The organism is Sphingobium agri (assembly GCF_023051225.1).
In the GTDB taxonomy this organism is placed as follows: domain Bacteria; phylum Pseudomonadota; class Alphaproteobacteria; order Sphingomonadales; family Sphingomonadaceae; genus Sphingobium; species Sphingobium agri.
The window spans coordinates 1-56,324 of record NZ_JALKHS010000007.1 but is presented as its reverse complement, the minus strand read 5'-3'; the positions used below and the strand labels follow the sequence as shown (position 1 = coordinate 56,324).

Sequence of the window (56,324 nt, the reverse complement as noted above, 5' to 3'; positions counted from 1 at the left end):
GGCAGCGCTGTCGTCGGTGTTGAAGGCGAATTCACCGACTCTACTGCCAAGAGCAGCCGGAATCCTTTCACCGACCAGTTCGGCTTTGGCCGGGTCAGCCAAGGGCGTGACCTCTACATCGGCGCGCGCGCGGGTATTCTCGCCAGCCCCAACACGCTCGTCTATGTGAAGGGTGGCTACACCAACACCAAGTTGAACGTGCTCGCAGGCGACACCAATCAGTCCACCGACACGGCCTTCAAGCTGGACGGCTGGCGGGTCGGCGGTGGCGTTGAGCGCGCGTTCAACGAAAATATGTTCGGTAAGCTGGAATATCGTTACTCGAAATATGACAGCGCTCATATCGACTTCGTCAATGGCGCGACCAGCAGCGAGTTCGATATCGATACTGACCGTCATCAGGTCGTAGCCAGCGTAGGCTGGCGCTTCTGACGGGAGGGGAGGACTGGCGTTGGCCGGTCCTCCCATCTCACCACTCTCTTACAATGTTGCTTCGATCTCTCGTGCAGCCTGATCCGGATTTTCCGCCAAGCTGATGGGCCTGCCCACGACGAGGATCGACGCGCCACGATCCAGAGCTTCTCGCGGCGTCACAGCCCGCTTCTGGTCGCCCATGGCACCTCCTTGCGGACGCACGCCTGGCACCACAAAATATCCGTCGGCCCAGGCCCGTTTCGCAAGCGCGACTTCTTCCCCCGAACAGACGATGCCGTCCAACCCGGCACTTCGCGCAAGATCGGCGAGCCGTGTTACCTGATCTTCCGCCCTGCCGCCGACCCCGATGTCCTGAAGGTCACTGTTGTCGAGGCTGGTAAGGACGGTGACTGCCACCACCTTCGTATTGATGCCCGCCGCCGCCTTTGCATCCTCCAGCATGGCGCGGCCGCCGGCTGCATGCACGGTGAGGATCGCTGGCTCCAGCCCGTTGAGCGCCTGCACGGCTTTTGCCACCGTGTTGGGTATGTCATGAAGCTTGAGGTCGAGGAAGATCGGGAGGTCGAACTTCATCATCTCCCGCACGCCATGATGGCCATGCGCGCAGAAAAATTCGAGCCCCAGCTTCAACCCGCCGACATGCCCGCGCACGCGCCCGGCCAAATCCTGAGCTTTGCTGAGGTCGGGGGTGTCTATGGCGACGTAGATGGGGCTGCTCATGCTGTTCCTGTGACAGGGTGGGAAGGTGAAGCGGTCGTAAGATGGTCAGCGGTGTCGCTGGGCAGGGAAGCAGGCGCCGCCGTCGCAGTCGCCGCCACAAGGGCACGCTCGGTATTTTCCAGCTTCCGCTTCATCCGCCAGCGCGTTGTGCGTGCCATGATCCAGAAGGGAAGGCACCCCGCGAGGAATGCGATCAGGATGGGAAACCAGATACGTGTCTCCCAAACTATGTCACCCCAAATCTTGATTTCGGTCGGCCGGTTGTTCGCCTTGCAAAAAAGGGCGATCGCGACGGCCAAGACAACCCAGAAGGCAGTCCGTAGGAATTGCATTCGGCATGTCCTTTAGCTGCTGATCCGGTCAGCTTAGGCCATTTCGGCGCAGTTCGAAAGCGCCTCGTCGGATTTACCGGCATCATGCGAAGGGAAGATGCGCTGCTTGATCCCGGAACCCTTGTGCCGGGCTGCGCATTTTTCTCGATGGCAAGGAGGTTGGACCATGGCGGCGCGTGCATATTGGCAGGGGCAGATCAGGCTTGCTCTCGTCTCCATCCCCGTTGAAATCTACGCTGCTACCAAGTCTGGCGCGCAGATCGCCTTCCACCAGATCCATGAGCCCAGCGGCAAGCGGGTGCGATATGAAAAGACAGTGCCCGGACTGGGGCCAGTGAAGCCCGAGGACATCGTCAAAGGCTTTGAGGTCAGCAAGGGCGACTATGTCCTGCTCCAGCCCGACGAGATCGAAGCGGTGAAGCTGGAGAGCAAGAAGACGCTGGAACTGACCCAGTTTGTCGATGCCGACGAGATCGACGTTCTCTATTATGAGCGGCCCTATTATGTCGTGCCCGCCGACGATCTTGCCGAGGAAGCCTTTGTCGTCCTGCGGGAAGCTTTGCGCCGGGCGAGGAAAGTCGGATTGGGCCAGCTCGCGATGCGCGGGCGGGAATATATTGTTTCCCTGAAGCCGTGTGGACGCGGAATGGTGCTGGAGACGCTCCGATATGCCGATGAGGTCAACAAGGCCCAATCCTATTTCCGTGAAATAGACGATGTAAAGCCCGACCCGGAACTGCTCGACCTAGCGGAGGCGCTGATCGAGAAAAAGACGGCGCCGTTCAAGCCGGACAGCTTCCACGACCGCTATGTCGATGCGCTCGAAAGGCTCATCGACAAGAAGAAGAAGGCCAAGGGTCGCCGCATCATCGAGGATGAGGACGAAGCGCCTGCCAAGCGCAGCGGCAATGTGATCGACCTGATGGCCGCGCTCAAGAAGTCTGTCGATAGTGGGGCGAAAGGCGCGGCGGCAAAGCCTGCAGCAAAGAAACCGGCGGCCCGGCGGAGCTCTGCTACCAAGGCTCCCGCGCGCAAGCGGGCCTGATATATGGCCGAAGCCGACCCCCTGAAGGAATATAATCGCAAGCGCGACTTCACCCGGACGAAGGAACCTGCCGGAAAACGGGAGCGCCGGGGCGGGAACAGCTTCATCGTCCAGAAACATGACGCCACCCGATTGCACTATGATTTCCGGTTGGAAGTCGACGGCGTCCTTAAAAGCTGGGCCGTGACCCGCGGCCCCAGCCTTGATCCTGCCGACAAGCGCCTTGCCGTCCGCACGGAAGATCATCCGCTATCCTACGCCAGCTTCGAAGGCACCATCCCCAAGGGTGAATATGGCGGGGGCACCGTGATGTTGTGGGATGAAGGCACCTGGGAGCCAGTGCCCGGCAAGAGTGCGAAGGACCTGGCGAAAGGCCATCTCCACTTCGTTTTGCATGGCCAGCGGATGAAGGGCGAATGGCTGCTAATCCGCTTGAAGCCACGGCCTGGTGAAGGGAAGCGGGAGAATTGGCTGCTCCGCAAGATCGATGACGCCTATGCCGGTCCTGCGGAGGACCTGGTCGGGCGTGAACTGACCAGCATCAAGAGCGGCAGGACCATGGGAGAGATTGCGGCCAACGCGCCTGCGATCTCGCTCAAGGGGAAGCGTGGCAAAGCATTCGACGCCGCGATGAGCGAAGCGGAGAGGGCGACCCCGGCGCGCCCTGCGCCCAAGCGGAGTAAACTAGCAAAGGCTCCTCCATTCCAGGCGCCGCAACTGGCGACGCTGGTGGACGCCGTCCCCACCGGCAACAACTGGCTGCATGAAATCAAATATGACGGCTATCGCAGCCTCGTCAGTGTGGCGGGTAGCCGCGTGCAGGTTTTTACCCGATCCGGCCTGGACTGGACCGATCGCTTCGCATCCTTGGCCAAGGAGGTTGCGGGCATGAACCTTCCCCCCATGCTTATCGATGGCGAAATCGTGGCGCTCGGGCCGAACGGAAATCCCGACTTTTCGACATTGCAGCAGGTGTTGAAGGGCGAGAACAAGGGAGCGCTACATCTCTTCGCCTTCGATCTCCTCTCCCTGGATGGCGAAGACCTGACCTGGCAGCCCAATATCGCCCGGAAGGAGAAGCTCGCGGCCTTGCTTGGGCAGGGGAGCGCGCATGTGCACCTGTCCGACCATATCGTGGGCGCTGGCGAAAAGCTGTTCAGGACGATGTGCGAGGCGGGGCAGGAGGGGATAATCTGCAAGCGCGCCGATGCTCCCTATCGCGGCGCGCGGACCAAGAATTGGCTGAAGGTCAAATGCACCCGCCGCCAGGAATTCGTCATCGTGGGATGGATGCCAAGCACGGCCAGTGGCCGTTCGCTCCGTAACATCCTGCTTGCCCAGCATGACGAACAAGGCCTGGTCTATGCTGGGAAGGTCGGGACGGGGTTCAATGCGCAGAATAGCGAGCGGCTTCTAAGCCAGCTGAAGGCGAGGGCCCGGCAGACCGCCGCCTTGCAAGTTCCGCGCAGCGAGGCGCGGGGTGCCAAATGGGTGCGGCCTGATCTGGTTGCGGAGATCGCCTTCGCCGAGTTCACCAGCGACAATGTCGTACGTCATGGCAGCTTCCTGGGCCTTCGCGAGGACAAGAAGGCGAAGGACGTTTCCCGGGAGAAGGTGATGGCTGTACCCGAACAGGAAAGCGATGTGCATGTCTCAAATCGCGATCGGCTGATCTTCCCCGAAGCGAAGGTGACCAAAGGACAGCTCGCCGACTATTATGAGGCGGCTGGAGCGATCATGCTGCCGTGGATTGCGCACCGGCCGATCAGTCTGGTGCGTTGTCCGCAGGGACGGGCAAAGAAATGCTTTTTCCAGAAGCATGACAGCGGCAGCTTTGGCGATCATGTGAAGCATGTCCCTATTCGCGAAAAGGACGGGGACGAGCAGGACTATCTCTATGTGGATGACATAGATGGGCTGGTTGCCTGCGTTCAGATGGGCACGATCGAATTTCACGGCTGGGGATCGCGGGTCGAGGATGTCGAAAAGCCGGACCGGCTGATCTTCGACCTCGATCCTGACGAGGGGCTGGACTTTGAGGATGTGAAAAAGGCTGCCCGTGATATTCGCCGCACCCTTGAGGATATTGGCCTCACAAGCTTTCCCATGTTGTCCGGCGGCAAGGGCGTGCACGTCGTAGTGCCGCTTACGCCGGAGGCCGAATGGCCGAAGGTAAAGGACTTTGCCGATCGCTTTTCGCGCGCCCTGGCTTCTGCCGAACCGGACCGCTTCACCGCCACCATGAGCAAGGCGAAGCGGAAGGGGCGGATCTTCATCGACTGGCTGCGTAATCAGCGTGGCGCTACGGCGGTGCTCCCCTATGTGGTGCGAGCACGTGAGAATGCGCCGGTGGCGGTGCCCGTGACCTGGGACGAATTGGAAGTTATCGACCGCCCGGGCGCTTACACGATCGCGGACATCGATAAATTGCTCGCGCGGGCGGGATCAAGGGAGTTGCGCGGTTGGGGCGAAGCGCGCCAGACGCTGCCGGACTATTGACGCAGATATGCCGGGGCCATCTTTCCTCGCAGACGGCCTTGTTGCATAAGCTGATTCACCATGACCCAACCCAACGACAATGCGCCCGAAGGCGAAGCCCCCAAGCAAGCAACTGAAAACAAGTCCGATCTGGCATCCGCTGCGCGGAAGACCGCGGGCAGGGGCGTGTGGATGGGTACTGCGGTCGGGATTGGATCGGCCGCGATCGTGGCGGCGCTTCTATACGCGAACAAGAAGCGCGGCTGACCAGCTTGGATTTTGGAAAAAAAGAGGCGGCATGGCCTTCGCTCCATGCCGCCCCATGTTGCGACCCTTTTGGGTTGGGGTTTTTCTAATCCGCGTAGAATGCTTCGCGATCAGGCAGCGCCGCGGCTCAGGTAAGAAATCAGCTCGGGCTTGCTCACTGACATGCTCTTGTCGGCGTCGGCCGTCTTGAACGCGCCGTCAGTCCAGGCCACTACATCAGCGGCCGCAAGCTTTTGGCCGCTGCTCTTCATCTCCTGATCCTTCAGCGCCGCCATCCAGCGTGAAAATTCGGCTTTGTCGAGTTGCGCGTCTCCGTTGGCGTCATAGGCTGGAAACTCGCTGTCGACGATCGATGCCACCGTGTCTGCCGGGGTTTGGTCTTGTGCGGGTGCGTCCGGCTGCACGCTTGCGGGCGCATCGGCGGAAGTCTGCGCGACCGCCGGGGTGGCAGCAGACAGGACAGCAGCAGCGATAAAGGCGCGAAACATAATCTTCTCCATCAGCGATCGAGCAAGTCGGGCGCGACCGCTTCATGGAGCAAGAATACATGAATGACTATCGTGTTTCCTGAATGGTTGTTCAGCATCAACATCTTACCCCATGAACGGCCTCATCTGGTCTTCAAATACTGCCATAATCAGGGTGAAAAGCGGACAGGAGGGTGAAGGGAAGACGAAAGAAGCCGCGATTTGCCCTTGAAAGGCTCGCCTGCTAGGCGGCGCGCGATCTTTCACCAGCAAATCAGGATTCGTTCGATGGTCCCGCGCTACGCCCGCCCCCAAATGACAGCACTCTGGGAACCCGAAGCCCGGTTTCGCATCTGGTTCGAAATCGAGGCCCATGCCACGGAGGCGCTTGGTGAACTGGGCGTGGTTCCCAAATCCGCTGCAAAGGCGCTGTGGGATTGGTGGGCGACTAATCCGACCATCGACGTTGCTGCGATCGACGCGATTGAAGCAGTTACCAAGCATGACGTCATCGCGTTCCTGACCTGGGTGGCTGAACAGGTCGGTGACGAAGCGCGCTTCATGCACCAGGGCATGACCTCGTCCGATGTGCTCGACACCTGCCTTGCCGTGCAGCTATCCCGGGCGGCGGACATCCTGATCGAGGATCTTGACCAGCTGCTGGCAGTCATCAAGCGCCGCGCTTTCGAACACAAGCTGACGCCGACCATCGGCCGTAGCCATGGAATTCACGCCGAACCCGTGACCTTCGGACTCAAGATGGCTGAAGCCTATGCCGAGTTCAGCCGGTGCCGGACCCGCTTGGTTGCCGCGCGCGAGGAAGTTGCGACCTGCGCCATTTCCGGCGCGGTGGGCACGTTCGCGAATATCGATCCGCGTGTGGAAGAACATGTCGCGGCCAAGCTCGGGCTCGCGATCGAACCCGTTTCGACGCAGGTTATCCCGCGCGATCGCCACGCCATGTTCTTCGCGACCTTGGGCGTCATCGCAAGCTCGATCGAGCGCCTGGCCGTCGAGGTCCGCCACCTGCAACGCACCGAAGTGCTGGAGGCCGAGGAATATTTCTCACCGGGCCAGAAGGGCAGTTCGGCTATGCCGCACAAGCGCAACCCGGTTCTGACCGAGAATCTCACCGGCCTTGCTCGCATGGTGCGCAGCTACGCGCTGCCAGCGATGGAAAATGTCGCGCTGTGGCATGAGCGGGACATCAGCCACTCGTCGGTTGAACGCTATATCGGCCCCGACGCCACCATCACGCTCGACTTCGCTCTGGGCCGCCTGACGGGGGTCATCGACAAGCTGCTCGTTTATCCCGAGCGGATGATGAAGAATCTCGACAAGATGGGCGGTCTTGTTCACTCACAGCGGGTGCTGCTCGCCCTGACCCAAGCCGGTGTGTCGCGCGAGGACAGCTATCGTTACGTCCAGCGCAACGCCATGAAGGTCTGGGAGTCGGATGGCCAGCTGTCGCTGCTCGAACTGCTGAAGGCGGATCAGGACGTCGCTGCGGCGCTGACTGCTGAACAGATCGAGGAGAAGTTCGACCTCGACTATCATTTCAGGCAAGTGGACACGATCTTCCGCCGGGTGTTCGGCGAAGCCTGACTGGAGCGGCAAGGCTCAAGTCGATGAAAGGGCGCGGAAACGCGCCCTTTTTCGTGCTTGCGAAAGATCAATAGTTTACGCGAATTCAAGCTGAGCACAAAACCGCGCTCGCGCGTGCCAACCTAAACCTTTGATGTGAAGAAAAATGTGGTCGGGGAGAGAGGATTCGAACCTCCGGCCCCTGCCTCCCGAAGACAGTGCTCTACCAGGCTGAGCTACTCCCCGACCGATAGCGGCATTGCTTGCAACGCCGCTGGGCAGGCGGGGTCTATAGAGGGGGCTTTTCGGACTGGCAAGCGGCTGGGCATGCTTTTTTTGCCTTGGTCAAAGCAGGCCTGCGGCGCGGAAGCTGAACTGTTCCCGGCCGCCGTGAATGACATGGTCGGCGAGCTTCACTTCCATCGGCCGGAGGCGGCGCGCTATCGAGCGGGCGAGGCGGATATCGTCCCGTCGCGGATGAGGGGAGCCTTCGTTTGGGCGCACCTGCTCGACGATGAGCCAGTGGCTGCCCTGAAGCAGCAGTTCCTGCAGGACGTGACGCCAATCCCTGCTCCCATCGACGTGGCCCAACGGACGCCACTGATCGTCCAACAGCAGGAATCGGATGCTTTCCGTAGCGGCCATTGCCTCAAGATGCTGCGACCGTCCGCTGCGATCACCGCGAACCATGTCCACTATGGAGTGGAACGGGCGGAGAATGGTCCGAAGCGAAAGCAAGATTGGCGAGCTCGGGCCTGCTCGGCTAAAGCGAGGGCGGCGAATGTGGAATCGCCGCAACAGGGAAGAGCGTCGTTGACCACAATCATCACTCCGAACGAAGCGCATTATGAGCAGCAATATCTGGACCTGATGCGCCGGATCTGGACGGAGGGGGATGAGCGGGTCGATCGCACCGGCGTGGGCACGCGGTCAGTGCTGGGCGCCACCATGCGCTTTTCGCTGGCGGGTGACGCGGTGCCGCTGCTGACGACCAAGCGTGTCTATTGGAAAGTGGCGGCGCGGGAAATGCTGTGGTTCCTGACCGGGGACACCAACATTCGCGAGCTCGTCCGTCAGGGCGTGCATATCTGGACCGACTGGCCGCTCGCCTCTTATCGCAAGGCGACCGGCGAAGAGATCAGCCGTGACGACTTCGAGGCGCGGATTATCGAGGATGAAGCCTTCGCGCGGCAGTGGGGCGATCTGGGCCCCGTCTATGGGGCGCAGTGGGTGAATTGGCCGCGCTACGAAGCTGTTGGCGATGGGTTGTTCCGCCGGGCCGAGAAGGGGCACAACCAGATTGCGGAACTGGTCGAGGGGATCAGGAACAATCCGGGCTCGCGGCGTTTGCTGTTCACTGGATGGAATGTCGCGGAAGTCGCGCGCATGGCCCTGCCGCCCTGTCACATGACCTATCAGTTCCAGGTGGCCGATGGACGGCTGAATGGCCTGTTGTTCCAGCGCAGCTGTGACTTGGGGTTGGGATTTGCGTTCAACATCTTCGGGCTGTCGATGATCACCCGGATGTTGGCGCAGCAATGCGACCTGGAGCCGGGAGAAGTCGTGTGGCAGGGCGGGGACGTGCACCTGTACCTCAATCATGCCGCGCTGGTGGAGGAGCAGATCAGCCGGACGCCGGGCGGCGCGCCGAAACTGAGGATGAAGAGGCGGCCGGAGAGCATTTTCGGCTATCGGATCGAGGATTTCGAAGTCGTGGATTATGCGCCGCAGAGTCATATCGCGGCGCCGGTGGCGGTGTGATTGCAAGAAGGAATTAGCGGGAAAACGGAACTCTTGCTTTTTGTGAGCGTTGTAATATTATAATTGCATCAAGCAATAATATTGCAAGTGCGAGTAGGAGGCGGGATGGGCGACCGGGATGATTCGGGCGCTGGGAAGGCCGGGAACGAGCAGGGCAAGCGGCTGGGCGAACAAGACGCTCGGCGGGCTGGTGAAAATCTTGCTGCTCGGCCGGGCAATGCTGACCTGCCGACCGTCCCGTCGGGACCGGGTGAAGCTGACCGGGCTGATTTTGCCGCGGAAACCACGTCTGGTGGCGGACGCAACTTGCCCCAATTGCGCCTGCATGTGCCAGAACCCCAGTTCCGGCCGGGCGACGAGGCGGACTTCAACCATTTCGACATTCCCGCCGCCGGAGCGGCACGGCGGCCCGATGAGGCGGCGGATGCCGGTACGATGCGGGAATTGGCCTACGACCTGGTCCGTGTTCTGGATGAAGAAGGCCGCGCGCTAGGGCCGTGGGACCCGAAGCTGCCGCCCGAGACGCTGCTGCGCATGCTGCGCGGCATGGCGCTGACCCGCGCGTTCGACGCGCGTATGTTCAGGGCACAGCGGCAGGGCAAGACCAGCTTCTACATGAAGTCGACCGGTGAGGAGGCGGTGTCGATCGGCGCGGCGGCGGCGCTGGCGAGCGACGACATGTGTTTCCCGAGCTACCGCCAGCAGGGGATATTGATCGCGCGCGGCTGGCCGCTGGTCGACATGATGAACCAGATCTATTCGAACAAAGGCGACCGGCTGAAGGGGCGGCAGCTGCCGATCATGTATTCGGCGCGGGAGGCGGGGTTCTTTTCCATATCCGGCAATTTGGCCACCCAATATCCGCAGGCCGTGGGCTGGGCCATGGCAAGCGCGGCGCGGGGCGATACGCGGATCGCGGCGACATGGTGCGGCGAAGGATCGACCGCGGAAGGGGATTTCCATTCCGCCTGCACCTTCGCCAGCGTCTATCGCGCCCCGGTGATCCTGAACGTCGTCAACAACCAGTGGGCGATCAGCAGCTTTTCCGGCTTTGCAGGCGCGGAGGCGACGACCTTTGCGGCGCGGGCGATCGGCTATGGCATTGCGGGACTGCGGATCGACGGCAATGACGCGCTGGCGGTCTATGCCGCGACGCGCTGGGCAGCGGATCGGGCGCGGGCCAATCATGGGCCGACGCTGATCGAGCATTTCACCTATCGCACGGAGGGACACAGCACGTCCGATGATCCGAGCGCCTATCGCTCCGCTGATGAGGGGAGCCGCTGGCCGCTCGGCGACCCCATCGCGCGGTTGAAGCAGCATTGCATCGCTATCGGCATCTGGGACGAGGAACGGCAGGCGGCGATGGACAAGGAATTGGCCGAGCAGGTGCGCGAGGCAGCGCGGGAAGCGGAGAAGAACGGGATTTTGGGACATGGCCTGCATCAGCCGATGGAGAGCATGTTCGAGGATGTCTTCGAGGAGATGCCCTGGCATCTGAGGGAGCAGCAGCAGCAGATGCTGGATGAAGCGAAGGCGGCTGGGTTGTGAGGGGGGAAGCGCCATTTTCCTCGCCCCTTCAGGGGAGAGGATACCGTAGCTTGCCAGTTGTCTGGCTAGCGAAGGTTGGAGAGGGGGATGGGGCGGAGTTACCCCTCACCCAGCTTCGACTAGGCGGCGGAGCCGCCAAGTCTGCGCAACCCTCTCCCCTAAAGGGGCGAGGGGAGACAGGGAATGACTGAAACCCGCCAGATGAGCATGATCCAGGCGATCAACAGCGCTCTCGATGTGATGATGGAGCGTGATCCCGATGTCGTCGTCATGGGGGAGGATGTCGGCTATTTCGGTGGTGTGTTCCGGGCGACGGCCGGATTGCAGAAGAAATATGGCAAGAACCGGGTGTTCGACACGCCGATCACGGAAATCGGCATCATCGGCGTCGCGGTGGGGATGGGCGCCTATGGCTTGCGTCCCGTGCCGGAAATTCAGTTCGCCGACTATATCTACCCCGCGCTCGATCAGTTGGTGAGCGAGGCGGCGCGGCTGCGTTACCGGTCGGCGGGGGAATTCATCGCGCCGATGACGGTGCGGTCGCCCTTTGGCGGCGGGATTTTCGGCGGGCAGACGCATAGCCAATCGCCCGAGGGCATCTTCACCCATGTGTCGGGCATCAAGACGGTGATCCCGTCGACGCCCTATGATGCCAAGGGGCTGCTGATCGCGGCGATCGAGGATAATGATCCGGTGATCTTCTTCGAACCCAAGCGCATCTATAACGGGCCGTTCGATGGTCATTATGACCGTCCGGCGAAAAGCTGGGCAGGGCATCCGGGCGCGATGGTGCCGGAGGGCTATTATCGCGTGCCGTTGGGACAGGCGCGCACAGTCCGTGCGGGCGAGGCGCTGACCATACTCTGCTATGGCACGATGGAACATGTGATCGAAAGCACCGTCACGGAGATGGGCGTTGACGCCGAGATCATTGACCTGCGCACGCTGGTGCCGCTGGACATCGATGCCATCGAGCAGTCGGTAAAGAAGACGGGCCGCTGCCTGATCGTGCATGAGGCGACGCGGACCAGCGGATTTGGCGCGGAGTTAAGCGCGTTGGTGCAGGAGCGGTGCTTCTATCATCTGGAAGCGCCGATCGAACGGGTGACGGGTTTCGACACGCCCTATCCGCATAGCCTGGAATGGGCCTATTTCCCGGGGCCGGTGCGGATCAGGGAAGCGATCACGAAGATCATGAGGGATTGAGCCATGGCGCTGTTCACGTTCAGGCTGCCCGACATCGGCGAAGGCATTTCCGAGGCGGAGATTGTCGGTTGGCATGTGAAGGTCGGGGACCGGGTAGAGGAAGACCAGCCCATCGCCGACATGATGACCGACAAGGCGACGGTCGAGATGGAAAGCCCCGTCGCGGGCGTGGTGAAGCGGCTGGCAGGCGAGCCGGGCGAGCAGATCGCAATCGGCGCGATGCTGGTGGAGATCGAGGTCGAGGGGGAAGGGGAGGTTGCTTCCGGGGCGGAGGCTCCGATGCCTTCGCAGGAGGAGATCGAGGCCGAGACGGCGGGGGGACGCGAGGTGGCGGGCGCGTCAGTTAACGGGATTATTTCCTCGGTTGATCGGCCTTATCCCGACGAGCAAACTTCAGAGCCCTCTCCCCTTCAGGGGTCGCAGGGAGGCACGCGCCTCCCTGCGACCCCTGAAGGGGAGAGGGAGAAGGCCAGCACGCGTCGGCCACCGACCTCTGAAGGTGAGAGAAAGTCACTCGCATCCCCTGCCGTCCGCGCCCGCGCCAGGGAACTCGGCATCGACCTGTCCCAGGTGAAAGCCAGCGGCGATCATATCCGCCATTCGGACCTCGACGCATTCCTGCTTTACGGCGCGGGGCAGGGCTATCGGTCGCCCAAGCCGCGCGCGCGGCGGGAGGATGAGGTGGTGAAGGTCATCGGCCTGCGCCGCCGGATCGCGGAGAACATGGCGGCCTCCAAACGACATATCCCGCATTTCTCTTATGTCGAGGAAATCGACGTCACCGAACTGGAACGGATGCGCGCGCAGTTGAATGACGCGCGTGGGGATCGGCCGAAGCTGACCATGCTGCCGCTGCTGATCGTGGCGATTTGCCGGGCTCTGCCGGACTTTCCAATGTTGAACGCCCGCTATGATGACGAGGCGGGCGTGGTGACGCGCTTTGGCGCTGTGCATATGGGCATCGCGACGCAGACTGACGCGGGGCTGATGGTGCCGGTGATCCGCGATGCGCAGGATCGCAATATCTGGCAGCTGGCGGGCGAGATAAAGCGGCTGGCAGAGGCCGCGCGCTCGGGCAAGGCGAAGGTGGAGGAGCTTTCCGGATCGACCTTGACACTGACGTCGCTGGGGGCGCTGGGCGGGGTGGCGACCACGCCGGTCATCAATCGGCCTGAGGTGGCGATTGTCGGGCCCAATCGGGTGATCGAGCGGCCCGTTTTTCGCGGGCGCGAGGTCGTGGCTGCGAAGCTCATGAACCTGTCGATCAGCTGCGACCATCGGGTAGTGGATGGATGGGACGCGGCGAGTTTCGTGCAGGCGGTGAAGCGATTGCTGGAGACGCCAGTGTTGTTGTTTGCGGAGTGAGGCATTCGTCACCCCGGGCCTGACCCGGGGGGCCGCTTCATCTCAGACCAGCAGATCGAACATGTCGCGCCAGTCCGGATTGGCGCGTTCGACAAGATCGAACTTCCAAGTGCGCCGCCATCGTTTGATCCGCTTTTCTTGCTCGATGCAGCTCATCATTGCTTCGCCCCATTCCGCCCAGACCAAGCGAGATAGGCCATAACGCTTGCAGAAGTCCGAGCCTGTGCCAGAACGATGTTGCTGAACGCGAGAAACGATGTCCGCCGTCACGCCGACATACATGGTGCCGCGATATCGGTCGGCCATGATATATACCCAACCGCCTTGGCGTGCCCGTCCCATGCCGTCTGGATCGAATAAGCGGGACCCCGGGTCAAGCCCGGGGTGACCAACATCGATATTTCAGCTGGTGCTCACCGCATCGTCGCCCGGTAACTCAGACGCGCGGTTTCTCCCGGCGACAGGCGCGCAGGGCCTGTCCAGCGGATATGGGTGATGTCGGCCGCGACGGCCCGGCGGACGCCGCCGAGCGGGGTCGGGAGCCATAGCTCGTCAAGGCGGCCCCAGCGTTGCCCGCCATCGACCGACACTTGCATGGACGGATCGGGCGCGGTGAGCATTGCGCCGCGCGGGACCGCTTTGGTGAGGGCGACGCCTTGGACGGGAGCGCGCCCTTCATTGCGCCAGTTGACGACGAAGAGGATCTGGTCGCCAGGGGCAGCGCGCGTGGCGCTGGCCAGGGTGCGGCGGGCGCGGCCGTTGATGTCGGTATGCACGCGCTCCACGAACATCTGCGTTTCCATCCGCAGGTCCGCACGGGCCAGCAAAGGCGCGGGCAGCATGCCCCATGCCGCCAACCCGAGTAGCGCCAATATCCGCATCATCCGTTCAAAGCCCCGATCCCCGTTTCGCTATGGCTTAGGACGGGGGGAGCGAAAATTTGGTTAACGGGCCTTAGCCATGTTCGGGCGTGGCGGATTGAAATTGACGCGCTGTTGCGGCCCGGTACACATTGCAGAAATGCGGGCAGGGCAGACATGCGGGCAGGATCGACCATTACGTGACACCTCATGAACAGCAGGAAATCAACCGGCGGCGGGATCGGCTGCTGGCGTCGATCGCGCTGACGACCGGGGTCGGGCTGCTTCTTGCCATGCCCTTCGCCTTGCGGGAGGGCGCGGAATTCTTCCTGCCGCTGACGGCCGCGGTGGTGATCGCCATTGCGCTGGTGCCGTTCCTGGAATGGATGGAGCGGCGGCGGGTGCCTTCCGCGGTGGCGGCGCTGGCGGCGGTGATCGCGTTCCTCGTGGTCGCGAATACCGCGCTGGTACTGATCGTGGTTCCGGCGACCGACTGGTTCAGGCTGTTGCCGCAGCGTCTGCCCAAGATTCAGAATAATCTGGCGCCGCTCATCGATTTTTATTCCCAGTTGCAGCATTTCGTCGACGAAACGGTGCAGATGCTGGCGACCGGACCGGTGGCGGCGGCGCAGACGGCGGCGGTGGATGCGCCGCGGTCGCTGTTGCAGTTCGCCGCGACCTCCGCCCCTTCGGCGATCATCCAGATGGTGTTCGCGCTGCTCATCATCTATTTCTTCCTAGCAGGCTGGACGCGGCTGCGGCGGCGCACGATCAACAGCCGGGGCAGCTTCGATGGCGCGATGGCGGTGGCGCGGGTAATCCAGAATGTGGTCGATGCGACGTCGGCCTATGTGCTGACGATCGCGACGATCAACCTGTGCCTGGGGCTTGCGGTCGCGCTGGCGCTGTGGCTGATCGGCATGCCGTCGCCGCTGATGTGGGGCGGGATCGTCGCGCTGCTCAACTTCGTGCCCTATTTCGGGCCGATGCTGGCGGCGGCCTTGCTGGCGCTCGGCGGGCTCATGGTGTTCGACGATGTGTGGCGGGCGCTGGCGCCTGCCGTGACGCAGATCGGCTTTCACCTGGTGGAGGCGAATGTGATCACGCCGATGGTGCTGGGGCGGCGGTTGACGATGAACCCGCTGCTGATTCTGGTGTCGCTGACCTTCTGGGGATGGGTGTGGGGGACGCCGGGTGCGCTGCTGGGCGTGCCTTTGCTGATCATCATCCAGACCGTGGTGGCGGCCGCTGGAACGCCGGATATCGCCGGTTTCCTGTTCGAGCGCGGGACGCTGACGGTGGCGCCGCGCGAAGAAAATGACGAGAAAGAAGAAAGTGGTGAAAGAGCCGGTTGACAGGTCCGGCGCACCCGCATAGATGCCCGCCCACACCGAACGCGGGTGTAGCTCAGTTGGTTAGAGCGCCGGCCTGTCACGCCGGAGGTCGCGGGTTCGAGCCCCGTCACTCGCGCCACTCTTTTGGAAGAGTGGATGGCCCTGAAGGGCCGTATTTATTCCGAAATTTGATATGTCGTCATGCCATCGCAAGCTGGCATCTCGGGCCCTTGGCGTTTGGCGTCGTCTCACAAGATCCCAGCTTTCGCTGGGATGACGGAGTGGGGCGTTTTAGCAGCGCTGTGAGCGCGTCAGCCGCGCCGCCAGCGGCCGGTTTCCATCCAGGCGAGCAGGCGCTTCAAGGGCAGCACCCAGATCCAGACGATGCCGAGGAAGACATAGACCGGCACCTGCGCGATCATCGGCAGGCTGCCGATAATGCCCGACAGGCTGCCGACCAGCACCGCCCAGAGCAGGATCAGCCCGATGATGAGGAGCATGCCCACAGGCTTGCGCCAGCTGGGTTCGTAGGGAGCAGGCTGGCGATTCACGCGTCGGGTCCTTCGATCAGTTCTACTTCGGTGAGGATGATGTGGAGCGGCAGGTCCCACGGGTCGGCGGGCAGCGCGTCCTGTTCCTGCACCGACCAGGCGAGGCCGATCCGCAGGGCGTCCGGATAGCGGGCAAAGGCGCGGTCATAATAGCCGCCGCCCTGGCCCAGCCGGTTCATGGCGCGGTCGAAGGCGAGCAGCGGGGCGATGATGATGTCCGGAGCGACGGACGGGCCGCTGGGTTCGGGATGGTGCGTGCCGTAAAGGCCGGGATGGAGCTGATCCTCCGGCGTCCAGGTGAGGAAATCCATGGTGCCGAGCCGGTCGATGACGCGTGGGAGAGCAAGCGTCTTGCCCATCGCCGCGAGCTGGGGCGCGAGGCGCTGGGCGGGCGCTTCGTCGTCGAGACCCATGTAGAGCGCGACGGTCTGCGCGCCATCTAGGCGGCGGGCGAGGGGCGAGGGGATCGCCTTGAAGGCCAGCCGATGCGCGAGCGGGTCGAGCGACTGGACGAAGGCGCGGCGGCGCGTCCGGGCGAGGGTGCGCAGGGCGGTCTTGTCGGTGTCTTCGCTCATGGGCTCGCGTTTAGAGCAGCGCGCGGCAAATTGATATTATTTAGCACCGGTGCGTCGACAGTCTCGGCCCGAGCGGAGTTTGGGGAGAGCCAAGGAAGGGTGACGGGACCGCCTCGGCCGTTTGCTGGAATATCCTCTGACGCCTCAACGTCAGGTGGGGACCATGTAGATCGGGCCGGAACCCGCCCAGGGACAGCCCCCGTGGATGTGATTATCGCCTCAGGGATGTTCGCTAAAGCTCGTATCGCGCAGTGCCCGTCGCCTGTAATCTAGGCGCCGGGCTCCGGATCGACAAGCCTCTCGCGCAGCTTTTCTATGCGCGCGGCCAGCGCTTCCATCGCTTGCACAGCGAGTTCGTCGTCATCGCCAAGTGCAAGGCTCTGCTGGCGGCCGATCGCCTCGCGCTTCAGGTCATTGAGCTCGTCGGCGAGGAAGAGGGCGGCGAAGAGCAGCGTGCGCACTTCGGTCAGGCCCGGCGTATTCTGCTGGGCGAGGCGCGCCTTGCGTTCGATCAGGCCGGCGAGATGAGCAAGATGCGCCTCCTCCCCGTCGCGGCAGCGGACGGTATAATGGCGCCCGGCGATCTGGAGGGTGGTTTCAGCCACGTTTTTCCCCCTTCAGATCGGCGATCAGTTCATCGAGCGAGCGGAGCGCCGTCCGCGCGGCGGCCGCGTCCACGCCTGGGGAGGCGGAAGAGGCCGAACCCGCAGCCGCGAGACCCTGCACATCCTGTTCCAGCTGGCTCACCGCGCGCTCCAGCGCGCCGATAGCCTGCATCATGCGATCGCTTGCCATGATCCACGCATAAACAAAGTTTTCGCCTTGCAAAAGCTGTCATTGGACGGCTTGGCGGGCTCCAAGGTCCTGCCATGGTTGACGCTTTGGGTGCAACGCGACAAAGGGGACCCGATTTCGATTCGCCGGCTCAGCAGGGGGCCGTGAGCCAAGTAGGGAAGAAGCCAGCCTAGATGACCGTATCCGAAAAGTCGCTCGCCAGCGCCATCCGGGCGCTTTCCATGGACGCAGTGCAGGCGGCGAACAGCGGCCATCCGGGCATGCCGATGGGCATGGCGGACGTCGCGACGGTGCTGTTCAAGAACTATATCAAGTTCGATCCGACGCAGCCGAAATGGGCCGACCGCGACCGCTTCGTGCTGTCGGCGGGCCATGGATCAATGCTGATCTACGCGCTGCTGCACCTCACCGGCTATGCGCGTCCGACGATGGAGGATATCCGTAATTTCCGCCAGATCGGCAGCCCCTGCGCCGGGCATCCGGAGAATTTCGAGCTGGCGGGCGTGGAAGCGACCACCGGGCCGCTGGGTTCGGGCCTGGCCACTGCCGTCGGCATGGCGATCGCGGAGCGTCACCTCAATGCGCAGTTCGGTGATGATCTGGTCGATCACCGCACCTGGGTGATCGCGGGCGACGGTTGCCTGATGGAAGGCATCAACCATGAGGCGATCGGCCTTGCCGGGCACCTGAACCTTGGTCGCCTGATCGTGCTGTGGGACGATAACAAGATCACGATCGATGGCGCGGTCGACCTGTCGAGCAGCGAAGATGTACGCGCCCGCTATGCCGCTACCGGCTGGCATGTCGTGTCGTGCGATGGCCATGATGTCGCCGATGTGCGCCGCGCGATTGACGAAGCGCTGGCTGATCCGCGTCCGTCGCTGGTCGCCTGCGCCACCAAGATCGGCTATGGCGCACCCAACAAGGCAGGCACCTCGGGCGTCCATGGGTCGGCTTTGGGCGTCGAGGAAGTCGCGGCGGCTCGCCAGTTCCTGGGCTGGACATCCGAGCCTTTCGTCCTGCCCGAGGATGTTGCCGCCGAGTGGCGTCGCATCGGGTCGCAGGGCGCCGAAGTGCGTGCCGCTTGGGAAGGTCGCCTGAATGGTAATGGCCAGAAAGCCGAGTTCGACCGGCGTATGGCCGGTGAACTGCCCGCCGACTTCTCGCTCAACGCCTATATCGACACGCTGATCGCCAATCCGCAGAAGGTCGCGACCCGCAAGGCGAGCGAATTGGCGCTGGGCGCGATCAACGATCTGCTGCCCGAAACACTGGGCGGTTCGGCGGACCTGACCGGATCGAACAACACCAAGACCAAGTCGACCGGACCGCTCACCAAGGACGATTATTCCGGCCGCTATGTCTATTATGGCATTCGCGAGTTCGGCATGGCCTGCGCGATGAACGGCATGGCGCTGCATGGCGGCGTCATCCCCTATGGCGGCACCTTCCTGGTCTTTTCCGACTATATGCGCGGCGGCATCCGCCTGGCCGCGCTCCAGCAGCAGCGCGTCATCCATGTGCTGACGCATGATTCCATCGGTCTTGGCGAGGATGGCCCGACCCACCAGCCGATCGAACATGTCATGTCGCTGCGCATGATCCCGAACCTGGACGTGTATCGCCCGGCGGACATCGTCGAGACGGCGGAATGCTGGGAACTGGCGCTGAAGGACAAGGATGGTCCGTCGGTGCTGGCGCTGACGCGGCAGAATCTGGCGCAGCTGCGCACCGAGAAGGCGAGCGAAAATCTCTGTGCCAAGGGCGCCTATCGCCTGCGCGCCGCCAAGGGGACCCGCAAGGTCGTGCTGATCGCCACCGGCTCCGAAGTCGAGATCGCGGTGGCGACCGCCGACCTGCTGGAAGCGCAGGGCATCGGCGCGGACGTCGTGTCCATGCCGAGCTGGGCGCATTTCGATGCGCAGCCGCAGGCGTATAAGGATGATCTCCTTCCGCACCATGTGCTGCGCTGCTCGATTGAGGCAGGCACGACATTCGGGTGGGAGCGCTATGTCGGCATTGCGGGCTTGCGTTTTGGCATCGACACATTCGGCGCTTCGGCTCCGGCGGAAGTGCTGTACGAGCATTTCGGCCTGACCGCGGCGAAGATCGCGCCGCAGGTTGCGGCCGCGCTCGATCATTAAGAACATCTACCAATCAGGAGGCTAGTGCAGTGGCAACGAAGGTAGCAATTAACGGTTTTGGACGTATCGGCCGCCTGGTGGCGCGCGCAATCCTGTCGCGCACCGACCATGATCTGGAACTGGTCAGCATCAACGACCTGGGCGATGCGAAGGCAAACGCCCTGCTGTTCAAGCGTGACAGCGTCCATGGCAACTGGGCTGGCGACGTCAGCGCCGAAGGCGACGCGCTGATCATCAACGGCAAGCGCATTGCCGTCACCGCCGAACGCGATCCCGCCAAGCTGCCGCACGCGGCGCAGGGCGTCGAAATCGCGCTGGAATGCACCGGCATCTTCGCTTCGAAGGAAAAGGCGAGCGCCCACCTGACCGCTGGCGCCAAGCGTGTCATCATTTCCGCGCCCGCAGGCGGCGTGGACAAGACCATCGTGTTCGGCGTCAATCATGAAACGCTGACCGCCGATGACGTCGTCATCTCCAACGCCAGCTGCACGACCAACTGCCTGGCGCCACTCGCCAAGGTCCTGCACGATGCCATCGGCATCGAAAAGGGCTTCATGACGACGATCCACAGCTACACCAACGATCAGAACACGCTGGACCAGCTGCACAGCGACATGCGCCGCGCGCGCGCCGCTGCGCTGTCGATGATCCCGACCACCACCGGCGCCGCGCGCGCCGTGGGTGAGGTTCTCCCTGAACTGAAGGGCAAGCTGGATGGTTCGTCGGTGCGCGTGCCGACCCCGAACGTCTCGGTCGTTGACCTGAAGTTCATCGCCAAGCGCGAAACGAACCGCGACGAAGTGAACCAGCTGCTGAAGGCCGCTTCGGAAGCCGGGCCGCTGAAGGGCGTGCTGGGCTATTCGGACGAACCGCTGGTATCGATCGATTATAATGGCGATCCGCGCAGCTCGACCGTCGACAGCCTGGAAACCGCCGTCATCGACGGCAACCTGGTGCGCGTGCTCAGCTGGTACGACAATGAATGGGGTTTTTCGAACCGCATGATCGATACCGCAGGCGTGGTTGCCGGGCTGCTGTAAGAATGAGGGGGGCGGGCATTGGCTCGCCCCTTTTTTCGTCATCCCAGCGTAAGCTGGGATCTCGTTTTTCTACTTACGTCCCGCCCGAGGCATGAGATCCCAGCTTTCGCTGGGATGACGGTAGGGGCGGCTGGGAGCATCATGGTGGCCAAGCCCTTCAAGACGCTGGACGATATGGGCGACATCAGCGGCAAGACCGTGTTGGTGCGCGAAGATTTGAACGTGCCGATGCAGGATGGCAGCGTGACCGACGACACCCGCCTGCGGGCGGCGATGCCGACGATCCTTGAACTGGCCGATCGCGGCGCAAAGGTGCTGATCCTGGCGCATTTCGGGCGGCCCAAGGGGCAGAAGAACCCGGAATATTCGCTGTCGAAGATCACGCGCCCGCTGACGCAGGTGTTGGGGCGCGACGTTCAGTTCATTCCCGATTGCTGCGGTGAAGCGGCGGTGGACGGCATCGCGGTGATGCGTCCGGGCGACATTTCGATCCTGGAAAATACCCGCTTCCATCCCGGCGAGGAAAAAAATGATCCGGCGCTGGTGGAAGCCATGGCGGCGATCGGCGACTTCTATGTGAACGATGCCTTCTCCGCCGCGCACCGCGCCCATGCGTCGACCGAGGGGCTGGCGCACAAGCTGCCTGCCTTTGCGGGCCGTTCGATGGAGAAGGAGCTGGACGCGCTCCAGGCGGCGCTGGGCGAGCCCGTGAAGCCGGTCGCGGCAGTCGTCGGCGGCGCGAAGGTTTCGACCAAGCTCGACGTGCTGAATAACCTGGTCGCGAAGGTCGATCATCTGATCATCGGCGGTGGCATGGCCAACACCTTCCTCCACGCGCGCGGGGTCGATGTCGGCAAGTCGCTGTGCGAGAAGGATCTGGCCGAAACCGCCGAGGCGATCTTCGACAAGGCTGAGGCTGCGGGATGCACCATCCATCTGCCCTATGACGTAGTTGTGGCGAAGGAATTTGCCGCCAATCCCCCGTCGGTGCGGACGTGCAATGTGCATGAAGTCGCTGCCGACGAGATGATTCTGGACGTGGGCCCGGCGGCGGTCGAGGCGCTGGGCGATGCGCTCAAGAACTGCCGCACGCTGGTCTGGAACGGGCCGCTCGGCGCGTTCGAGATCGCGCCGTTTGACAAGGCGACGGTGGCGCTTGCCCAGACGGCGGCGGCGCTGACCAAGGAAGGCGGGCTGACGTCCGTGGCGGGCGGCGGCGATACGGTCGCGGCGCTCAACCATGCGGGCGTGGCGGGCGACTTCACCTTTGTATCGACCGCTGGCGGCGCTTTCCTTGAGTGGATGGAAGGCAAGGACCTGCCGGGCGTCAGCGCATTGATGGTGTGAACTTCGGAAGCCGCCGTCTACAAAATGGCGGTTTTCTTCACTTTTTTGAAGCCGCCGAAGGGGCGGCGCAACCCTACAGAGAAGGTATGTGCAGATGCTGGATCAGGACATGAAGAACAAGATTGCGGCCGGTAACGGCTTTATCGCCGCGCTCGACCAGAGCGGCGGGTCGACGCCCAAGGCGCTCAAGGGCTATGGCATCGAGGAAGGCGCGTGGAGCAATGACGAGGAGATGTTCGGCCTCATCCACGATATGCGCAGCCGCATCATCACCTCGCCCTGCTTCACCGGTGAAAAGGTGATCGGCGCGATTCTGTTCGAACGGACGATGGACGGCGAAGCGGGCGGCAAGTCCGTGCCCCAGGCGCTGATCGAGCGCGGCGTGGTGCCCTTCATCAAGATCGACAAGGGTCTGGAGGAAGAGGCGAACGGCGTTCAGATGATGAAGCCGATGCCGGAACTCGACACGCTGCTGAAGCGCGCCAAGTCGCTCGGCGTATTCGGGACCAAGGAGCGTTCGGTTATCAATCTCGCCAACCGCGAGGGCATTGCGGCCATCGTCAAGCAGCAGTTCGAAGTGGGCAGCCAAGTGCTGGCCGCTGGCCTGATGCCGATGCTGGAGCCCGAGATCAACATCAAGAGCCCCGAGCGCGCCGAGGCTGACCAGATTCTGCTGGAGGAACTGCTCAAGGGTCTGGACGCGCTGCCCGAAGGCCAGCAGGTGATGCTGAAGCTGTCGCTGCCCGCGAAGGCTGGCCTGTTCGATCCGCTCGTCGATCATCCTAAGGTGCTGCGCGTCGTGGCGCTGTCGGGCGGCTTCTCACGCGCAGAAGCCTGCGTCGAACTGGCGAAGAATCGCGGCATCATCGCCAGCTTCAGCCGTGCGCTGCTGAACGACCTGCGCCACCAGATGAGCGAGGACGAGTTCAACGGCTCGCTCGGTCAGGCGATCGACGAAATCCACGCTGCCTCGACCAACAAGGCGGCTTGACCTGACATGACGGCCGCTGGCGACATTGGTCCAGAGGCCGTCCTTCGCCTGGGCGGCGAGCATATCGACAGGATGCGGGCGGCAAATGCGCTGTTCGCTGAGGTGTTCGACGATCCGCAATCCTATGCGGATCAGCCCCCGTCAGATGGCTATCTGCGCGATCTGCTGGCCGACCCGCGCTTTATCGCCCTGGTGGCGGTGGAGGGTGAGCGGATCATTGGCGCGCTCGCCGCTTATGAGTTGCGCAAGTTCGAGCAGCAGCGCAGCGAAATCTATATCTACGATCTGGCGGTCGCGGCGGATCGGCGGCGTCAGGGGATCGCCACCGCCTTGATCGACGCGCTACGTCCCATCGCCATCGCGGCTGGAGCATGGGTCATCTATGTGCAGGCCGATCTGGAGGATGAGCCCGCGGTTGCGCTTTATACAAAGCTTGGCTCACGCGAAGATGTGCTGCATTTCGACATCGCGCCAATAAGGGCGATGCTCTAGCTGGCCATGGCCTTCAACGCCTGCGCGTCATGGATCGCGTCCGCATTGATGTCGTTGTTGAAAAAGGCCCAAACGGCGCGGCCCTGGCGAGCCTGGTCATTCATCCACCCCGCCCATTCGCGCAGGTCATCCTCGGCATAGCGGCCCCAATATTTGCCTTTTCCGCCATGAAAGCGGACATAGGCGGCGCGGCCCGTGGCGATGCGGGGGCTGGCTGATCCGGGCATGTCATGGACGCAAAAGCTTGCGCCATCGCGGTCGAGCAGATCGAAGGTGGCGTCTTCATACCAGCTGCTGTGGCGAAACTCGAAGACGGGGACGATGTCCGGCGGCTGGAGCTTGAGGAAGCTGTCGAGCCGGTCGGGATTGAAGGTGAGGCTGGGCGGAAGCTGGTAGAGGATTGGGCCCAGCGTTGGGCCGAAATGGCGGAAGGACGCCATCATCCGCTCCATCGGCTCCTCGCAATGGGTAAGCTTCAGAGCCTGTGTGAGATAGCGGTTTGCCTTGACCGCATAGCAGAAGCCGGGCGGCGCCTGGTCGCGCCAGCCATCGACGGTCTCCGGCTTTGGAAGGCGGTAGAAGCTGTTGTTGATCTCCACCGTGCCGAAATGTTCGGCGTAGAAGGCGAATCAGCGCTTCATCGCCAGTTTTTCGGGGTAGAAGGCGCCGCGCCAGTGGCGGTAGTTCCATCCCGAGCAGCCAATCCTGATCATGATGGGACAAGCCGCCGGACCTGGACGCGGTTCCATTCTTTTCCTTGGACGTCGAAACGCGCTAAGGGCTGCGCATGACCGATTTCACCGACGAAGAGCTGGCGCTCGACCCGCATTTTGCCGACCAGTTCGAAAAGGGTTTCCGCCCGCCCTGCCAGCTTTACCTGATCTCGCCGCCCGCGATCGATGAAGGCTTCGTGACGCAGCTCGCAGAGGCTCTGGACGGCGGCAAGGTTGCGGCGTTCCAGTTGCGGCTGAAAGGTCTGGACGAAGACGAGATCGCCCGCGCGGCAGAGCCGTTGCAGAAATTGTGCGCGGAGCGGGAGGTCGCCTTCATCATCAACGACAGCGTTGCCCTGGCCAAAAGGCTGGGCGCGGATGGCGTGCATCTGGGGCAGGGGGATGGCGATCCGCGAGAGGCGCGGAAGATTTTGGGGCCCAAGGTGCAGATCGGCGTCACATGCCACGACAGCCGCCACCTTGCGATGGAAGCGGGTGAGGCAGGGGCGGATTATGTCGCCTTCGGAGCCTTTTATCCCTCCACCACCAAGGAAACCCATCATCGGCCCGAGCCCTCGATCCTCAGTTGGTGGACCACGTTGTTCGAACTGCCCTGTGTCGCGATCGGCGGGGTAACGGCGGACAATGCCGCGCCGCTGGTGAAAGCAGGGGCCGACTTCCTGGCGGTGAGCAGGGCGGTATGGGCGCACCCGGATGGCGCGCGCGCGGGCGTTGCAGCGTTTTCGGCTGTGCTTGGTGGGGCCTAGGAGGTGACGCCCTCGCGCTGAACCTGTCAAGGCTCCGTATTTCTTGAGGAAGGCAGGGGCTTCGACAGGCTCAGCCCGAGCGGATTGAGTATTTGGATTGAATTTTCCCTGCTTTGAATAGGCTCCTTGGACGCTGTTTGATTGAGGGAGGAAGCTTTCCCGGGCTTTGCGCGTTTCTCTTCCCGAACTTCGGGAGAGCATTGCCTTGAAAACATATCTGCTCGCGATCACGCTGCTTTGCACGGCTTGCAAGGTGTCTGTCACTGACGCGAATGAAAGCGGGGGCGCGCCTCCCGGAAACCAGACGGACGCGGCGCAGCAGGGCGCGGCAGCCAAGCCCGGGTCCGATCCCTACGCCTTTACCATCGTTCCGGAGCCCGGCGGCACGCCAGCGCGCGCGGATTCGATCTTGCAGGCGCAGGTGGCGCTTGACCGGGCGGGCTTTTCCCCCGGCGTGCTCGACGGGAAGGAGGGCATGTCCTTCACCGCCGCGCTGAAGGGTTTCCAGGAGGCCAAGGGCCTGCCAGAGACTGGCAAATATGATGAGGCGACGGCCAAGGCCCTGCTGGGTGACAAGCCGCCACCAGCGACATGGCTGGTGACGATCCCTGCGGAGTTCGCCCGTGGGCCGTTCACCGCCATTCCCAAGGAATATGCCGATCAGGCCAAGCTGCCTGCGCTTGGATATCGCAACCTCATCGAAAAACTGGCCGAGCGTTTCCATACCAAGCCTGAAGTGCTGGTGGCGTTGAATGCACCCAACACGAAGCTAGGGCCCGGAGCTACCGTGCGCGTGCCTGCCGTGGGCAACCAGCCGGTGGCCCAGATCGAGGGAGATGAGCGCGGCTGGGGCACTACGCTGGCCAGCCTGGCGGTGGCAAAGGACCAGCCGCAGGCCGATCATGTCGTCGTCGACAAATCCGACGGCGTGCTGCGCGTTTTCGACAAGGCCAACAAGCTGATCGCGCAGTTCCCGGCGACCATGGGATCGGAACATGATCCGCTGCCGCTTGGTACATGGGAGATCAAGGGGATCAGCCGGAACCCCGATTTCCATTATAATCCCGACCTGTTCTGGGATGCCGACGCCAAGGATGAAAAGGCGGTGTTGAAGCCTGGGCCGAATGGGCCTGTCGGTGTGGTTTGGATCGACCTTTCCAAGCAACATTATGGTATCCATGGCACGCCCGAGCCCCAGACGATCGGCCGTACCGAAAGCCATGGATGCATCCGCCTCACCAACTGGGATGCGGCGCGGCTGGCGCAAATGGTGAAGAGCGGGGTCAAGGCGGTATTCCAGGCATGAGGAGGCCAGGACGGCGAGGATGTTTGGGCATTTTACTCGCCGTCCTGCTGCTGCTCCTGTTCCTGAAAATGTGCGTTCGGATCGTTCCGGGAGACGGGCCTGAGCAGCGCGCCGTGCCGGAACGTCCTGCGGCGGCTGAGGCGGGGTCGCTTCTGATCCCGGTCGAGGGCGTGCCCCCAAGCGCGCTAACCGACACCTTTACCCAGGCGCGAGCAGGTGGTGTCCGGCCGCATGATGCGATCGACATCATGGCGGCGCGTGGCAGGGCCGTGCTGGCGGCTGCGGACGGGCGTATAGAGAAGCTTTTCACCAGCGCGGATGGCGGGTTGACCATCTATGAGCGGTCGCCCGACGGCCGCCGCATCTATTATTATGCGCATCTGGACGGCTATGCCCCCGGACTGGCGGAGGGGCAGATGGTCAAGCGGGGGCAGAAGATCGCAACGGTCGGCAGCACCGGCAACGCCGATCCGGCGGCGCCGCACCTGCATTTCGCCGTCAATGAAATCAGGCCGGGCGAACCATGGTATGGTGGACGGGCGATCAATCCCTACCCCTTGCTGGCGCGGCCGATCCGATGAGCCTACTTGCCCTTCGCGGCGGCACGATGTAGAGGCGCGGCCAGCCTTTTTACATGAGGCCGGCTCTTTTCACCTTCAGACATATAGGCAGGCTCTTCCCATGAAGATCAGCGGCGTCGAGATTCGTCCCGGCAACAATATCGAATATGACGGAAGCCTGTGGCGGGCCGTCAAGATCCAGCACACCCAGCCCGGCAAGGGTGGCGCCTATATGCAGGTGGAACTGAAGAACCTGATCGACGGGCGCAAGAATAACGTGCGTTTCCGGTCGGCCGAAACGGTTGAGCGCATCCGCCTCGACACCAAGGATTTCCAGTATCTTTATGCCGAGGGCGACATGCTCGTCTTCATGGACACGGAGACCTATGAGCAGATCAACCTGCCGCAGGACCTGGTGGGCGACGCGTCCGCTTTCCTGCAGGACGGCATGATGGTCATGCTGGAAATGTACGAGGAACGCCCGATCTCCGTGCAATTGCCCGAAACGGTCGAGGCGACCGTGGTCGAGGCGGACGCCGTGGTGAAGGGGCAGACCGCTTCGGCCAGCTACAAGCCCGCGATCCTCGACAATGGCGTGCGCGTCATGGTGCCGCCGCATATCGTGACCGGAACGCGCATCATCGTCGATGTGTATGAGCGGGAATATGTGAAGCGGGCGGATTGAACTGCTGATTGTTCCCCTCCCGCAGGCGGGAGGAGTTAGGGGTGGGCGCGAGCGTCAGCGAGCCCTTGCCTCGTTCAAAGCGTTGCATGCGATTGCTACGCAATCGTGCCCACCCCCAGCCCCTCCCGCTTGCGGGAGGGGGGAGATTAAGTAAATGGTATCCCATTCCGGCCTTCTCACCGTCATGGAACGCGCCGCTCGCAAGGCTGGCGCGAAGCTGCGGCGGGACTTTGGCGAAGTCGAACATCTGCAGGTGTCGCGCAAGGGACCGGCGGACTTCGTGTCCAAGGCCGATCAGCAGGCGGAACGCACTTTGGTCGAGGAGCTTCAGAAAGCGCGGCCGGACTGGGGCTTCCTGCTGGAAGAAGGCGGGGTGATCGAGGGCGATCCCAACAAGCCGCGCTGGATCATCGATCCGCTCGACGGCACCAGCAACTTCCTGCATGGCATTCCGCATTTCGCGATTTCCATCGCCGTGGAAGAGCCGCTTTATAGCGGCAACAAGCGGGAAGTGACGACCGGCCTCATCTATCAGCCGGTGACGGATGAAAGCTATTGGGCGGAAAAGAGCCGCGGCGCGTGGCGGCATGACCAGCGCCTGCGCGTGTCGGCGCGCCGGGACCTGGGCGAGTGCCTGATCGCCACCGGTATTCCCTTCATGGGCCATGGCGACTTCGCCCAATGGACGCGCATCTTCGGCGCTGTCGGTCCGTCGGTAGCCGGCATCCGGCGCTTCGGCGCGGCGTCGCTGGATCTCGCTCATGTCGCTTCCGGGCGGTATGACGGCTTTTGGGAAAGTGGCTTGCAACCCTGGGATGTGGCTGCGGGCATATTGCTGGTGCGTGAGGCCGGGGGCTTCGTCACTGACTTTCGTGGCGGGGATCAGCCGATCGAGCGCAAGGAAGTCATCGCGGGCAATGACGCCATCCATAGCAAGCTGCACAAGCTTGTTGCCGGAGCGCTGCGCTGAGGCAGGCAATTGTTTCTGCGTACAAGAAGTAAACTCTTGCGAATCATTCTCATGGCGGGGGGCCTTGCTTCGCTTATGCGGCAGGCCTAAAGCGCGCCCATATTCATTTTCGCCCAGGGGATTCCGTTGGTCGATCTAGCCCAATATCTGCCGATCCTTATCTTTCTCGGGATCGCCTTGCTTCTTTCAGGGGCATTCGTGTTCCTGCCGATGCTGGTCGGCCGCCTGACGGGCGCACATCAGCCCGATCCGGCAAAGCTGTCGGAATATGAGTGCGGCTTCCCGGCGTTCGAGGAACCGCGCAGCCAGTTCGACGTGCGATTCTATCTCGTCGCGATCCTGTTCATCATCTTCGACCTGGAAGCGGCGTTTCTCTATCCCTGGGCGGTCAGCCTGGATCAGATCGGCTGGGCCGGCTGGGCGACGATGATGATCTTCATAGCGGAGCTGGTGCTGGGCCTCGTCTATGCGTGGAAGAAGGGAGCCCTCGATTGGGAGTAGAACTGACCAGTCCCGCGCCCGGCACGATGTTGCCCGCGGGGACGCAGCCCGACCAGAATTTCTTCAACGCGCTGAACAGCGAGGTCAGCGACAAGGGCTTCCTCGTCACATCGACCGAAGAGCTTTTCCAATGGGCTCGGACCGGTTCGCTGTGGTGGATGACCTTTGGCCTTGCCTGCTGCGCGGTGGAGATGATCCACGTCAACATGCCGCGTTACGACATGGAGCGGTTCGGCGCCGCGCCGCGCGCTTCCCCGCGCCAGTCGGACGTGATGATCGTCGCGGGGACGCTGTGCAACAAGATGGCTCCGGCGTTGCGCAAGGTTTACGACCAGATGTCCAATCCGAAATATGTCATTTCGATGGGCAGCTGCGCCAATGGCGGTGGCTATTATCACTACAGCTATTCGGTGGTGCGCGGCTGTGACCGGATCGTGCCGGTCGACATCTATGTGCCGGGCTGCCCTCCGACTGCCGAAGCGCTGCTATATGGCGTGATGCAGTTGCAGCGGAAGATCCGCCGGATCGGGACGATTGAGCGCTGATATGGGTCATTCTGCACCGAAGATCGTGAACCCGGACGGGCTCGCGGACAAGATCGCCGGACTGTTGGGTTCGATGCTGATCGAAGCGGTCGATCATGCCGATGAGCTGAGCTTCACCGTCGTGCGCCAGCGGCTGGCCGAGGCGCTGGATGTCCTGCGCGTTCAGGGTAAATATCAGCAGTTGATGGAAATCGCAGGCGTCGATTATCCTGAGCGGGCCGAGCGGTTCGAGGTCTGCTATCATCTGCTGTCGGTCACCAGGAACCATCGCATCCGCGTCAAGGTAACGACCGACGAGGATCAGCCCGTCCCTACCGTCACGCACATCTGGCCCGTCGCGGGCTGGCTGGAGCGCGAGGTGTTCGACATGTACGGTGTGATCTTCGAGGGCAACGCCGACCTGCGCCGCATCCTGACCGACTATGGGTTCAAGGGGCATCCGCTCCGCAAGGACTTCCCGCTGACCGGTTATGTCGAGATGTGGTATTCCGAAGAGGATAAGCGCGTCGTCTACAAGCCGGTGAAGCTGGCCCAGGATTTCCGCCAGTTCGATTTCATGAGCCCGTGGGAAGGCGCAGAATATGTGCTGCCGGGCGATGAAAAGGCGCCGCAGGCTCCGGGCGCGCCCTCGCCCGTGGCAGCGCCGCCTCCGCCGCCAGCCGTGCCGAAGGGAGAGCCTGCTGGCGCGACGCCCAAGGTGACGGAGAAGTCCGAAGATACCGGTGCGGGCGAACCGGCGAACAGCAAGGGGCATGAAAAGTCTCCCAATGCTCCGGTGCAGCCTGAACACCATACCGACGAAGGCAAAGGCGCCGCCAAGCCCGAGGACAAAGGCTAATGTCCACCTATCTCGACGAACTCGAACATAAGACCAGCGTGGACGATCCGACGCTGGGCGATACCGAGATCCAGAATTATACGATCAACTTCGGTCCGCAGCATCCTGCGGCGCACGGCGTGTTGCGCCTTGTCATGGAGTTGGACGGCGAGATCGTGGAGCGTTGCGATCCGCATGTCGGCCTGCTCCATCGCGGCACCGAAAAGCTGATCGAATATAAGACCTATCTTCAGGCGCTGCCCTATTTCGACCGGCTCGACTATTGCTCGCCCATGGGGATGGAGCACAGCTATGTGCTGGCGGTCGAGAAGCTGCTGAACCTGGAGGTGCCGCTCCGCGCGCAATATCTGCGCGTGTTCTTCGCGGAACTGACACGCATCAAGAACCACATGCTGAACCTTGGCAGCCATGTCATGGACGTCGGCGCGATGACGCCGAACCTGTGGCTGTTCGAACTGCGCGAAGACTGCATGAATTTCTATGAGCGGGCTTCGGGCGCGCGCATGCATGCGGCTTATTTCCGGCCGGGCGGCGTCCATCAGGATGTGCCGCTGAAGCTGCTGACAGACATCGCCGACTGGCTCGACACGCGCCTGCCGCGCTTGTTCGAAGACGCCATCAGCCTCGTTGCGGACAATCGCATCTTCAAGCAGCGTAACGTCGATATCGCCGTGGTGAGCAAGGAAGACGCGCTGAAATGGGGCTTTTCTGGACCCATGCTGCGTGGTTCGGGCATCGCATGGGATTTGCGCAAGTCGCAGCCCTATGACGTCTATGACCGCATGGACTTCGACATTCCGGTCGGCACCAATTTCGACTGCTACGACCGCTTCATGGTCCGCGTCGAGGAAGTCCGCCAATCTGCGCGCATCATGAAGCAGTGCCTTAATGAGATGCCGGAAGGTCCGGTACTCTCGCTTGACCGCAAGGTCGCGCCGCCGCGCCGGGGCGAGATGAAGCGCTCGATGGAAGCGCTGATCCATCATTTCAAGCTGTACACTGAAGGCTTCCACGTTCCGGCGGGTGAAGTCTATGTGGCGACCGAAAGCCCCAAGGGCGAGTTTGGCGTCTATCTGGTGAGCGATGGGACCAATTCGCCCTATCGCTGCAAGATCCGCCCGACGGCTTTTTCGCACTTGCAGGCGATGGATTTCATGATGAAGGGCCACATGCTGGCCGACACCACCGCCGTCCTTGGCGCGATGGACATCGTGTTCGGAGAATGTGACCGCTAATGGCTGACGCAGTTCATATCCCTGACGAAGCGGAAACGCGCGCCCGCTGGGGCAATTTCGCGTGGACGGCTGACAATGCCGAGCAGGCGAAGAAGGTCATCGCGCGTTATCCCGCTGGCCGTCAGCAATCGGCTGTGATGCCGCTGCTCGACCTTGCCCAGCGCCAGGTTGGTGCGGAAACGCAGACCCAGGGCTGGCTGCCCGTGCCGGTGATGGAATATATCGCTGACCAGCTCGATATGCCGTACATGCGGGTTTACGAGGTCGCGACCTTCTACACCATGTACAATCTTGCGCCGGTTGGCCGCTATCATGTGCAGGTGTGCGGCACGACGCCCTGCATGCTGCGCGGTTCGGACGATGTCTTCTCGGCCTGCAAGAACAAGGGCCTGGTGAAGGGCGGCACGACGCCGGACGGCCTGTTCACACTGACAGAAGTCGAGTGTCTGGGCGCCTGCGCCAACGCGCCAATGGTGCAGATCAACGACGATAACTTCGAAGACCTGACCTATGACAGCATGAGCGCGATCCTCGACGATCTCGCCTCTGGCAAGCAGCCCAAGATCGGGCCGCAGATCCAGCGTCAGACGAGCTGCCCGGAAGGTGGGCCGACCACGCTCAAGGAAATGGTTTCTGAAAATCATGACTACAGGGGGCAGTGGTAATGAGCGACGTCATCGCGCCGCTGGCCGACAAGGACCGCATCTTCACCAACGTCTATGGTTTCCAGGACTGGGGCATCGACGCGGCGATGAAGCGCGGCGATTGGGATAACACCAAGGCGCTGCTGGAGATCGGTCAGGACGAAATCATTGAGCGCATCAAGGCTTCGGGCCTGCGCGGCCGTGGCGGGGCGGGCTTCCCAACAGGTATGAAGTGGAGCTTCATGCCCAAGGAAAGCAAGGATGGCCGTCCGAGCTTCCTGGTCATCAACGCGGACGAGTCCGAGCCGGGTTCGTGCAAGGACCGCGAGATCATCCGCCACGACCCGCACAAGCTGATCGAGGGCGCGCTGGTCGCCGGTTTCGCGATGCGCGCGCGTGCTGCTTATATCTATATCCGCGGCGAGTTCATCTATGAGGCGAAGGTACTCTTCGCCGCTGTCGAGCAGGCTTATGAAAAGGGCTTCCTTGGCAAGAACGCATGCGGTTCGGGTTATGATTTCGACGTCTTCGTCCATCGTGGCGCGGGCGCCTATATCTGTGGTGAGGAAACCGCGCAGATCGAGAGCCTGGAAGGCAAGAAGGGCCAGCCGCGCCTGAAGCCGCCTTTTCCGGCGGGCGCGGGGCTTTATGGCTGCCCGACGACCGTGAACAACGTGGAATCGATCGCGGTGTCGCCGACGATCCTGCGTCGTGGATCGGAATGGTTCTCCAGCTTCGGCCGCGAAGGGAACAGGGGCACGAAGCTGTTCCAGATCAGCGGCCATGTGAACAAGCCCTGCGTCGTGGAAGAGTCGATGGGCATCAGCTTCAAGGAGCTGATCGACCGGCATTGCGGCGGCATTCGCGGTGGTTGGGACAATCTGCTGGCCGTGATCCCCGGCGGATCGTCGGTGCCGCTGGTTCCGGCCGCACAGATCATGGACGCGCCGATGGACTTTGATGGTCTGAAGGCGCTCGGGTCGGGTCTCGGCACGGCAGCGGTCATCGTCATGGACAAGTCGACCGACATCGTCCGCGCGATCAGCCGTTTGTCCTACTTCTACAAGCATGAAAGCTGCGGCCAGTGCACGCCCTGCCGCGAAGGCACGGGCTGGATGTGGCGCGTGATGGAACGGCTGCGTTCGGGCGAGGCGGACATCGGCGAGATCGACATGCTCCAGCAGGTCACCAAGCAGGTTGAAGGCCACACCATCTGCGCGCTCGGCGATGCGGCGGCCTGGCCGATCCAGGGCCTGATCCGGCATTTCCGCCCCGAGATCGAGCGGCGGATCAATGAGAATAAGGGTAGCGCCCCCGTCATGGAGGCAGCGGAGTAATCATGCCCAAGGTCAAAGTAGACGGCGTAGAACTCGAAGTTCCGGCGGGCGCGACGGTCCTGCAGGCGTGCGAGATGGCGGGGAAGGAAATTCCGCGCTTCTGCTATCATGAGCGCCTGTCCATCGCGGGCAATTGCCGCATGTGTCTGGTCGAGGTAAAGCCTGGGCCGCCCAAGCCGCAGGCGAGCTGCGCGCTGCCCGCCGCCGATAATCAGGAAATCTTTACCCAGACCGAGATGGTCAAGAAGGCGCGCGAAGGGGTGATGGAGTTTCTCCTCATCAACCACCCGCTCGATTGCCCGATCTGCGATCAGGGCGGCGAGTGCGACCTTCAGGACCAGTCGGTGGCCTATGGCCGTGGCGGCAGCCGCTTCGAAGAGAATAAGCGCGCCGTTACCGAGAAATATATGGGTCCGATCGTCAAGACGGTCATGACCCGCTGCATCCAGTGCACCCGCTGCGTACGCTTTGCGGAGGAAGTCGCTGGCGTACCGGAGATCGGCGCGATCTATCGCGGCGAGAATATGCAGATCACCACTTATCTCGAACATGCCGCCAAGAGCGAGCTGTCGGGCAATGTGGTGGACCTGTGCCCGGTGGGCGCGCTGACGTCGAAGCCTTATGCGTTCGAAGCGCGTCCCTGGGAGTTGCGCAAGACCCCTGCGATTGACGTGATGGATGCGGTCGGCACCAATATCCGTCTCGATAGTCGTGGCCGTCAGGTGCTGCGCGCCGTGCCGCGCATCAATGATGACGTGAACGAGGAGTGGGCGTCGGACAAGACCCGGCACAATGTCGATGGTCTGGTGCGCAAGCGGCTCGACAAGCCCTTCGTGCGCAAGGATGGCAAGCTGGTTCCCGCGACGTGGGAAGAGGCGTTCAAGGCGATTGCCGCCGTCCAGCATGGCGGGTCGGTTGCAGCGCTGGCGGGTGATCTGCTCGATTGCGAGACGATGTTCGCGGGCAAGCTGCTGGTCGAAAAGCTGGGCGGCACGATGCTCGAAGGGCGTCAGACGGGCTTGGCTTATGACGTGTCGAGCCTGTCGGCGGTCAACTTCAACACGACGCTGAATGGCATTGAGACGGCGGACGTGATCCTGCTGGTCGGCACCAACCTGCGCTGGGAAGCGCCGCTGGTGAACACGCGCATCCGCAAGGCGATCAAGAAGGGCGCGAAGGTCTTTGCGCTCGGGCCGCAGGTCGATCTGACCTACAAGGTCGAATGGCTGGGCAATGATGCGTCGCTGCTGGCGAAGCTTCCGGAAGCTGTGGTCGAGGCATTCGGCAAGGCGGCACGTCCGGCGATGATCGTCGGCGGCGGCGTGCTGGCCAAGGATGGTGCGCATGGCGATACGCTGGCGCTGGTGGAGACGCTGGGCCTGATCAAGGATGGTTGGAACGGCTATAATGTGCTGCACTTCGCGGCGGCGCGCATGGGCGGTCTGATGCTGGGCTATGCGACCACGGGCGGGATCAAGGCCGTGGCTGCGGCCAAGCCGAAACTGCTCTTCTCGCTCGGTGCGGACGAGGTTGATTATTCGGCATTCGACGATAGCTTCAAGGTCTATATCGGCCACCATGGCGACAAGGGCGCGCATGCGGCGGACGTGATCCTGCCTGGCGCCAGCTATGCCGAGAAGGCGGGCACCTATGTCAACCTGGAGGGCCGGGTGCAGCGCGGTGAAAAGGCCGTGTTCGCGCCGGGCGATGCGCGCGAGGACTGGTCGATCCTGCGCGCGCTTTCCGAAGTGCTGGGCGCGACGCTGCCGTTCGACAGCTTCGACGCATTGCGGGCGGAGATGGCGAAGGCGGTTCCGGCGCTTGGGGTCGAAGGTCTCGCGGATTATGGCTGGTCCGTGCCGTCGCTGCCCACCGGGGCGAGCGGTGAGTTCGGATCGCCGATCAAGGATTTCTACCTGACCAACGCCATCTGCCGCGCCAGCCCGACGATGCAGCAATGCTCGGCCGAGTTGATCCACGGGACAAGCTTCGCGGAGGCCGCAGAGTGACCGCTTTCTTTCAAAATTGGGGGCTTCCCTTCAACGGAGCGTGGCTGCTGTCCACGGTGATCGGCATATTGGTGATTGCCCTGCCGTTGATGCTGGCAGTGGCCATGATCATCTATGCCGATCGCAAGATCTGGGCGGCCATGGCCCTGCGCCGTGGTCCGAACGTGGTCGGTCCGTTCGGCCTGCTTCAGTCCTTTGCGGACGGGGCGAAGGTGTTCCTGCAGGAAACCATCATTCCTTCGGCCGCCAACCGTGCGCTCTTCCTGATCGCGCCGATCATCACCTTCACCGTGGCACTGATCGCTTGGGCGGTGATCCCGTTCCAGGCGGGCGTGGTGCTGGCGAACATCAATGTCGGCTTGCTGTACATCCTCGCGATCAGTTCGCTCGGTGTGTACGGCATCGTGCTGGCGGGCTGGGCGTCGAACTCGAAATATCCCTTCTACTCGGCCATTCGCGCCAGCGCGCAGATGATCAGCTATGAAGTGTCGATCGGCTTCATCCTGGTCTGCGTGGTGCTGTGGGCGGGAAGCTTCAACCTGACGGCGATCGTGGAGAGCCAGCGCGGCTATTATGGCTTCATCAACGGCCATGCGTTCAATCCGCTGCTGTTCCCGATGTCGATCATGTTCCTGGTGTCGGCCATGGCGGAAACCGGCCGCGCGCCGTTCGACCTGACCGAAGCGGAAAGCGAACTGGTCGCGGGCTACCAGACCGAATATTCGTCCATGTCGTTCGCGCTCTACTGGCTCGGCGAATATGCGAACGTCATTCTGATGTGCGCGCTTAACGCCATTCTCTTCTGGGGCGGATATCTACCGCCGATCGACTGGGCGCCGCTTTACTATGTACCCGGGATCATATGGCTTTTCGCCAAGATCCTGTTCTTCTTCTTCGTCTTCTCCTGGGTGAAGGCGACGGTGCCCCGTTACCGTTATGACCAGCTGATGCGGCTGGGCTGGAAAGTGTTCCTGCCGGTTTCGCTCTTCTTCGTCTTCCTGGTATCGGGCTTCCTGATGTTTACGCGCTACGGAGGCGCTCAATGAGCCTCGGCTATTATGTCAAATCCTTCACGCTCTGGGAGTTTGTGAAGGCGCACGCTTTGACCTTGAAATATTTTTTCAAGCCCAAGGCGACGATCAACTATCCCTATGAGAAGAACCCGATTTCGCCGCGGTTCCGGGGGGAGCATGCGCTGCGCCGCTATCCCAATGGGGAGGAACGCTGCATCGCTTGCAAGCTGTGCGAGGCGGTGTGCCCGGCTCAGGCGATCACCATCGAGGCGCAGCCGCGCGACGATGGCAGCCGCCGTACGACGCGCTACGACATCGACATGACGAAGTGCATCTATTGCGGCTTCTGTCAGGAAGCCTGCCCGGTGGATGCCATTGTCGAGGGGCCAAATTTCGAGTTTTCGACCGAAACCCGCGAAGAACTTATCTACGACAAGGCGAAGCTCCTTGAAAATGGCGACAAATGGGAACGCGCGCTCGCCGCGAACCTTGCCGCCGATGCCCCCTATCGTTAAGCCGCGACCCGATCGAAGAGGATATATGATCCTGTGATTCACGTGCTTGCCTTTTACCTGTTCGCCACATTGGTGGTGTGCAGCGGCGCGCTGACGATCCTGTCGCGCAACCCGGTTCATTCGGTGCTGTGGCTGATCCTGGCGTTCTTCAACGCGGCGGGGCTGATGGTGCTGCTCGGCGCCGAGTTCATCGCGATGCTGCTCGTCATCGTTTATGTGGGCGCGGTCGCCGTCTTGTTCCTGTTCGTCGTGATGATGCTCGACATCGACTTCGCGGAATTGCGGGCCGGTTTCGTCGATTATCTGCCCTTTGGCATGCTGATCGCGCTGGTTTTGCTGGCGGAGATCGTTCTGGGGATCGGCATCTGGAGCGCCGGGCCGATCGAACTGGCGCAGCGCGCGGCTCCGGTGAACCCGGAAATGTCGAACATACAGGCGATCGGAACGCTGCTTTACACGCGTTACATCTTCCTGTTCGAAGCGGCAGGCATCGTGCTGCTGGTAGCCATGATCGGCGCGATCGTGCTGACCCATCGTGCACGCGGCGGCGTAAAGGGCCAGAACATCGCCCGTCAGAACCGCCGCCGTCCGCAGGATGCCGTGCGCAACGTCAATCAGCCCGTGGGGCAGGGGGTGGAGCTGTGATCGGCCTTCAGCACTATCTGGTCGTCAGTGCGATCCTCTTCGTGATGGGGGTGTTGGGCATCTTCATCAACCGCAAGAATGTCATCATCATCCTGATGGCGATCGAATTGATCCTCTTGAGCGTGAACATCAACCTTGTCGCCTTCAGCGCCTTCCTCGGCGATCTGGTGGGCCAGGTGTTCAGCATGTTCGTGCTGACCGTCGCAGCGGGTGAGGCGGCCATAGGCCTTGCCATCCTCGTCATCTATTTCCGTGGTCGCGGCACGATTGCCGTCGATGATGTCAACCGGATGAAGGGCTAAAGCTCGATGATCCAGCTTATCGTCCTTCTCCCGCTCATCGCGGCTGTCATCGCGGGCCTTGGCAACAAGGCGCTGGGGAAGCTGCCCGCGAAGATCATCACCACCGGCGCGCTGTTCGTTTCCTGCGCGCTTAGCTGGCCAATCTTCATCAGCTTCCTGACCGGCCATGCGGAACCTTATGTGGCCCCGGCCTTCACCTGGATCCAGTCGGGCAGCTTTGACGCGCAATGGGCGCTGCGTGTGGACGCGATGACGGCGGTCATGCTGGTGGTCATCACCAGCGTGTCGAGCCTCGTTCATCTCTACAGCTGGGGCTATATGGAGGAGGAGCCGGATCAGCCGCGCTTCTTTGCCTATCTGTCGCTCTTCACCTTCGCGATGCTGATGCTCGTGACAGCGAACAATCTGCTTCAGATGTTCTTCGGTTGGGAAGGCGTGGGCCTCGCTTCCTATCTGCTGATCGGTTTCTGGTTCCGTAAGCCCTCCGCAAACGCGGCCGCGATCAAGGCGTTCGTCGTGAACCGCGTCGGTGACCTCGGCTTCATGCTCGGCATTTTCGGTACCTATATAGTGTTCAACACCATCTCGATCCCGGAGATTTTGGAAGCCGCGCCCTCGATGGCCGGTTCCACTATCGGGTTCCTGGGCTATCGCTTCGACACGATGACTGTGCTCTGCCTGCTGTTGTTCATCGGCGCGATGGGCAAGTCGGCGCAGCTCGGCCTGCACACCTGGTTGCCGGACGCGATGGAAGGCCCGACGCCTGTGTCGGCGCTGATCCACGCGGCGACCATGGTGACTGCGGGCGTGTTCATGGTGTGCCGCCTGTCGCCGATGTTCGAGGTGTCGCCGACAGCGCTTGGTTTCGTGACCTTTATCGGCGCTGCCACCTGCCTGTTCGCGGCGACGGTTGGGACGGTGCAGAACGACATCAAGCGGGTTATCGCTTATTCGACCTGCTCGCAGCTCGGCTATATGTTCTTCGCGGCGGGCGTCGGCGCTTATGGGGCGGCGATGTTCCACCTGTTCACGCATGCTTTCTTCAAGGCGCTGTTGTTCCTGGGGGCAGGCTCGGTCATCCATGCCATGCACCATGAACAGGACATGCGTTATTATGGTGCGCTGCGTAAGGAAATCCCGGTCACCTTCTGGACGATGACGCTGGGCACGCTGGCGATCACGGGTGTCGGCATTCCACTGCTGGGCTATGGTTTTGCTGGCTTCTATTCGAAGGACGCGATCCTGGAATCGGCATTCGCCGCAGGTGGCTATGGCACCGGGGCGTTCCTGGTCGGCGTATTCGCCGCGCTGCTCACCAGCTTCTATAGCTGGCGTCTGGTGTTCCTCACCTTCTTCGGCAAACCGCGCTGGGCCGCATCAGAGCATATCCAGCATGCGATTCATGGGCATCATGAATCGCCGGACGAAGAAGCCGCTCATGATGATCATGCGACGCATGGTCATGGGTCGGAGCATGCCAACGCTCCCGCTCAGGAAAATGCGGGCCATGATCCGCACGGACATGAAGCGGACGCACATGTGCTGCACGGCGGAACCGGCGGCTATCACCCACATGAGAGCCCTTGGGTCATGTTGTTGCCGCTCGTGGTGCTCAGCCTGGGCGCGGTGTTCGCGGGCTTCCTCTTCCATGACCAGTTCATCGGAGCCGAAGGCGGCATCGAGTTCTGGAAGGGCGCCCTGGCGTTCGACAGCCATCTGATGCATGCTGCGCATGAGGTCCCGACCTGGGTCAAATTCTCGCCCTTCGCGGTGATGCTGACCGGCTTTGTGATCGCGTGGCTGAGTTACATCAAGAATACCGACTGGCCGCGTCGTTTCGTGGCGGAATTCGGTGTGCTGTACCGCTTCCTGCTCAACAAATGGTATTTCGACGAGCTGTATCACTTCCTGTTCGTCAAGCCTGCCTTCGCCATCGGCCGCTTCTTCTGGAAGTTCGGTGATGTGGGCTTCATCGACCGCTTCGGGCCCAATGGGCTCGCCGCGCTGGTCGTGCAGGGCAACAAAGTCACCCGTCGGCTACAGTCCGGCTACCTCTACACTTACGCGTTGGTGATGCTGATCGGCCTCGCCGCGGCCGCAACCTGGGCGATGACACGATAATGGACGGCTTCCCCATCCTTTCCCTGATGATGGCAGTGCCGATGGCGGGGGCCATCGCCTGTCTTTATGCGGGCGCGAACACGGCGCGCTGGATAGCGTTGTTGGCGACGCTGGTCGATCTGGCGCTGGGCGTCTTGCTGTGGGCGAATTTCGACCAGTCGGGCAGCGCTGCGCAGTGGCAGTTCCAGGAATATGCGCCGATCTTCGGGCGTTTCGCCTGGGCGTTGGGCATCGATGGCATCGCCCTGGTGCTGATCATGCTGACCGTCTTCCTGATGCCGATTTGCATCGGGGCGAGCTGGGAAGCGATCCAGAAGCGGGTCGGCGAATATATGGCGGCCTTCCTGTTCATGGAGGTGCTGATGATCGGCGTCTTCACGGCGCAGGATATCTACCTTTTCTACGTGATGTTCGAAGCTGGCCTGATCCCGATGTATCTGATCATCGGCATCTGGGGCGGGGCGGATCGCATCTACGCGTCTTACAAATTCTTCCTCTACACGCTGCTTGGATCGGTGCTGATGCTGATCGCGATGATGTGGATGGTGCATGAAGCAGGCACCACCGACATCCCGACGCTGATGGCGTATAATTTCGATCCGCATGTGCAGATCTGGCTGTTCCTCGCCTTCTTTGCGAGCTTTGCGGTCAAGATGCCGATGTGGCCGGTGCATACCTGGCTGCCTGACGCGCACGTTCAGGCGCCGACCGCTGGCTCGGTCATTCTGGCGGGCGTGCTGCTGAAGATGGGTGGCTACGGCTTCATCCGCTTTTCGCTCCCGATGTTCCCGGAAGCTTCGGCGCAACTCGCCTGGCTGGTCTGGGGTCTGTCTATGGTGGCGGTGGTTTACACCAGCCTAGTCGCGCTGGTGCAGACCGACATGAAAAAGCTGATCGCTTATTCGTCGGTCGCGCACATGGCGATCGTGACGGTCGGCCTGTTCGCCTTCAACCAGGCGGGGATCGAAGGCGCGATGATGGTGATGCTGGGCCACGGGCTGGTATCAGGCGCGCTGTTCCTGTGTGTCGGCGTCATTTACGATCGGCTGCATACGCGTGAGATTTCGCGATACGGCGGGCTCAGCATCAACATGCCGAAATATGCGGTTCTGTTCCTGCTGTTCACCATGGCGTCGGTCGGTCTTCCGGGCACTAGCAACTTCGTCGGCGAGTTCCTGGCGCTGATGGGCATTTATCAGGCGTCGAGCTGGGTAGCGCTGGTCTGCACGACGGGTATCATTCTGGGCGCGGCCTATATGCTCTATCTCTATCGCCGGATCGCTTATGGCGAGCAGAAGAATGCTGACGCCGCCGCTATGCCGGACCTGTCGATGCGTGAGATGTGGCTGCTGGCGCCGATCGCCGCGGCCGTGCTTTGGATGGGCATCTATCCCGAAAGCTTCCTGGCGCCGATGCGGTCCGATATCCGCGCGCTGGAGGCCCGCATCGCCTCTGCGGCTCCGGTGGGTGATAGCAGGATCAAGATGGGTCCCGCCCTCCCGAAGGCTGAAGCCCATCACGGCGAAGATCATAGCGCTATGTCCCATGAAAAAGCGTCGGGGGAGGCGCACTGATGATTGATTCCGCTTCCCTTTTGGCTGTTCTGCCGGAGCTTGTCCTGACAGCGGGCGGCTTGGTCCTGCTGCTGACGGCTGCTTTTGCCGGTGACGGTACTGCACGTGTCGTGAACTGGCTGTCGGTGCTCACGCTTCTCGTCGCGGGTTTGACGCTGCCGGTGTCTATGGAGCATGGCCCGCTTGCATTTGACGGGTTGGTGCGCGCGGATGCCTTCTCGATCTTTGCCAAGGCGCTGATCTACGCCTCGGCGGGCGCTGCGATCCTGCTCGCGCCGCGCTATTTCGCTGCTGGTGGTGCAGTGCGTCCGGAATATCCGGTTCTGATCCTGTTCAGCAGCGTCGGCATGGGCATGATGGTGTCGGCGGGTGACCTGCTGACCCTCTATGTCGGGTTGGAGATGCAGAGCCTTGCCGCCTATGTGCTGGCGAGCTTCATGCGGCAGGATGAGCGGTCTTCCGAGGCTGGCCTTAAATATTTTGTGCTGGGGTCGCTGGCGAGCGGCATCCTGCTCTATGGCACGGCGCTGCTGTACGGCTTCACCGGCAGCACGAGCTTCGATGGCATCGCGGTGGCGCTGGGCGATGGCGTGGGCAAGGGCGAACTGTTCGGCATGGTGTTCCTGCTGGCTGGCCTTGCGTTCAAGATGAGCGCGGTGCCGTTCCACATGTGGACGCCCGACGTCTATGAAGGCGCGCCGACGCCGGTTACCACCTTCTTTGGCAGCGCGCCCAAGGTGGCAGCGATGGCGCTCACCGTGCGCGTCGCGATCGAGGCGCTTGGGCCCGCCGGGCTCGATTGGCAGCAGATCGTGATCTTCGTGGCGCTGGCTTCGATCATCTTCGGCGCGGTGGCGGCGATCGGCCAGACGAACATCAAGCGGCTGATGGCCTATTCGTCGATCAACAATGTCGGCTTTGCGCTGATCGGCCTTGCTGCGGCGACGCCTGCGGGCGTGGCGGCGACGATGAGCTATATGGCGATCTATGTCGTCATGACGATCGGCGGTTTTGCCTGCATCCTGCAGATGCGTGATGCGCAAGGCCGTCCGGTGGAAAGCATCGCAAGCCTGGCGGGCTTGTCGCAGTCGCGCAAGGGACTGGCCGCTGCGCTGGCGATCTTCATGTTCTCCATGGCCGGCATCCCGCCGCTGTTCGGCTTCTGGGCCAAGTTCCTTGTGTTCGATGCGGCGGTCGCGGCGGGTCTCACTGCGCTGGCGGCATTCGGCATCGCGGCTTCCGTGATCGGCGCTTTCTACTATCTGAAGATCATCAAGACGATGTACTTCGATGAACCGGCTACCGCCTATGAGGCGCGGGGCGGGGCGGTCGAGAATGTTATCCTGACCGCCTGCGCGGTGGTGATCGTCGTTGGATATCTGTTGAACCCGGTGCTCGATCAAGCGAGCGCGGCGGCTGCGGCGTCGCTGTTCTGAGCGACATCCGCTTCGTCGAAGAGACCGGATCAACCAACGCCGACATGCTGGCGTTGGCGGATCAGGGCGTGGCGGAAGGAACATGGCTGCGTGCGGGCCGTCAGGTCGGCGGGCGAGGCCGCATGGGGCGGACCTGGGAAAGTCCTACGGGCAATCTCTATTGTTCCACACTGGTGCGGCTGCGCCCGGGTGATCCGCCTGCCCATTTGCTTGCTCTGGTCGCGGCGAACGCGGTTCATGCGCTCGTTGCGCCATCGTGTGACGGGCAGGCGCGGATCAAATGGCCTAATGATGTCCTGGTCGAGGGCGCGAAGATCGCCGGAATCCTGCTCGAACGCGCAGGCGACGCGATTGTGGTCGGGATCGGCATCAATGTCGTGGATCATCCGGCCGGGTTGGACAGGCCGGTCACAAGTCTTGCAGCGCAAGGTGCCGCTGATGCAGAAGCGGGAGCGTTGCTGGAGAGGTTGGCGCAATTGTTCGGCCATTGGCTGGCTGTCTGGCGGGCCCAAGGACTGGAGCCTGTCCGGGCGCACTGGTTGTTGAACGCTCATCCCACTGGCACGGCAATGCGGGTCGTGCAGCCTGACGGCGAGACGATCGAAGGAGCTTTCGATACGCTTGACCAGCAAGGCATGCTGATCCTCCGCTTGGCGAATGGCGGGACACGTGCCATTCATGCGGGCGACATCCTACTCATCTGATATCCGGGGACGGGCCATGCTTCTCGCGATCGACGCGGGCAATACCAATGTGGTTTTCGCGCTGCTTGACGGGCGTGAGATCCGTGCGCGCTGGCGGATCGCGACAGACCCGCGCCGGACGGCGGACGAGTATGCGGTGTGGCTGAACCAGCTGCTGATGCTGGAGGGCTATGGCATCGCCGATGTCGATGCGGTGATCATCGCGACCGTCGTGCCCCGCGCGCTGCATAATCTTCAGGTGCTGGCGGAGAAATATTTCAAGACGGCTGCGCTGGTCGCGGGGCAGGCGCCGGTCGAATGGGGCGTGGAACTTGACGTCGCGGAGCCTGCTTCCGTCGGCGCGGACCGGGTTGTCAACGCCATCGCCGCGCACCATCTATATGAAGGCGATTTGATCGTCATAGATTTTGGGACTGCAACCACCTTTGACGTCATCGACTATCAAGGGACGTACAAGGGCGGAATCATCGCGCCGGGTATCAACCTGTCGCTCGACGCGCTGGTAGCGGCGGCCGCCAAGCTTCCGAAGATCGCCATTGCGCCACCGGAGAACCGTTCGGTTATCGGTCGGACCACCGAAGCGCAGATGCATATCGGGGTGTTCTGGGGCTATGTGGCGATGATGGAAGGGCTGGTTGCCCGGATGCGGGCGGAGATTGGCCGTCCGGCCAAGGTAATTTCGACAGGCGGCCTTGCCGTTCTGTTCGATGAGAATAGCGAAATTTTCGATGCGATCGCGCCTGACCTCACCATTTTGGGCTTGGCGCTGTTGCACGAGCGGAGTTTGAAGAACTGATGACACCTAAAGACGAGCTGCTCTTCCTGGCCCTTGGCGGGTCGGGGGAGATTGGCATGAACGTCAATCTTTATGGTTGCCAGGGTAAGTGGGTGATGGTCGATCTAGGCCTGACATTCGCCGACCCGGCATATCCCGGCGTCGAACTCGTGCTGCCGGACCTGTCCTTCATCGAGGAGCGCCGTGAGGACCTGCTCGGCATCGTGCTCACCCACGGGCATGAAGATCATATCGGGGCGATACCCTATCTCGCCGCCGATCTGGGCGTGCCGCTTTATGCTACCCCATTCACGGCGGGGCTGATCAGGCTGAAGCTGGAGGAAGAAGGCCTTACCAGCGAGGTCGAACTCAACGTGATCGACAATGAGGGAAGCTTTGCCCTGGGCCCGTTCGGATTCCGCTACGTGCCGCTGGCGCATTCGATCCCCGAAGGCAATGCGGTGTTGATCGACACCCCTCACGGACGCGTGTTCCATACCGGCGATTGGAAGATCGATGAGAAGCCAGTGCTGGGGCAGCCGTCGACGCCGGAAGAACTGACGGCGATTGGCGATGAGGGCGTGCTGGCGCTGGTGTGCGACAGTACGAATGTGTTCAATCCCGAGGCGAGCGGTTCCGAAGGAGATGTGCGCGAAGGGCTGATGCAGACGATCACCGGTGCGAAGGGGCGTGTGCTGGTCACGACCTTCGCCTCGAACGCCGCGCGTTTGCAGACGCTGGGCGAAGTGGCGAATGCCGTCGGACGCAAACTGTGTGTCGCGGGCAGGTCGCTCGACCGGATCATCTCGACCGCGAGGACGGCGGGTTATCTCAAGGATTTCCCGCCCACGGTCGACTGGGACGACGCGATGGCGCTTCCCCGTAACGAGGTGATGATTATCGCGACCGGAGGGCAGGGGGAAGCGCGGGCGGCGCTCTCGCGGATCGCTTTCGACAGTCATCCAATCAAGCTCGATACCGGCGATCTCGTCGTTTTCTCGTCCAAGCAGATTCCGGGCAATGAAATCGCCATCGGGCGCATTCAAAATGCGCTGGCGGCGAAGGGCGTGCTGATGGTCACGGATCGTCAGGCCGAAGTGCATGTGTCGGGTCATCCGGGACGGCCGGAACTCGAGGCCATGTATCGGTGGGTGCGGCCGCAGATACTGCTGCCAGTGCACGGTGAGCGGCGACATATGGCGGAGCAGGCGCGGCTTGGGCTTTCGAGCGGCGTACCAAGCGCGATCGTCCAGTCCAATGGTGACCTGTTGCGGCTTGCGCCCAATGGCCCCGAGATCATCGGGCATGAAGCGACTGGGCGTCTGGTTCTGGATGGCGACGTGATCCTGCCTGCGGATGGATCAACGATGAATGAGCGGCGCAAGGTCGCATTGCACGGGCAGATCAGCGTCGCGGTGGCTCTCGATCGCAAGGGCAAGCTGATGGGCGAGCCAGCGCTGCGTACACAAGGCGTGCCGGTGGAAGAGGACAAGGCTGCGTTTCTGGCCGAAGCCGCGGATGAGGCGGCGGAAGCTGTCGGCAAGGGCTCGCAGGAAGAAGAGGCGCTGCGCGAGCGGGTACGTCTGGCCGTGCGCAGGACGGCGACACGCTGGACGGGCAAGAAGCCGGTGGTGGACGTGCTCCTCATTCGGGCCTAAGGCTGCGCGCCATGAACTGGTACGCGATCCTCGCCATTTATGTGCTGTTCTGGGTCATCAGCGCGTTCATCGTCCTGCCGTTCGGCATCCGCACGCCCGATGAGACGGGTGAAGTGATGCTGACGGGACAGGCGGATAGCGCGCCCAGCAACTTCCGTCCCGGCATGGTAGCCGTGCGTGCTACGATCCTGTCGGCGGTGCTGTTCGGGCTATATTATGCCAATTATGTCGAGGGCTGGGTAACGCTGGAGCAGATCACGCGCCGTTCGTGAGGGGTTTCGACAAGCTCAGCCCGGACGGTGGTGAGGGGCTGGACAAGTATTGAGCCGTCAAGAATTGCGCGCGGCCGTCAGTGCAATCCAACGGCCGGTATGTCGTTGTCCATCGACAACATCATGATGATGAGTTCGGAGCGGGATTTTATGCCCAGCTTCTGAAAGATGCTGTGTAGATGCACCTTGACCGTTCCTTCGGTCAGGCCGCAGCGGGCCGCGATTTCGCGGTTGCGCAGGCCAGCGCGGATCAGCCCGGCAATCTCCAGTTCCCGATCGGTGAGGGCAGCGAGGCTGTTATTTTCGTTCGATGGGGCGGATATGCTGTGCACCAGGGCCTGCTCCATGACGGTGGGCGAAATGCTTTTATTGCCGTCCAGAACCTCGGTTATGCAGGTGAGCAGTTCCTTGGGGTCGCTGTCCTTGAGGACGACACCGTCCACGCCCAGCTTTATTGCTTCCAAAGTCTGGTCGGGCCGGATGTGGACCGTCATGAAGATGACGGGCACGGTGCTGCCGCTTTCCCGAATGGCTGAAAGGATGGCGAGGCCGCCGCCGTCCTTCATGCTGACGTCGAGGATCAGCAGGTCCGGCTGATCTGCCTTAAGTCGGGCGATCGCCTCGCTAACGGAGCGGGCGCAGAAGATGACGTCATGTCCATGCGAACTCAAAAACTGCGCCATGCCGTCAAGGAAGATCGGGTGGTCGTCTACTATCGCAATCTGCGCCATCATATCGGGGACCTCGGCAGGGATGAAGGAAGCCTAATCGAAATAAGTGAATTCATGCTTAAATTGTGGAAATAGGCGGTGCCGCCGATCTTTCCCAAACGCTTCATGATGGATTGCGACTGGAGTTCAAAGTCGCCGGTATAGCTTTGCTGCTCGATGGGTTGGGCGCCGGGATTGTCCTTCAGTGCGATCAGAATCTCATCATCCGCCTTCGCAAGCGAGACGGTGATGTGTTTCGCAGCGGCATGCTTCACCGCGTTCGCAGCAGCTTCCCTGAGCAGGAACTCGACCTCTGCGGCTGTTTCGGACGTCACCATCATGGGATGATCGATCGGATTGAGCCGACACTCGATCCCCCATTGCAGGGCAATGAACCGGCAGCAGGCCTCGACATCGTGAACAAGGTCGACATCGTCGGGACCAGTGTCCGTGACATTGAGCAGGCGGCGCAAATGCGCCTGCTCTGCGGTCACGAGTTCCTCCATCGCGAGCAGTTCGGCAAGCTGGTGCGGCGCGTTGATGGCGGCCAGCCCATGTTGAGCAGTGACCAGACGGACGCGCAGCGCGGCAAGCGTTTGAAGGACGCTGTCATGAAGATCGCGGCTGAGCGCCAGCCGGGCCTCCGCAAAAGTCCGGTCCCGCCATGCAATCAAGAAGAAATGCCGTTCCAGGAAGAGTTCCAGCCCTTCCTGAATGCGCAACGCGCGGAGGAGTGCGGCGGGGGACCAGCCATGGCGTGCACCGACATACAGGCGGCCCCGTAATTCTCCAGCCTGAACGTGGAAGCTGACGCCCTGTCCCGGACCCAGCAGGCTCGACAGTGCCTCCGTGAGGTGCGCGGCCTTCTCCGTGCGCGTTATTCCCAGACGATTGCGCATAAGCAGGCGGCTGGATTGGCCAGCGTAGACAAAGGGGGCGTCCGTAGGTGAAATGCGCGTCAGGGCTTCCACTTGTTGCTGTGTCAGGGAGACGGTGTGAACACCGTCGGCATTGGCGAGTTCGCAGTGGCTTGCGCCATCGCCGATCTGCCAGATGAAAGCACAATAGCGAGCCGCCATAAGCTCGGATATCTGTTCCACCACGAAGCGCGGCAGCGATTTCTGGAAAGACAGTCCCACGGCCTGCAACCGTTCGGACCAGTTGATCAGCCGCCGTTCCAGTATCGACATGCTGAGCATCGACGCAGCGATGGTGCAGCCGATGATGACGGTGATGCCATCGATCGCGCGGTCGACCTCCGCAACATGACGTTCAGCGGCCCAAGGCTCGTAAGACCCTCGCGCCAGGAAAGCGAGGACGAGACAAAGTGCCAGCACGATGATCGAGCCGCGGCCGAACCGTTCGGAAGCGGACCACGCAACGAAGAAGAGGCAAGCGAGCGCCGGAATTTGCAAGGGTTGGCAAAGGGCGATCACCGTCAGGAAGATGATCGCGTCCACGATCAATGTCAGTGGCCGGAGCAACAGGCCGAGAGGCGGCGACAGCACATGCTGAGCCACGCCAAGGGCAGTCCAGAGCCAGAGGCCGCTCTGAATGAGCATTGCGCTGTGCATGAAATCGGGTTCGGGATCGAACATCGCCGTGATCTGCCACGTGGCGGCAACGGCGAAGGCGACGCGGGATATGGCAAAACCCAGCGTCGGTGATCGACCCAACCAAAGCACCAGGCGGTCCATCGCGGTAGATGACGCCTTGGGCATATTCAACATGGTGGCTTGTCCCCCGACTCCCACCGCCATGTTTCACCACAGCCGGGCGACAGAAACAACATATATCAATCTTTTATCCCGATGCACCCAATGGCATGGCGCGGCGAAACATGGGCCGCTAAGGATGATGGATGGCTGTGCTTATCACTCCTGCCCTGATTTGCGGGGTTAGGTCCCATGGCGAAAATGGTGCCATTGCACGGCTTTTGACTCCGGATCATGGCTTGCTGGCGGGTTATGTTCGGGGAGGTCGATCCCGCGCATTGCGTCCCGTGCTGCTGCCCGGGAATAGCGTGAAGGCGGAATTCCGGGCACGAACCGAAGAGCAGCTTGCCGGGCTAGCGGTCGAACTGGATCACAGCCGGGCGCCATTGCTGTCCGAGCCGTTACCGGCTGCCGCGATCGATTGGATATGTGCCCTGACGGCAGTGGCTTTGCCGGAGGGAACACCGTATCCGGCGTTGTACCAGGCCTTAGACGGTGTCCTTGGGGCGATCGATGCCGCGCCAGCGGCGCGAGGCTGGGGCGCTGCACTGGTGCGCTACGAACTGCTGATGCTGGCCGAATTGGGCTTTGGCCTTGATCTTGGGCGGTGCGCGGCGACGGGCGGCAACGAGGATCTGGCCTTTGTAAGCCCGCGCAGTGCTGCGGCGGTCAGCAGGGCGGGCGCGGCGGGATATGAAAAGCGGTTGCTGCCGTTGCCCCGCTTTTTGATCGAAGGAGGCAGCGGCGACTGGCCAAGCATAGTCGACGGATTGCAGCTGACCGGCTTCTTTCTGGAGCGGTCGGTGCTGACCGACTGGCGGGCTGACACGCTTGCCGCGCGCGAAAGGCTGGTCGATCGACTGAAAAGAGCGGTTGCGTGAGGCGCGGCGGCTTCATAAGGGGCGGCCACGACATTGAAGGAGTTTCGCGCCATGTTGATCGCCCTGTTCCCTGGAGATGGTATCGGTCCGGAGATCATCGCGCAGGCGCGGCGCGTGCTCGACGCGCTGGCGATCGAGGGCCTGACCTATGAAGAAGGTTTGGTTGGCGGGGCTGCCTATAAGGCGGTGGGCCACCCGTTGCCGCCTGAAACGCTGGACATCGCACGGCGTGCGGACGCCATATTGTTCGGCGCGGTGGGTGATCCCGACTGCGACTCGTTGGAACGGCATTTGCGGCCGGAGCAGGCGATCCTTGGTCTGCGCAAGGCGTTGGGGCTTTTTTCAAACCTGCGCCCGGCCAAGGTCTTTCCGGAACTCGCCGACGCATCTGCCCTTAAGAAGGAGGTGGCGAGCGCCATCGACCTGCTGATCGTGCGCGAGACCAATGGCGACGTCTATTTCGGCGAGAAGGGCATGCGCAAGACGCCCGACGGGCTGCGCGAAGGCTATGATATCATGTCCTACAATGAAGAGCAGGTGCGCAAGATCGCGCATCAGGGCTTCCAGGCCGCACGCGCGCGGCGCGGCAAGCTCTGCTCGGTGGACAAGGCCAATGTCCTGGAAACCAGTCAGCTGTGGCGCGACGTGGTGATCGAGGTTTCGGCCGAATATCCCGATGTCGCCCTGTCCCACATGTATGTGGACAATGCCGCGATGCAGTTGGTGCGTGATCCGGGCCAGTTCGACGTCATCGTAACAGGCAATATGTTCGGCGACATCCTGTCCGACCAGGCGAGCATGTGCGTTGGATCGATCGGCATGCTGGCTTCGGCGACCCTCAACGACAGCAATCAGGGTCTGTACGAGCCGATCCATGGTTCCGCGCCCGATATCGCAGGGCAGGGCAAGGCCAATCCGCTTGCAACGGTCCTGTCGGCGGGGATGATGCTGCGTTACTCGCTTGGGCTCCCGGAACAGGCTGACCGGATCGAGGCTGCTGTTGCCAAGGCGCTCGCCAATGGCGCGCGTAGCCCCGATCTGGGCGGGACGATGAACACGGTCGAGATGGGCGACGCGGTGCTCGCGGCGCTGAACTGAGGAAGAAGCGATGAAGCGCAGGAGCGGGCAGGACCCGGCTATCACCAAGAACTGGCGGCCCGCGACCCTCGCCGTGCGGGGCGGCAGCGCGCGTAGCGAATGGGGCGAAACGTCCGAGGCGCTGTTTCTGACCAGCGGCTATTGCTATGACCGCGCCGAAGACGCAGCAGCGCGCTTCGCGGGTGATCAGCAGGGCATGACCTATAGCCGCCTGCAGAACCCGACTGTCGAGATGCTCGAAAAGCGTATCGCGCTGCTGGAGGGCGCCGAGGCCTGCCGCGCTACCGCGACGGGCATGGCGGCGATGACGGCGGCGCTGCTGTGCCAGCTGTCGGCAGGCGACCATGTGGTGGCTGGCAAGGCGCTGTTCGGATCGTGCCGCTGGCTGACCGACACGCTGCTGCCCAAGTTCGGGATCGAGACGACCACCGTCGAAGCTACCGATAATGATGCCTGGGAAGCGGCGGTGCGGCCGAACACCAAGGTATTCTTCTTCGAAACGCCTGCCAACCCGACGATGGACGTTGCGGATCTGGAAGCCATCTGCGGTATCGCGAAGAAGCATGGCATCGTCAGCGTGGTCGATAATGCCTTCGCAACACCGGCGCTTCAGCGGCCGCTGGAGTTCGGCGCGGATGTCGTTGCCTACAGCGCGACCAAGATGATGGACGGCCAGGGCCGCGTTCTGGCAGGCGCGATCTGCGGGACGGAGGATTTCATCCTCAACACGCTGTTGCCGTTCCACCGCAACACTGGGCCGACGCTGAGTGCGTTCAATGCCTGGGTGGTGCTGAAGGGTCTGGAGACGCTGGACCTGCGTATCCGCCGTCAGAGCGAGAATGCGCTCAAGGTCGCGAAGTTCTTGGAGGGCAGGGTGGCGAAGGTGCTTTACCCCGGCCTGGAAAGTCACCCCCAATATGCCCTCGCGGCAAAGCAGATGGAGATGGCCGGGCCGATCTTCTCCCTCTACGTCGGCGGCGGGCGGAAAGAAGCCCATGGCCTGCTCAACGGGCTGGAACTGGTCGACATCAGCAATAATATCGGGGACTCCCGGTCGCTGATGACGCATCCTGCTTCGACGACCCATTTCGGCATGGCCGAAGAGGCGCGGCTGGAAGTTGGCATCACTGAAGACATGCTGCGGCTGAACGTCGGTCTGGAAGATGCGGACGATGTGATCGAGGACCTCGATCGCGCGCTCAAGTCGATAGGCCGTTGACGAGAGCAGGGGGAAAGGCGCATTTCTTTAACCGTGAACGCGCTCTTTCCCTTTCATGCGACCACACGCGATATAAACGTGCATGTTGCTGTTACGTTCCTGCCGGAGCAATCGGAGCCTGATCGCGGGCGCTGGTTCTGGGCCTATCATATCCGAATCGAAAATGACGGGGATCAGCCCGTGCAGTTGCTCACACGCCATTGGGTGATCACGGACGGGCGCGGTGCGCAGCATCGGGTGGATGGTGACGGCGTGGTTGGCGAGCAACCGGTGGTACAGCCGGGAAAAAGCTATGACTATGTTTCGGGTTGCCCACTCAACACGCCGACCGGATCGATGCGCGGGCATTATCACATGATCGGCGCCAGCGGGGAGACGTTCGACATCGCTATTCCTCATTTCGCGCTCATAGCACCGGCGGTTGCCGAATGAAGCGTACGCATTTGCCGTTGAACGGCCTGCGCGTGCTGGATGCGGCAGCGCGGCATTTGTCTTTCACGCGGGCGGCCGACGAACTGGCGGTGACACCCGCAGCCGTTGGCCAGCAAATCCGCGCGCTGGAGGACCTGCTTGGCGTCGTGCTCTTCCGCCGAACGCCCAAGGGCCTGGAGCTTACCCCGGAAACCGAAGCCGGGCTGGAAGCTTTGCGGGCGGGCTTCTTGGAATTCGAAGAAGCGGTAAGAGCGATGCAGGCGGGACAGTCCAGTTCCTCGCTGACCATAGCCGCTCCGCGGGACATCACCGCCAAATGGCTGCAGCCGCGCCTCGCAAGCTATGCTGCTAGCCAACCCGATCTCAAATTCGCGCTGGTGGCGGCGGACGAGACGCTGGATTTTACGGAGGCCAATCTCGACTTGGCGTTGCGTTTGACTGACGGGCCGGGCGAACATGAAGGGGTGAAGCTGGGCGAGGCGAGCTTTGTCACTGTTGAAGCGGCGGACGGAGGCCCTGAGCTTCGTGTCGATTGGCCCGGCTGTCCCACAGCGAGCGAACCGGCGGCGATCCGGGTCGCGGACGCCGGGCTTGCTATTGAAGCGGCGATCAACGGTTTCGGGCGAGCTACAGTGCCATTGCTTTTGGCGCAGGCCGATATCGAGGGGGGGCGTGTGAAGCAGGTGGGGGAACAGCAGGCTTCCACGCTTGGCTATTGGTTGATCGCTCCGCTGCCGCAATGGCGCCAGAAGAAGGTGAAGGCCTTGATAGAGGCGCTCCTTTCCTGACCAGCGGTTCGCGGCCTTCTTTGCTGCGGTTGGATTTTCTGGCTGGTCGATGCGATGAGGGGGGTAGCGCGATGGTCATTCGCTGCTTCAACGGGAAAGCTGGAGCGTGCGCTCTGTTGCTCCTCTGCCTGACGCCTGCCACCTGGGCGCAAGCGCCCTATGTAGCGGACGTCACTGAGGCGAGGGAGAAGGAATGGCGGTCCTTGGTGGCCGCAGCGCAGGGGGCCTATGCTGCAGGGCGCCCGCTGGAAGGCGCTGAGTCCGCGCGAAAGGCACTGGCGCTGGCCGACGATCTGTTCGGGCCTGATGATCCCCGCACGTTGATCTCCGCCAATGATCTCGCCCTATTATCGGAGAGCACAGGTCATTATCGCGATACCGAGCAATTGCTTCGGCGGGTATTCGACAGCTATCTGCGTACGCGCGGCGAAGACGACCCGAATTGCCAATTGGCGCTGGAGAATTTGATCGACTTTTACCTGGCGCGAAAGCGGCCGGACGCCGCTGCGCCCTTGGTGACTTACGCATTGGCCTCCTTCCGCAGAACAACCGGTGCAACCAGCGAACGCAGCCGTCGGATGGAAGATATTGCGATGCGCCTTTCCACGCGCGATGCTGCCACGGCGGCGGACTGAGGCGATGTTCATTATACCTAAGGTATAGCCCGTAGGGTTAATTGCTAAACTGTCTGCGGCTGCTATCCCCATGTCACCATCGGACGCAGGCGTTCAATTTTCCGCTATTCGTCGGCAGGATGTCTGCCGTTTGCGGACTTGGCGCGCTAATGAATGTAAATCCGTTGGGTCGCAAATGGGCGGGCGGTCGGCTAATTGGCTGGCCGCCCGCTTATCATTTGCGGGTTAGGCGCTCAGCCGATGGGACATCATCTTATCCGCTGAATGACAAGGCGCATCGTCCGAGTCGCATCAGAGGCCGAAATGAGAATTAACTTGGATTGCTTTCCAGCTATAAGACGAAGGATATAGTGGTATCTAAATAACTATATCGTTCGAAATAATACGTGAGTTATTTTTTCGACCCTATTGCATTTAAATGGTTAATAAAAGTTGATTCTCCGTGACTCACTTTACTGCCACCGAATAAGGTTAGCCGTCGGGTCAGAAGTAATAAGAAGATGGGGTTAATCCGGGGCGGTCGAAGGCTTGTTCAGCCTCACCGACGGGAGATTGCAGACAATAGGCAATAGCTGATCCGCTAATGCCATATGTCGATGAAGATGAACTTCTCAATGCTCGTGTTGCGTTGGGGAACGATCTTCTGCGCACTTCTTCGGTCCGTCCCACGGTGACAGATGGGATGGAAAGATGGATTTCGAGCGCGAATGGAATGTCGATGCCGCCGCTGACCGTCAGCAGGCGCATGACCCCGCACTGGATGCACTCGCTGCTCGGGTGAAGGGGCACCATGTCCAGCCAGGCACGATGCGCGCTGTCGCGATTGGCTCAGACGGCGTCGTTGTCCTCCCCGCGGGAACCGACATCAATGACATAGCCGTTGACGGCCGTAACCTGATCGTCACCCTGCCTGACGGCACACAGATGGTCATTTTGGAAGGTGCCGTCGTCGTGCCGCGCATCGTCGTAGGCGACGTGGAAATTCCTTCGGTCAACCTCGCCGCGCTGTTGATCGGCGAAGAACCGCAGCCCGCTGCCGGCCCGGCCCGCAGCTCCGGCGGCAATTTTCTGGCTGCCGAAGGGGACGTGGGCAATCCTCATGGTCTGGGCGACCTGTTGCCACCGACCGAACTGTCTTTCAACCAGCCTGAAGAGCGGGAAGTCCTTCCCATCGCAGCGGATGAGGACGATGACGATGTGCCTCAACTTGAGGTCCCTAGCTCAGGTGCTGGCACAGTCGTCGATGAATCAGGGCTGGGCGTAGTGAACCGCCCGGGCGAGTCTCCCGGGTCGAATGAACCGGCTCCGATTGAGACGACTACCGGCACGATCACCTATGTTGCCCTGGACGCACCGGCAACGATCGCGATCAATGGCCAGATCATCACGGCTGTAGGGCAGACGATTGTCGGGACCAGCGGCACGCTGACCATCGTCAGTATCGCTCCGGGCTCTGTCGGCTACACTTACACGGTGACGGACAATACGTCGGGTGACAACGTAACCGACGACTTCACGGTCACGGTGACAGACTCGGACGGCGACAGCGCCACCAAGGATCTGGTGATCAGTATTATCGATGACGTGCCTACCGCGCATGATGATGTCGTCCAGCAGAGCGCAGAGGATGCCCCGGTCGCCATCAATGCGTTCGCCAACGACGTTTTCGGCGCGGACGGCGTCGACATAGACAATAATCCCGCCGTGCGCGTGACCATCGTCAGTGGTCCGGCCGAAGGCACGGTGGTCTACAATCCCACGACCGGCCTATTCACGTTCACGCCGGTAGCTGGTCAGGAAGGCACGGCCAGCTTCGTTTATCAGATCCAGGACGGTGATGGAGACACGTCGCAGGCCACCGTTACCATCACTCTGCAACCGGATTCGACACCGAGCGTAGAGATTCAGGCAGGATCGGACACGTTGGTCGACGAGGCCGCGCTGAACCCCAATGGTTCCAATGCCGCTTCGAACGGGGAGACCGCCGCTGGCGTCCTCCTCATTGCCACCGGTAACGACGCGGTCGGTTCGCTGGTCATCAACAATGTTGACGTGACCAATGGCGGAACGGTCAAGGGGAGCTTCGGCACGCTCACGGTAGTTGGCTCGCCGGCGGCGGGTTATAGCTACAGCTATACGTTGGAAACCCCCACGTCGGGCGATGCCACACAGGATAGCTTTGCAGTCACCGTGACCGACAGCGATGGAGATGCTGCAGGTACGACGCTGAACATCGGCATCGTGGATGACCGGCCACAGGCCATCGATGATATCGGCAATGTTGTTGTAGAAGACAGTGCCGCCAGCACCCTCTCCGGCAATGTGCTGAGCAATGATGTGTCGGGCGCTGATACGCCCAAGAGCTTCGTCGCCTGGGGCGC

Annotated in this window: 57 protein-coding genes, 2 tRNA genes and 1 pseudogene (1 of these 60 running past the window's edge); 46 read left to right on the top strand and 14 right to left on the bottom strand. The window is 62.0% G+C overall.

The features are described 5' to 3' along the window. Nucleotides 1-432, top strand: the 3' portion of a protein-coding gene (locus MU848_RS10815; protein WP_201513438.1) for an outer membrane protein. The gene continues 222 nt to the left of window position 1, outside the view; only the last 432 of its 654 coding nucleotides appear in the window; the start codon falls outside the window, past its left edge; the stop codon is at nt 430-432. Between the two features lie 48 nt (nt 433-480). On the opposite strand, the gene pyrF is transcribed toward MU848_RS10815, so the two are convergent. Beyond that, nucleotides 481-1,155: an orotidine-5'-phosphate decarboxylase gene (pyrF, locus tag MU848_RS10810; RefSeq protein ID WP_247231850.1), complete on the bottom strand. Its 675-nt coding sequence runs from the start codon at nt 1,153-1,155 to the stop codon at nt 481-483. Then, nucleotides 1,152-1,487, bottom strand: a complete 336-nt coding sequence (locus tag MU848_RS10805; protein WP_247231848.1) for a hypothetical protein — start codon at nt 1,485-1,487, stop codon at nt 1,152-1,154. The genes pyrF and MU848_RS10805 overlap by 4 nt, the downstream gene beginning before the upstream one ends. Nucleotides 1,488-1,653: 166 nt before the next feature. Here MU848_RS10805 and ku point away from each other — a divergent pair, with 166 nt between their 5' ends. Genes ku through MU848_RS10790 form a run of 3 tightly spaced genes read left to right on the top strand, consistent with a single transcriptional unit; the run spans nt 1,654 to nt 5,277 of the window. Then, entirely contained in the window at nt 1,654-2,532 is an 879-nt protein-coding gene (gene ku, locus MU848_RS10800) for a non-homologous end joining protein Ku (RefSeq protein WP_247231846.1), read from the top strand. Nucleotides 2,533-2,535: 3 nt separating this feature from the next. Beyond that, complete coding sequence (gene ligD, locus MU848_RS10795) at nt 2,536-5,031, top strand: DNA ligase D (RefSeq protein WP_247231844.1); 2,496 nt, start codon at nt 2,536-2,538, stop codon at nt 5,029-5,031. A gap of 60 nt (nt 5,032-5,091) precedes the next feature. Further along, entirely contained in the window at nt 5,092-5,277 is a 186-nt protein-coding gene (locus MU848_RS10790) for a hypothetical protein (protein WP_247231842.1), read from the top strand. A 110-nt stretch (nt 5,278-5,387) separates the two neighbouring features. On the opposite strand, the gene MU848_RS10785 is transcribed toward MU848_RS10790, so the two are convergent. Further along, entirely contained in the window at nt 5,388-5,777 is a 390-nt protein-coding gene (locus MU848_RS10785; protein WP_247231840.1) for an EF-hand domain-containing protein, read from the bottom strand. 255 nt (nt 5,778-6,032) lie between these two features. On the opposite strand from MU848_RS10785, the gene purB reads away from it, so the two are divergent. Beyond that, the gene (gene purB / locus MU848_RS10780; RefSeq protein ID WP_247231838.1) at nt 6,033-7,349 is read left to right on the top strand and encodes an adenylosuccinate lyase; all 1,317 of its coding nucleotides are present in this window, start codon (nt 6,033-6,035) and stop codon (nt 7,347-7,349) included. Between the two features lie 148 nt (nt 7,350-7,497). Here the strand turns inward: purB and MU848_RS10775 are convergent. Both MU848_RS10775 and MU848_RS10770 read right to left on the bottom strand, forming a co-directional pair. Then, nucleotides 7,498-7,574 (bottom strand) — tRNA-Pro (locus MU848_RS10775). Between the two features lie 99 nt (nt 7,575-7,673). Beyond that, a complete protein-coding gene (locus tag MU848_RS10770) occupies nt 7,674-8,018 on the bottom strand; it encodes a JAB domain-containing protein (RefSeq protein WP_247231836.1) in 345 nt (114 codons plus the stop codon). 123 nt (nt 8,019-8,141) lie between these two features. Here MU848_RS10770 and thyA point away from each other — a divergent pair, with 123 nt between their 5' ends. The 4 genes from thyA to MU848_RS10750 all read left to right on the top strand — a co-directional run bounded on the left by thyA (nt 8,142) and on the right by MU848_RS10750 (nt 13,211). Next, the gene (gene thyA / locus MU848_RS10765; protein WP_247231834.1) at nt 8,142-9,089 is read left to right on the top strand and encodes a thymidylate synthase; all 948 of its coding nucleotides are present in this window, start codon (nt 8,142-8,144) and stop codon (nt 9,087-9,089) included. Between the two features lie 105 nt (nt 9,090-9,194). Continuing rightward, nucleotides 9,195-10,640 (top strand): 3-methyl-2-oxobutanoate dehydrogenase (2-methylpropanoyl-transferring) subunit alpha, encoded by a 1,446-nt coding sequence (locus MU848_RS10760; RefSeq protein WP_247231831.1) that lies wholly within the window; start codon nt 9,195-9,197, stop codon nt 10,638-10,640. A gap of 201 nt (nt 10,641-10,841) precedes the next feature. Then, entirely contained in the window at nt 10,842-11,846 is a 1,005-nt protein-coding gene (locus MU848_RS10755; RefSeq protein WP_247231937.1) for an alpha-ketoacid dehydrogenase subunit beta, read from the top strand. Nucleotides 11,847-11,849: 3 nt separating this feature from the next. Further along, nucleotides 11,850-13,211: a dihydrolipoamide acetyltransferase family protein gene (locus MU848_RS10750; protein ID WP_247231830.1), complete on the top strand. Its 1,362-nt coding sequence runs from the start codon at nt 11,850-11,852 to the stop codon at nt 13,209-13,211. A 42-nt stretch (nt 13,212-13,253) separates the two neighbouring features. Here the strand turns inward: MU848_RS10750 and MU848_RS10745 are convergent, their stop codons facing one another. Together MU848_RS10745 and MU848_RS10740 are read right to left on the bottom strand one after the other, a co-directional pair. Continuing rightward, on the bottom strand, nt 13,254-13,553 hold the full coding sequence (locus MU848_RS10745; protein ID WP_097091178.1) for a GIY-YIG nuclease family protein: 300 nt from the start codon (nt 13,551-13,553) through the stop codon (nt 13,254-13,256). A 71-nt stretch (nt 13,554-13,624) separates the two neighbouring features. Continuing rightward, a complete protein-coding gene (locus MU848_RS10740) occupies nt 13,625-14,095 on the bottom strand; it encodes a hypothetical protein (RefSeq protein ID WP_247231828.1) in 471 nt (156 codons plus the stop codon). Between the two features lie 176 nt (nt 14,096-14,271). Between MU848_RS10740 and MU848_RS10735 the strand changes: the two genes are divergently transcribed. Further along, the gene (locus tag MU848_RS10735; RefSeq protein ID WP_247231826.1) at nt 14,272-15,426 is read left to right on the top strand and encodes an AI-2E family transporter; all 1,155 of its coding nucleotides are present in this window, start codon (nt 14,272-14,274) and stop codon (nt 15,424-15,426) included. A gap of 41 nt (nt 15,427-15,467) precedes the next feature. Next, nucleotides 15,468-15,544: transfer RNA gene (locus MU848_RS10730), tRNA-Asp, on the top strand. A 172-nt stretch (nt 15,545-15,716) separates the two neighbouring features. Here the strand turns inward: MU848_RS10730 and MU848_RS10725 are convergent. The 4 genes from MU848_RS10725 to MU848_RS10710 form a co-directional block, all read right to left on the bottom strand. Then, nucleotides 15,717-15,956: a DUF2842 domain-containing protein gene (locus MU848_RS10725; protein ID WP_255254702.1), complete on the bottom strand. Its 240-nt coding sequence runs from the start codon at nt 15,954-15,956 to the stop codon at nt 15,717-15,719. Next, a complete protein-coding gene (locus tag MU848_RS10720; RefSeq protein WP_247231824.1) occupies nt 15,953-16,531 on the bottom strand; it encodes a 5-formyltetrahydrofolate cyclo-ligase in 579 nt (192 codons plus the stop codon). Before MU848_RS10720 ends, MU848_RS10725 begins: the two co-directional genes overlap by 4 nt. A gap of 269 nt (nt 16,532-16,800) precedes the next feature. Next, nucleotides 16,801-17,136 (bottom strand): cell division protein ZapA, encoded by a 336-nt coding sequence (locus MU848_RS10715; protein WP_097091181.1) that lies wholly within the window; start codon nt 17,134-17,136, stop codon nt 16,801-16,803. Next, nucleotides 17,129-17,326 (bottom strand): hypothetical protein, encoded by a 198-nt coding sequence (locus tag MU848_RS10710; RefSeq protein WP_315862461.1) that lies wholly within the window; start codon nt 17,324-17,326, stop codon nt 17,129-17,131. Before MU848_RS10710 ends, MU848_RS10715 begins: the two co-directional genes overlap by 8 nt. A 173-nt stretch (nt 17,327-17,499) precedes the next feature. On the opposite strand from MU848_RS10710, the gene tkt reads away from it, so the two are divergent. From tkt to MU848_RS10685, 5 genes are all read left to right on the top strand, one after another. Then, nucleotides 17,500-19,470: a transketolase gene (tkt, locus tag MU848_RS10705; RefSeq protein ID WP_247231822.1), complete on the top strand. Its 1,971-nt coding sequence runs from the start codon at nt 17,500-17,502 to the stop codon at nt 19,468-19,470. A 29-nt stretch (nt 19,471-19,499) separates the two neighbouring features. Beyond that, nucleotides 19,500-20,510, top strand: coding sequence for a type I glyceraldehyde-3-phosphate dehydrogenase (gene gap, locus MU848_RS10700; protein ID WP_247231820.1), 1,011 nt, complete (start codon nt 19,500-19,502; stop codon nt 20,508-20,510). A gap of 141 nt (nt 20,511-20,651) precedes the next feature. Further along, the gene (locus tag MU848_RS10695; RefSeq protein ID WP_247231818.1) at nt 20,652-21,857 is read left to right on the top strand and encodes a phosphoglycerate kinase; all 1,206 of its coding nucleotides are present in this window, start codon (nt 20,652-20,654) and stop codon (nt 21,855-21,857) included. Nucleotides 21,858-21,951: 94 nt separating this feature from the next. Continuing rightward, nucleotides 21,952-22,848, top strand: coding sequence for a fructose bisphosphate aldolase (locus MU848_RS10690; RefSeq protein ID WP_247231933.1), 897 nt, complete (start codon nt 21,952-21,954; stop codon nt 22,846-22,848). Between the two features lie 24 nt (nt 22,849-22,872). Then, nucleotides 22,873-23,340 (top strand): AAC(3)-I family aminoglycoside N-acetyltransferase, encoded by a 468-nt coding sequence (locus MU848_RS10685; protein WP_380800706.1) that lies wholly within the window; start codon nt 22,873-22,875, stop codon nt 23,338-23,340. Here the strand turns inward: MU848_RS10685 and MU848_RS10680 are convergent. Next, nucleotides 23,337-23,954 (bottom strand): annotated as a pseudogene (locus MU848_RS10680) (DUF72 domain-containing protein); the annotation flags it as partial. The gene MU848_RS10685 and the pseudogene MU848_RS10680 overlap by 4 nt on opposite strands. A gap of 173 nt (nt 23,955-24,127) precedes the next feature. On the opposite strand from MU848_RS10680, the gene thiE reads away from it, so the two are divergent. The 23 genes from thiE to MU848_RS10565 all read left to right on the top strand — a co-directional run bounded on the left by thiE (nt 24,128) and on the right by MU848_RS10565 (nt 46,465). Next, nucleotides 24,128-24,820: a thiamine phosphate synthase gene (gene thiE / locus MU848_RS10675; RefSeq protein WP_247231814.1), complete on the top strand. Its 693-nt coding sequence runs from the start codon at nt 24,128-24,130 to the stop codon at nt 24,818-24,820. Between the two features lie 205 nt (nt 24,821-25,025). Beyond that, nucleotides 25,026-26,126 (top strand): L,D-transpeptidase family protein, encoded by a 1,101-nt coding sequence (locus MU848_RS10670; protein ID WP_247231812.1) that lies wholly within the window; start codon nt 25,026-25,028, stop codon nt 26,124-26,126. Further along, the gene (locus MU848_RS10665) at nt 26,123-26,707 is read left to right on the top strand and encodes a M23 family metallopeptidase (RefSeq protein WP_247231810.1); all 585 of its coding nucleotides are present in this window, start codon (nt 26,123-26,125) and stop codon (nt 26,705-26,707) included. Before MU848_RS10670 ends, MU848_RS10665 begins: the two co-directional genes overlap by 4 nt. A gap of 100 nt (nt 26,708-26,807) precedes the next feature. Then, the gene (gene efp / locus MU848_RS10660) at nt 26,808-27,371 is read left to right on the top strand and encodes an elongation factor P (protein WP_066515524.1); all 564 of its coding nucleotides are present in this window, start codon (nt 26,808-26,810) and stop codon (nt 27,369-27,371) included. A 154-nt stretch (nt 27,372-27,525) separates the two neighbouring features. Then, nucleotides 27,526-28,341: an inositol monophosphatase family protein gene (locus MU848_RS10655; protein ID WP_247231808.1), complete on the top strand. Its 816-nt coding sequence runs from the start codon at nt 27,526-27,528 to the stop codon at nt 28,339-28,341. Nucleotides 28,342-28,467: 126 nt separating this feature from the next. Further along, the gene (locus MU848_RS10650; protein WP_097091191.1) at nt 28,468-28,842 is read left to right on the top strand and encodes an NADH-quinone oxidoreductase subunit A; all 375 of its coding nucleotides are present in this window, start codon (nt 28,468-28,470) and stop codon (nt 28,840-28,842) included. Continuing rightward, a complete protein-coding gene (locus MU848_RS10645; RefSeq protein WP_380800685.1) occupies nt 28,833-29,387 on the top strand; it encodes a NuoB/complex I 20 kDa subunit family protein in 555 nt (184 codons plus the stop codon). Before MU848_RS10650 ends, MU848_RS10645 begins: the two co-directional genes overlap by 10 nt. A 1-nt stretch (nt 29,388) precedes the next feature. After that, a complete protein-coding gene (locus MU848_RS10640; RefSeq protein WP_247231806.1) occupies nt 29,389-30,225 on the top strand; it encodes an NADH-quinone oxidoreductase subunit C in 837 nt (278 codons plus the stop codon). Beyond that, a complete protein-coding gene (locus MU848_RS10635; protein ID WP_247231804.1) occupies nt 30,225-31,460 on the top strand; it encodes an NADH-quinone oxidoreductase subunit D in 1,236 nt (411 codons plus the stop codon). Before MU848_RS10640 ends, MU848_RS10635 begins: the two co-directional genes overlap by 1 nt. After that, nucleotides 31,460-32,125, top strand: coding sequence for an NADH-quinone oxidoreductase subunit NuoE (nuoE, locus tag MU848_RS10630; RefSeq protein WP_247231802.1), 666 nt, complete (start codon nt 31,460-31,462; stop codon nt 32,123-32,125). The genes MU848_RS10635 and nuoE overlap by 1 nt, the downstream gene beginning before the upstream one ends. Further along, nucleotides 32,125-33,441 (top strand): NADH-quinone oxidoreductase subunit NuoF, encoded by a 1,317-nt coding sequence (gene nuoF, locus MU848_RS10625; protein ID WP_097091196.1) that lies wholly within the window; start codon nt 32,125-32,127, stop codon nt 33,439-33,441. Before nuoE ends, nuoF begins: the two co-directional genes overlap by 1 nt. Before the next feature lie 2 nt (nt 33,442-33,443). After that, nucleotides 33,444-35,450 (top strand): NADH-quinone oxidoreductase subunit NuoG, encoded by a 2,007-nt coding sequence (nuoG, locus tag MU848_RS10620; RefSeq protein ID WP_247231800.1) that lies wholly within the window; start codon nt 33,444-33,446, stop codon nt 35,448-35,450. Beyond that, nucleotides 35,447-36,496, top strand: coding sequence for an NADH-quinone oxidoreductase subunit NuoH (gene nuoH / locus MU848_RS10615; RefSeq protein ID WP_097091198.1), 1,050 nt, complete (start codon nt 35,447-35,449; stop codon nt 36,494-36,496). The genes nuoG and nuoH overlap by 4 nt, the downstream gene beginning before the upstream one ends. Further along, a complete protein-coding gene (nuoI, locus tag MU848_RS10610; RefSeq protein WP_097091199.1) occupies nt 36,493-36,978 on the top strand; it encodes an NADH-quinone oxidoreductase subunit NuoI in 486 nt (161 codons plus the stop codon). The genes nuoH and nuoI overlap by 4 nt, the downstream gene beginning before the upstream one ends. A gap of 33 nt (nt 36,979-37,011) precedes the next feature. Then, nucleotides 37,012-37,623 carry an NADH-quinone oxidoreductase subunit J gene (locus tag MU848_RS10605; RefSeq protein WP_097091200.1) on the top strand — a complete coding sequence of 204 codons (612 nt, stop codon included), beginning with the start codon at nt 37,012-37,014 and terminating at the stop codon, nt 37,621-37,623. Further along, nucleotides 37,620-37,925, top strand: coding sequence for an NADH-quinone oxidoreductase subunit NuoK (gene nuoK, locus MU848_RS10600; protein WP_037463269.1), 306 nt, complete (start codon nt 37,620-37,622; stop codon nt 37,923-37,925). The genes MU848_RS10605 and nuoK overlap by 4 nt, the downstream gene beginning before the upstream one ends. Nucleotides 37,926-37,931: 6 nt before the next feature. Then, complete coding sequence (nuoL, locus tag MU848_RS10595) at nt 37,932-40,046, top strand: NADH-quinone oxidoreductase subunit L (RefSeq protein ID WP_247231798.1); 2,115 nt, start codon at nt 37,932-37,934, stop codon at nt 40,044-40,046. Further along, complete coding sequence (locus MU848_RS10590) at nt 40,046-41,620, top strand: NADH-quinone oxidoreductase subunit M (protein WP_247231796.1); 1,575 nt, start codon at nt 40,046-40,048, stop codon at nt 41,618-41,620. The genes nuoL and MU848_RS10590 overlap by 1 nt, the downstream gene beginning before the upstream one ends. Next, nucleotides 41,620-43,056: an NADH-quinone oxidoreductase subunit NuoN gene (gene nuoN / locus MU848_RS10585; RefSeq protein ID WP_247231794.1), complete on the top strand. Its 1,437-nt coding sequence runs from the start codon at nt 41,620-41,622 to the stop codon at nt 43,054-43,056. Before MU848_RS10590 ends, nuoN begins: the two co-directional genes overlap by 1 nt. A gap of 5 nt (nt 43,057-43,061) precedes the next feature. Beyond that, nucleotides 43,062-43,760 carry a biotin--[acetyl-CoA-carboxylase] ligase gene (locus MU848_RS10580; protein ID WP_268933192.1) on the top strand — a complete coding sequence of 233 codons (699 nt, stop codon included), beginning with the start codon at nt 43,062-43,064 and terminating at the stop codon, nt 43,758-43,760. A gap of 16 nt (nt 43,761-43,776) precedes the next feature. Beyond that, nucleotides 43,777-44,556, top strand: a complete 780-nt coding sequence (locus MU848_RS10575; RefSeq protein WP_201513466.1) for a type III pantothenate kinase — start codon at nt 43,777-43,779, stop codon at nt 44,554-44,556. Continuing rightward, a complete protein-coding gene (locus MU848_RS10570; protein ID WP_201513467.1) occupies nt 44,556-46,193 on the top strand; it encodes a ribonuclease J in 1,638 nt (545 codons plus the stop codon). Before MU848_RS10575 ends, MU848_RS10570 begins: the two co-directional genes overlap by 1 nt. 11 nt (nt 46,194-46,204) lie before the next feature. Further along, the gene (locus tag MU848_RS10565) at nt 46,205-46,465 is read left to right on the top strand and encodes a DUF1467 family protein (protein ID WP_097091207.1); all 261 of its coding nucleotides are present in this window, start codon (nt 46,205-46,207) and stop codon (nt 46,463-46,465) included. Between the two features lie 77 nt (nt 46,466-46,542). Here the strand turns inward: MU848_RS10565 and MU848_RS10560 are convergent, their stop codons facing one another. Further along, nucleotides 46,543-47,199: a response regulator gene (locus MU848_RS10560; protein WP_097091208.1), complete on the bottom strand. Its 657-nt coding sequence runs from the start codon at nt 47,197-47,199 to the stop codon at nt 46,543-46,545. Further along, nucleotides 47,196-48,905: a histidine kinase gene (locus MU848_RS10555; protein WP_247231792.1), complete on the bottom strand. Its 1,710-nt coding sequence runs from the start codon at nt 48,903-48,905 to the stop codon at nt 47,196-47,198. The genes MU848_RS10560 and MU848_RS10555 overlap by 4 nt, the downstream gene beginning before the upstream one ends. Nucleotides 48,906-49,036: 131 nt before the next feature. On the opposite strand from MU848_RS10555, the gene recO reads away from it, so the two are divergent. From recO to MU848_RS10520, 7 genes are all read left to right on the top strand, one after another. After that, nucleotides 49,037-49,771, top strand: coding sequence for a DNA repair protein RecO (gene recO, locus MU848_RS10550; protein ID WP_247231790.1), 735 nt, complete (start codon nt 49,037-49,039; stop codon nt 49,769-49,771). A 51-nt stretch (nt 49,772-49,822) separates the two neighbouring features. After that, nucleotides 49,823-50,869, top strand: coding sequence for a 3-isopropylmalate dehydrogenase (gene leuB, locus MU848_RS10545; RefSeq protein ID WP_247231788.1), 1,047 nt, complete (start codon nt 49,823-49,825; stop codon nt 50,867-50,869). Between the two features lie 10 nt (nt 50,870-50,879). Further along, nucleotides 50,880-52,088 (top strand): trans-sulfuration enzyme family protein, encoded by a 1,209-nt coding sequence (locus MU848_RS10540; protein ID WP_097091211.1) that lies wholly within the window; start codon nt 50,880-50,882, stop codon nt 52,086-52,088. A 33-nt stretch (nt 52,089-52,121) separates the two neighbouring features. Beyond that, on the top strand, nt 52,122-52,520 hold the full coding sequence (apaG, locus tag MU848_RS10535) for a Co2+/Mg2+ efflux protein ApaG (RefSeq protein WP_097091212.1): 399 nt from the start codon (nt 52,122-52,124) through the stop codon (nt 52,518-52,520). After that, nucleotides 52,517-53,308, top strand: a complete 792-nt coding sequence (locus MU848_RS10530; RefSeq protein WP_247231786.1) for a LysR family transcriptional regulator — start codon at nt 52,517-52,519, stop codon at nt 53,306-53,308. Before apaG ends, MU848_RS10530 begins: the two co-directional genes overlap by 4 nt. Before the next feature lie 71 nt (nt 53,309-53,379). Next, a complete protein-coding gene (locus MU848_RS10525; protein ID WP_247231784.1) occupies nt 53,380-53,943 on the top strand; it encodes a tetratricopeptide repeat protein in 564 nt (187 codons plus the stop codon). A 690-nt stretch (nt 53,944-54,633) separates the two neighbouring features. Then, the coding region (locus MU848_RS10520; protein ID WP_247231782.1) for an Ig-like domain-containing protein at nt 54,634-56,324 on the top strand (1,691 nt) is incomplete at its 3' end.

What these genes read in the sequence shown, in the direction of transcription:
- MU848_RS10640 (WP_247231806.1), top strand. Translation starts at nt 29,389, where the DNA reads ATGGGTCATTCTGCACCGAAGATCGTGAACCCGGACGGGCTCGCGGAC.
- purB (WP_247231838.1), top strand. Translation starts at nt 6,033, where the DNA reads ATGGTCCCGCGCTACGCCCGCCCCCAAATGACAGCACTCTGGGAACCC.
- MU848_RS10570 (WP_201513467.1), top strand. Translation starts at nt 44,556, where the DNA reads ATGACACCTAAAGACGAGCTGCTCTTCCTGGCCCTTGGCGGGTCGGGG.
- nuoG (WP_247231800.1), top strand. Translation starts at nt 33,444, where the DNA reads ATGCCCAAGGTCAAAGTAGACGGCGTAGAACTCGAAGTTCCGGCGGGC.
- ku (WP_247231846.1), top strand. Translation starts at nt 1,654, where the DNA reads ATGGCGGCGCGTGCATATTGGCAGGGGCAGATCAGGCTTGCTCTCGTC.
- MU848_RS10695 (WP_247231818.1), top strand. Translation starts at nt 20,652, where the DNA reads ATGGTGGCCAAGCCCTTCAAGACGCTGGACGATATGGGCGACATCAGC.
- MU848_RS10760 (WP_247231831.1), top strand. Translation starts at nt 9,195, where the DNA reads ATGGGCGACCGGGATGATTCGGGCGCTGGGAAGGCCGGGAACGAGCAG.
- MU848_RS10530 (WP_247231786.1), top strand. Translation starts at nt 52,517, where the DNA reads ATGAAGCGTACGCATTTGCCGTTGAACGGCCTGCGCGTGCTGGATGCG.
- MU848_RS10655 (WP_247231808.1), top strand. Translation starts at nt 27,526, where the DNA reads ATGGTATCCCATTCCGGCCTTCTCACCGTCATGGAACGCGCCGCTCGC.
- MU848_RS10635 (WP_247231804.1), top strand. Translation starts at nt 30,225, where the DNA reads ATGTCCACCTATCTCGACGAACTCGAACATAAGACCAGCGTGGACGAT.
- MU848_RS10665 (WP_247231810.1), top strand. Translation starts at nt 26,123, where the DNA reads ATGAGGAGGCCAGGACGGCGAGGATGTTTGGGCATTTTACTCGCCGTC.
- efp (WP_066515524.1), top strand. Translation starts at nt 26,808, where the DNA reads ATGAAGATCAGCGGCGTCGAGATTCGTCCCGGCAACAATATCGAATAT.
- MU848_RS10590 (WP_247231796.1), top strand. Translation starts at nt 40,046, where the DNA reads ATGGACGGCTTCCCCATCCTTTCCCTGATGATGGCAGTGCCGATGGCG.
- nuoI (WP_097091199.1), top strand. Translation starts at nt 36,493, where the DNA reads ATGAGCCTCGGCTATTATGTCAAATCCTTCACGCTCTGGGAGTTTGTG.
- MU848_RS10560 (WP_097091208.1), bottom strand. Translation starts at nt 47,199, where the DNA reads ATGATGGCGCAGATTGCGATAGTAGACGACCACCCGATCTTCCTTGAC.
- recO (WP_247231790.1), top strand. Translation starts at nt 49,037, where the DNA reads ATGGCTGTGCTTATCACTCCTGCCCTGATTTGCGGGGTTAGGTCCCAT.
- nuoL (WP_247231798.1), top strand. Translation starts at nt 37,932, where the DNA reads ATGATCCAGCTTATCGTCCTTCTCCCGCTCATCGCGGCTGTCATCGCG.
- MU848_RS10755 (WP_247231937.1), top strand. Translation starts at nt 10,842, where the DNA reads ATGAGCATGATCCAGGCGATCAACAGCGCTCTCGATGTGATGATGGAG.
- nuoN (WP_247231794.1), top strand. Translation starts at nt 41,620, where the DNA reads ATGATTGATTCCGCTTCCCTTTTGGCTGTTCTGCCGGAGCTTGTCCTG.
- MU848_RS10805 (WP_247231848.1), bottom strand. Translation starts at nt 1,487, where the DNA reads ATGCAATTCCTACGGACTGCCTTCTGGGTTGTCTTGGCCGTCGCGATC.
- MU848_RS10770 (WP_247231836.1), bottom strand. Translation starts at nt 8,018, where the DNA reads ATGGTTCGCGGTGATCGCAGCGGACGGTCGCAGCATCTTGAGGCAATG.
- leuB (WP_247231788.1), top strand. Translation starts at nt 49,823, where the DNA reads ATGTTGATCGCCCTGTTCCCTGGAGATGGTATCGGTCCGGAGATCATC.
- MU848_RS10750 (WP_247231830.1), top strand. Translation starts at nt 11,850, where the DNA reads ATGGCGCTGTTCACGTTCAGGCTGCCCGACATCGGCGAAGGCATTTCC.
- pyrF (WP_247231850.1), bottom strand. Translation starts at nt 1,155, where the DNA reads ATGAGCAGCCCCATCTACGTCGCCATAGACACCCCCGACCTCAGCAAA.
- tkt (WP_247231822.1), top strand. Translation starts at nt 17,500, where the DNA reads ATGACCGTATCCGAAAAGTCGCTCGCCAGCGCCATCCGGGCGCTTTCC.
- nuoF (WP_097091196.1), top strand. Translation starts at nt 32,125, where the DNA reads ATGAGCGACGTCATCGCGCCGCTGGCCGACAAGGACCGCATCTTCACC.
- MU848_RS10745 (WP_097091178.1), bottom strand. Translation starts at nt 13,553, where the DNA reads ATGGGACGGGCACGCCAAGGCGGTTGGGTATATATCATGGCCGACCGA.
- MU848_RS10710 (WP_315862461.1), bottom strand. Translation starts at nt 17,326, where the DNA reads ATGGCAAGCGATCGCATGATGCAGGCTATCGGCGCGCTGGAGCGCGCG.
- nuoE (WP_247231802.1), top strand. Translation starts at nt 31,460, where the DNA reads ATGGCTGACGCAGTTCATATCCCTGACGAAGCGGAAACGCGCGCCCGC.
- MU848_RS10525 (WP_247231784.1), top strand. Translation starts at nt 53,380, where the DNA reads ATGGTCATTCGCTGCTTCAACGGGAAAGCTGGAGCGTGCGCTCTGTTG.
- MU848_RS10785 (WP_247231840.1), bottom strand. Translation starts at nt 5,777, where the DNA reads ATGGAGAAGATTATGTTTCGCGCCTTTATCGCTGCTGCTGTCCTGTCT.
- MU848_RS10720 (WP_247231824.1), bottom strand. Translation starts at nt 16,531, where the DNA reads ATGAGCGAAGACACCGACAAGACCGCCCTGCGCACCCTCGCCCGGACG.
- thiE (WP_247231814.1), top strand. Translation starts at nt 24,128, where the DNA reads ATGACCGATTTCACCGACGAAGAGCTGGCGCTCGACCCGCATTTTGCC.
- MU848_RS10740 (WP_247231828.1), bottom strand. Translation starts at nt 14,095, where the DNA reads ATGATGCGGATATTGGCGCTACTCGGGTTGGCGGCATGGGGCATGCTG.
- MU848_RS10565 (WP_097091207.1), top strand. Translation starts at nt 46,205, where the DNA reads ATGAACTGGTACGCGATCCTCGCCATTTATGTGCTGTTCTGGGTCATC.
- MU848_RS10790 (WP_247231842.1), top strand. Translation starts at nt 5,092, where the DNA reads ATGACCCAACCCAACGACAATGCGCCCGAAGGCGAAGCCCCCAAGCAA.
- MU848_RS10555 (WP_247231792.1), bottom strand. Translation starts at nt 48,905, where the DNA reads ATGTTGAATATGCCCAAGGCGTCATCTACCGCGATGGACCGCCTGGTG.
- MU848_RS10540 (WP_097091211.1), top strand. Translation starts at nt 50,880, where the DNA reads ATGAAGCGCAGGAGCGGGCAGGACCCGGCTATCACCAAGAACTGGCGG.
- MU848_RS10575 (WP_201513466.1), top strand. Translation starts at nt 43,777, where the DNA reads ATGCTTCTCGCGATCGACGCGGGCAATACCAATGTGGTTTTCGCGCTG.
- ligD (WP_247231844.1), top strand. Translation starts at nt 2,536, where the DNA reads ATGGCCGAAGCCGACCCCCTGAAGGAATATAATCGCAAGCGCGACTTC.
- MU848_RS10690 (WP_247231933.1), top strand. Translation starts at nt 21,952, where the DNA reads ATGCTGGATCAGGACATGAAGAACAAGATTGCGGCCGGTAACGGCTTT.